Here is a 57,331-nt window from a genome sequence, read left to right as displayed (position 1 = left end):
GGCGACCTTCATCGGCTCCGGGGCCGGCAGGCCCTTGAACTTCTGCCAGTCACCGGTGACCTTGAGGATCGCCTGCACCGGCTCGGTCGGCTGTGCGCCGACACCCAGCCAGTACTGCACGCGCTCCGAGTCGACCTCGATGCGCGAGGGGTTCTGCACCGGGTGGTACAGGCCGATCTCCTCGATCGCACGGCCGTCACGGCGGGTGCGGGAGTCGGCGATGATGATGCGGTAGTGAGGCGAACGGATCTTGCCCAGACGCTTCAGCTTGATCTTGACTGCCACAGCTGTGGTGTCTCCTGGTCTTGACGTGGTGGAGCACGGTGGGTGCCACGTGGGGTTGTGGTACCCGAGGTGTCCGATGGACGCGTCAGCCGGAGGAGAGAGGGGTCCGTGCGGCTGTCGAGTACAGCCGCCCATTGTGCCACACCGCCGAACCCGCCCGGCCACCGGCCGATATCACATCGAACCGGTGACCGGCACGGACGGCGCCGACGACCGCTGGGACCGCCCGCGCAGCCGCTCTCGCACGGCCGCCCGCTCAGGCGACGGCGACCGGCTCACGCTCGGGCGGGATGCGGAACTGCTTGCCGCAGGCGCCGCACATGATCGGCGCCTGCTCCAGCACGGACGGTACGACCCGGACGTTGCGACCGCAGTCGCAGACGGCCTTGACCCGCACACCGCCCCCGGAGGAGCCGTGCCGCGCGGCCGGACCGCGGAAGCTGCGGGGGGTGTCGCCGCGGGTGGCGACCGAGTGCGCCCGCAGCGCCCGACGCAGACGGTCGGCGGTGGACCGGTACCGCTTGCGGCACTCCGGCGTCATGGCGACGAGCGAGAAGCCGCTGCTCGGGTGCGGTTCCTCCACGTGCTGGAGACCCAACTCCTCGGCGACGGACAGGAATCGACGGTTGTGGTAGCGGCCCGCCCGCGAGGTGTCCCGGATTCCGCGCGCGGCGGCGATGCCGTGGACTGCCTCGTGCAGCAGCCGTTCGAAAGAGAGCTCCGCGCCGCAGGCGGACGAGGACTCTCCGATCAGTGATTCGGGCGCGGCCAGGTCGGGCAGCTCGGGGTGATTGCGCTGAATGTCGCCCCAAGCGGCTGCCAGCTCGGCGGCCAGGACAGGTGGTGTCGTGCTCACGTCGTACATAACGAGCCTAGGGCCCCCAGTGTTCCGATTCCCGAGCAGATCGAATATTTTGCACGTACCAGTCAGTTCGCGAGCATCCCGGGAGGACTCGCACAGCTGACCCAGTACGGGACGTAGTGCCGAATCGGTACATCGGCACCTCGGCGCGATCCAGCTCCGTCGGAGCGCGGCGACCTGCCGTGCGTCGCCGTCGTCCGTCGCGAACGCTCTCGCGTCGCCCCCTGCGCACAGATCGGTTCACTCGAGCGGGGGAAGGTCGCACCGGCTGCTTCACCGGCCTGCGACTCGCCACCCGCACCGGGGAGGGCGTACCGCCCCGCCGGGATCTCCGGGCTCAGCCGCGGATCTCCGTTCGGCCTCGTCACCCGCCGGGGGCGGGCGACGCACCGCTCAAACGAACGTGTGCATGGCAAGCATCTTACGGCGGACCCGCCGTCTCCCCCACACCACCCCACCGTTGCGTGCCGACACCACCCACCGCAAGGCCGCCGGAGCCACCGTGTCCCACTGGACGGCGCCCGGATATGGACGTTCCCTGACTGAAGCGGGCAGACCGTCCCGGAGGACGTACGCCGGCACCCGGGGGTACGCACGTTCCGAAGATCCGTCCTCCGCGATTGGGGCGCCCGCCATGATGTCAACGCTCACCCCTCAGCACCTGCGATCCGCCAAGGACTGGGCAGAGATCCAGGAACGCATGCTGGTGCCGCTGTACGAAGCCGTGTACCAGCATCTCGGCGTCGGCTCCCGCACCCGGATGCTCGGCCTCGGCTGCGGTTCCGGACTGGCGCTGCTGCTGGCCGCCGCGCGGGGCGCGCGAGTGGTGGGGACCGAGCTCGACCCCGCCCGTCTCGCGCTGGCGCGTGCCCGGCTCGCGCCCGCACCCCAGTGGGGCGCCCGGTCCTGGTCGGTGCAGCTGCTGCCGGGCGGCCCCGACCGACTGCCCGAGGGACGCAGCTACGACCTGGTGACCGTCTTCGACACCGGTTCCTCAGCCGGTGCGCTGCAGGAGGCGGCGGCCAGGACGCAGCCGGGCAGCCCCGTCGTCCTCGCCGGCTGGGGAACGGCCGAGGAGTGCGCGGCCACCGACGCGCTGCGTCGCGCACACCGGCTGACCGATCCCGAGCCGGACGGCACGCACCAGCCGGCCGGCGGGCGCGACGCGCTGGAGGGCCTGGCCGCAGGCGCGGGGTTGGACGTCGCCGACAGCGGCCAGGTGCAGTGCCCGTTCGGGTACGCCGATGTGGACAGCGCCGTGCGGGGACTGCTGTCGACCGGAGTGCACCGACGGATCGAGCAGGAGGCCGACGAGGAACGCCTGGGCCGCGAACTCGCGGAGGTGCTGCGGGAGCGACGACGCCCCGACGGCACGGTGTGGCTGTCCAATCTCTTCCACTACGTGGTGGCCCGCGCAGCCTGACGCCGCCCCTCCCCGAAGGGGGCGTCCGCGGCCGTACGACCCGCGCGCGGACTTCCCGCCCCTCGAACGCGACCGGCCCCCGCCACGAGGCGAGGGCCGATACGGCGGAGTGCGCGTACTACTTCTGGCCCGGCGGGAGCATGTCCCGGAACTCCTTGGGCAGTTCGAAGGACTCCGGGCCCTCGCCGGCGCCGGGAAGCCCGAAGGCGCCGCCGGAGGCCGCCTTGCGGTCCGCCGCCGCCTGCTCCTCTTCCTTGCGCTTCATCGGGTTGCCGGAACGGCGCTTGCCCTTGGCCTTCTTCTGCGGCTTGCCCTTCTTCTTGCCCGGGCCGCCACCCATCCCCGGCATCCCCGGCATGCCCGGCATTCCGCCGCCCTGGGCCATCTTCGACATCATCTTGCGCGCCTCGAAGAACCGCTCGACCAGGTTCTTCACAGCGCTGACGTCCACGCCGGAACCGGCTGCGATACGGGCGCGGCGGGAGCCGTTGATGATGGTGGGCTCGTGCCGCTCCCCCGGGGTCATCGACTTGATGATCGCGGCGGTGCGGTCGACGTCCTTCTCGTCCAGATTGTTGATCTGGTCCTTCATCTGGCCCATGCCCGGCATCATCCCGAGCAGCTTGGAGATGGAGCCCATCTTGCGGACCTGCTCCATCTGGGCCAGGAAGTCGTCGAGCGTGAACTCCTTGGGCCCCTTCGCCAGCTTGGCGGCCATCTTCTCGGCCTCTTGCTGATCGAAGGTCTGCTCGGCCTTCTCGATCAGACTGAGGACGTCGCCCATGCCCAGGATGCGCGAGGCCATCCGGTCGGGGTGGAAGGCGTCGAAGTCGTCCAGCTTCTCGCCGTTGGAGGCGAACATGATCTGACGGCCGGTGACCTGCGCGATGGAGAGCGCGGCACCACCGCGGGCGTCACCGTCGAGCTTGGAGAGCACGACACCGTCGAAGCCGACGCCGTCCCGGAAGGCCTCGGCGGTGTTGACCGCGTCCTGGCCGATCATGGCGTCGACCACGAACAGGACCTCGTCGGGGCTGACCGCGTCCCTGATGTCGGCGGCCTGCTCCATCAGCTCCTGGTCGATGCCCAGGCGTCCCGCGGTGTCGACGACGACCACGTCGTGCTGCTTGGTGCGGGCGTACTCGATCGAGTCGCGGGCGACCTGGACCGGATCGCCGACGCCGTTCCCCGGCTCGGGCGCGTAGATGCCGACGCCGGCGCGCTCGGCGACGACCGAGAGCTGGTTCACCGCGTTGGGGCGCTGGAGGTCGCAGGCGACCAGCAGCGGGGTGTGGCCCTTGTCCTTCAGCCACCGGCCGAGCTTGCCGGCCAGAGTGGTCTTGCCCGCGCCCTGGAGGCCGGCGAGCATGATCACCGTCGGCGGCTTCTTGGCGAACCGCAGCTGACGGGTCTCGCCGCCGAGGATGCCGACGAGCTCCTCGTTGACGATCTTGATGACCTGCTGGGCGGGGTTGAGCGCCTTGGAGACCTCGGCGCCGGCCGCACGCTCCTTCACCTGCTTGATGAAGGCCCGCACGACGGGAAGCGCGACGTCCGCCTCCAGCAGGGCGATACGGATCTCGCGCGCCGTGGCGTCGATGTCCGCCTCGCTCAGGCGGCCCTTGCCCCTGAGGTTTTTGAACGTCGCTGCCAGGCGATCGGAGAGAGTGTCGAACACGGCGGTCGCGGATCCTTCGCGTTGTCGGTCTGGGTGGTCAAGTCGACGGTGACCCCCAAGGGTATCTGGCCCCCGCGGGTCCGGTGAGCCTGGACCACACCTGCCTCAGACCGCCGCGGCCCGCTCCACCGCCTCCGCCAACGCCCGTGTCTCGCACGGCGCGAGCGGTGCGCCGCCCGGGCCCGTCACCCGGAAGGTGTCGACCGCGTCGGCGCCGAGCGTACTGACGTGCGCGCCGCGGACCACCACGCCGTACGCCTCGAGGGCGGCTGCGATGCGACGGAGCAGTCCGGTGCCGTCCGCGGCTCGCACTTCGACCACCGTGTCGGTGTCCCCGGCCAGGACGCTCACCCGTGGCGCCGGACGCGCCGCGCGCACCCGCCCCGGGCCGCTCGCCGAGGGCTCGCGGTCGGCCGGTGCGGCGGCGACGTCGAGGCTGCCCTCCCAGGCCCGCACCAGATCGGCGCGCAGCCGCGCGGAGTGCGGCAGCGCTCCGTACTCCGCGAGGATCCGCCAGCTCAGCAGCGTCACCCCGGCTCCGCCGACCGCCTCCGACGCGGTCAACTCGGCGGAGCGCACGGTGATGCGGTGTCGTGCGAGCACTCCCGCGGCGGTGGACAGGGCAGAGGGCCGGTCGGGCACGGCCATCAGCAGCTCCATACCCGCGGGACGCGGAGAGGTGGCGGCGGGCGCGGAGCCGTCGGGTTCGGACGAGCCCGCCGCCGCGGACTGCGGCTGCTCGGCGGTGAGCAGTACGAGCGCGGGGCGGCCCGTCCTGCCGACCTCCGCCGCCAGACGGCGGCTGTGCGGGCCCGGCTCGCAGGCGGGTGCCTCGGCCGGTCGGCCGTCGAGCGCGGCGTCGGTGCGGCGCACCAGATCGGCGACGAGGCCCGCCCGCCACGTGGACCAGGCGCCGGGGCCGGTCGCCCGGGCGTCCGCCTCCGTCAGGGCGTGCAGCAGCTCCAGGGTGCCGCGGTCTCCGATCGGTTGGGCGACGGCGGCGACCGTCTCGGGGTCGTCCGGATCGCGCCGGGTCGCCGTCTCCACCAGCAGCAGATGGTGTCGCACGAGCCTCCCGAGCACGTCGGTGTCGGCTGCGGCGAAGCCCATCCGGTTCGCCATGTCACGAGCGATGGTCTCGCCGGTGACGCTGTGGTCGCCGGGCCAGCCCTTGCCGATGTCGTGCAGCAGCGCGCCGACGAGGAGCAGGTCGGGCCGGCTCACACGACGGGTGAGCGCGCACGCCTCCACGACCGTCTCGACCAGATGGCGGTCCACGGTCCAGCGGTGGACGGCGTTCCGCTGCGGCCTGCATCGCACCCGTTCCCAGTCCGGCAGCAGGGCGCAGACCAGCCCCTCGGCCTCCAGGGCGTCCCACACCGGCAGCGCTGCCCGGCCCGCTCCGAGCAGCGCGACGAAGTCCTCGCGCGCCTCCGCCGGCCAGGGCGTCGGCAGTGCGGCGCCCTCCCGGGCCAGCCGTCGAAAGGTGGCGAGCGCGGGCGGAATTCCGGCACGGGCCGCCGCGGCGGCGACCCGCAGTACCAGGCCGGGATCGCGTCCGGGCCGGGCGGTACGGGTGAGCACCGCCTCGCCGTCCTGCTCGACGACGCCCTCGGCGAGCGGCACGGCGGTGGCAGGCCGGCGGCCGCGCACCGCGGCACCGGTCGGACGCCCGTCGCCCTCGGCCGCGTACGGCCACCCGCCCCGCGGCGGTCCGGCCGCGACGCTCGGGGCGGGACCCGAGGAGCTCGGCAGGAGGCCCGACTCGTCCGGGGCGGGAGCCGCCGCGACGACGGAGGGCGCCTCCGTGGAGGGCGCCTCGGCGGAGGGGATCGTGGCGGGTCGGCGGGCGCGGAGTACGCGGCCGACCTCGCGCCAGGTCACCTCGCTCGCGAAGGAGATGGTTCGGGCGGCCTCGTAGACCCGGCGCAGCAGCTCGTCGGCGTCCAGCAGGCCGAGGGCGGCGGCGACCTGGTCCTGTTCGTGCAGCCCGAGCCGGTTGGTGGCACGGCCCGTGGTGAGTTGGAGCGCGTCGCGCACGTCGAGCAGGGTGTGGCCGGCCTGCGGCAGCCCCGCTCGCGGGGCGTCGGCCAGCCAGGAGGCGGCGACTGCGCGCAGCACGGTGGCGTCGCGGAGTCCGCCGTGGGCCTCCTTGAGATCGGGTTCGAGCAGGTACTGGAGCTCTCCGTGACGTTCGGAGCGCTCGAGGGCCAACTCCCGCAGCTGCGGCAGGCGTTGTGCGGCGCGGTTGCGCCACTGACCGAGCACTTCGGTGCGCAGTCTGGCGGTCAGACCCGCGTCGCCCGCGATGTGCCGGGCGTCCAGCAGACCGAGTTGGACCTTCAGATCCACGGCGGCCAGCTCGCGTGCCTGCTCGGGGGTGCGCACCGAGTGGTCGAGCGCGAGGCCCAGATCCCAGACCGGGTACCAGATCCGGTCCGCCACCGCGCCGAGTTCCCCGGTCGGCAGGGTTCCGTCGTGCAGGAGCAGCAGATCGAGGTCGCTGCGCGGCGAGAGTTCGCGGCGTCCGTATCCGCCGACGGCGACCAGCGCCACGGCGCCGACGGGGCCGCGTCCGAGCAGCGAGGTGAGCCATCGGTCGGTCAGTTCGGCGAGTGCGGCGCGGCGGGTGCGTCCCTGCGGGAGGGCGTCGTCGTCCGGGTGTCGCAGCAGCCGCAGCCGCGCGGCCGGGTAATCGGGTTCTGCGTTGCGGCTGTGGGCACCGTGCCGGTCTTCGTCCACCCGGTCGGGGCGGGCTGCGGCAACTGCGGCGGGTTCGGAGGCGGTGCGGGCCAGGTCCTCGGTCCCGGGTTCGACGGCGCTGCTCATGGGCTTCAACTCCCTTGTCCCTGCGAGGCGTTCGCCCTCCCGTACCGGTACGGGAGGGCGGTGGTGACCGGAAGTGCCGCGGCTGCGGCCCGCCCCGTCGGTCGGAGGGGAGGGCCGCAGCCGCCTGGGACGGCGGATGCCGTAGGGAACCGCTTCAGACCGCCGCGGGACCCCGGTCGCCGGTTCTGACCCGGACCACCGTCTCGACCGGGCTGGTCCACACCTTGCCGTCGCCGATCTTCCCGGTGCGGGCGGCCTTGACCACCACGTCCAGCAGTTGCTCGGCGTCCTCGTCCTCGACCAGGACCTCGATGCGGATCTTCGGTACGAGGTCGACGGTGTACTCGGCGCCCCGGTAGATCTCGGTGTGACCGCGCTGGCGTCCGTAGCCGCTGGCTTCAGTGACGGTCAGGCCCTGTACGCCGAACGCCTGGAGCGCGTCCTTCACCTCGTCGAGGCGGTGCGGCTTGATGACTGCGGTGATGAGCCTCATGCGTCAACCTTCTTCTGCTCGCCGGTGGTTGCTGCCTCGGTGTGGTGTCCGCCCGAGGAGCGTCCCGCCTGGCTGTAGTCGTACGCCGTCTCCGCGTGGTACGCCTGATCGACGCCGGCGAGCTCGTCGTCCTCGGTGGCCCGGAAGCCCATGGTCAGATCGATCAGCTTGGCCAGCAGCCAGGTGGCCACGAAGGTGAAGGCCATCACGGAGGCCGCGCCGAGCGCCTGCTTGCCGAACTGGGTCAGCCCGGCGCCCTCGGTGGCCAGGAATCCGACCAGCAGGGTTCCGATGAGGCCGCCCACCAGGTGGACTCCCACCACATCGAGTGAATCGTCGTAGCCCAGCTTGAACTTGAGGCTGACCGCCCAGGAGCAGACCAGCCCGGAGACCAGTCCGATGACGATCGCGCCCAGGGCGTTGATGTGCGCGCCGGAGGGGGTGATGGCGACCAGACCGGCGATGGCTCCGGAAGCGGCGCCCAGCGTGGTGAACGCTCCGTGCCGGATGCGCTCGTAGACCAGCCAGCCCAGTACGGCGGCGCCGGTGCCGACCTGGGTGTTGAGCGCCATGTTCGCGGCGGTGCCGTCGGCGGCGAGGGCGGAGCCCGCGTTGAAGCCGAACCAGCCGAACCACAGCAGCGCGGCGCCCAGTACGACCAGTGGCAGGTTGTGCGGGCGCATCGGGTCCTTCTTGAACCCGATCCGCTTGCCCACCACCAGGACCGCGGCGAGCGCGGCCACACCGGCGTTGATGTGGACGGCGGTGCCGCCGGCGAAGTCGATGACCTCCAGCTCGTACAGCCAGCCGCCCTCGGCCCAGACCCAGTGCGCCACGGGGAAGTACACCAGGGAGATCCACAGCGCGACGAACACCGCCCAGGCGCTGAACTTGACGCGGTCGGCGAGCGCCCCGCTGATCAGCGCGGGGGTGATCACCGCGAAGAGCATCTGGAAGAGCACGAAGGCGAACACCGGAATTCCGTCGTCACCGGTGAGCGTCTCCGCCCCGATTCCCTTCAGCCCGACGAGGTCGAGATTTCCGATCAGTCCTGCGTTGTCGCCCGAGAAGGCGAGGGAGTAGCCGTAGAGAACATAGAGAACGCTGGAGATGCCCAGTGCGATGAAGGACATCATCAACATGTTCAGTGCGCTCTTGACCCGGACCATTCCTCCGTAGAAGAAGGCCAGGCCCGGCGTCATCAACATGACCAGCGCTGCGCTGATCAGTACGAATGCGGTGTCCGCGCCGTTCAATGGACGTCTCCTCGAAGTCACGACCTGTTGCGGGCAGGTGCTGAAGTGCGGGTGGGCACACACTCCCGAAGGCCGGTTTCCTTCGATGGCGGACGCTGTTTCCCGTACGTGACGATGAGGCGGTCCGTGTTACGCGTCTGTGAATCCCGGTGCGAATTGCGAGCACGGGAATCCGCACCGTGCTCTCCTGCGCCGATCAGCGGAGGTCCGCCCGGCAGGCGGTCCCGGCCGGTGGCCCGGCGGGGTGCCCCGGCGGGTGGCCCCCGCACCGCAAGACTCGCGGCCGCCCGTCGTGACAGCAGGGCAGGCCGGCCGGCGGGAGTCAGCCGACCAGCGCGGTCTCCTCGGGCAGTTCGCTGTGGAGCCGGTCGTTCAGCTCGATGACCTCGGCGACGTTCCCGTACTCGCGCGCGACGTTCGCGGCGGTCTTGCGGATCCTGGTGTTCACCCGCTCCGAGCGCAGCCGTCTGGCGATCTGCATCGCGTCCACCGTCCGGGCGGCGCAGCGCTCGGGCTCCTTCTGGAGCAGGTGCACCGTCGCCATCCCGACGAGGTTGAGGGCGTAGCTGCGGTGGTGCACGCCGGGCCCGGAGCCCGCGCACTCCTGGGCGAAGAGATGCACCGCCCGCTCCATCACCGGCTGCGCCAGCGAGGCGTACGTCGGACTGCGGCCCGCGACGTAGGCGAGGTCGCGGTAGGAGTGCGCGTTCTCGGAGTTGAGCTCCGCCTCCGAGAAGAAGCCGATCCAGTCCGGGTCCTCGCCCGGCATCTCGCTGTCCTCGAACGTCGCCTCCGCCAGCCGCGCGGCACGGTGGCACTGTTTGGGCTGGCCGAGGTTGGCGTACGCCCTCGCCTCCACCGCGTGCAGCATCGCCTGGGTGCGCGGGGTGGCGGCGTCCCGGCTGCCGTACTGGGCGAGGTGGACGAGCTCCAGCGCGTCCTCGGGGCGGCGCAGATGGATCATCTGACGGGCCATGTTGGCGAGCACGTACGCCCCGAAGGGCCGGTCCCCCGCCTCCTTGGCCGCGTGCAGCGCCAGCACGAAGTACTTCTGCGCGGTGGGCTGGATGCCGACGTCGTAGCTCATCCACCCGGCGAGCTCCGCGAGTTGGGCCGTGACGGAGAAGAGTCTGCGGCGCACCGGCTCGGCGAAGGCGTCGCTCAACAGGTCGGTGACCTCGTGGAGTTGGCCCACCACCGCCTTGCGGCGCAGCCCGCCGCCGCACTGTGCGTCCCAGGCGCGGAACATCTCCGTCGTCTGCTCCAGCTGGGAGAGCTCCGGGTCCGAGAGCGGCGCCGAGCGCCTGCCGCCCTGGCCGGCGGTGACCGTGGCTGTCGGCGGGTCCAGCGGGCCGAGGGGGGCGGGGACCAACCAGCGCTGCATCGGTTCGACGAGCGCGGGGCCGGCCGCCATCGCCAGCGAGGTGCCCAGATAGCCGCGCCGGCCCAGCATCAGATCGGAACGGGTGAACTCGTTGATCAGCGCCACCGTGTGGGAGCCGGCCCACGGCAGATCGACGCCGGAGGAGGCGGCGCTGTGCCGCACCGCCCGCAGCCCGAGGTCCTCCACGGGGACCACGGCACCGAAGCGCTCGGAGAAGAGCTCGGAGAGGATGTGCGGAATCGGTTCTCTTGGCTGTTCGCCGTCCATCCAGCGCCGCACCCGGGAGGTGTCGGTGCTGATGTGGTTGGCGCCCATCTGCCGCGCTCTGCGGTTGACCTGGCGCGCCAGCTCGCCCTTCGACCAGCCGCTGCGCACGAACCAGGACGTCAGCTGTTCGTTGGGGCGCTTCTCACCGACGCTGCCGCTGTCGTTGCCGCCCACCAGAAGGCCCCCACTCCGTTGCTCGCGGTCGGTCGGCCGGGCGCCCGCTCGCGCCCGGGACCTCCACGCATCTGTCTTCTTCGTACGACCGGGCAGAGCTGTCCGCCCTCGGCCTTCCGCTGTCGGTACGTGCCGGTGGTCCCGGTCGTTCGCCGACGGCCGCTGCTCGCCGACGCGCACGGTCCGCGCGCTCGGCCACCGACCGCCGAGGGGCTCCCCAACTCGGCCCGCTGCGGGGCCTGTTGGCGAATGCCGACCCGAACTCCCGTCATGCACCGAAAGTAATCTTACGATCACGGTGTCCGCGACGAGGATTCGGTAAACGCCACCATTCGCCACCCCCGCCAATGAACCTAACCGCCGGCGCAGGCGCTTCACTTGGGAAGTGGCGAAAGACCGCAGGTGAAGCGGAGCACTCCGGGGGCGCGTTCACACCGGCGCACCACCCCGAGTGTCGGTCGGCGCTCCGAACACCCGCGGGGTCCACGGTGGTCACCGTCGCGTCGAACCGGGCCGCGGGACCTGTCGGCCACCAAGTCGGGCGCTCAATCGCGTCACCCGGGACGCACCGAACCCGTTGGAGGGGGCATGGGTTTCACCATCGGCGGCATCCGGGATCTCGCAGAACTGCGTCTGGGCCAGCGCCGCTCCGGCCGCCCCCGGCGGCAGACCGTCGGCTCGCAGACCACAGCCGTCGCCGAGTACACCGGGCTGTGGGGCTGGGACGTCACGCCCGGCGCCCGCGCCGTCGTCGACGGCGGTCGCACCCGGTGCTCCTGCGGTGACGAACACTGCCCCGAGCCCGGTGCGCACCCGCTCGACGCCGACGCGCGGATCGTCGCCGGGACCCCGCTGGAGGAGGCAGCGGCGATCTGGGGCAGCTACCCGGGCGCCGCGCTGCTGCTGCCGGTCGGCGGCGCCTTCGACGTACTGGAGGTCTCGGAGACCGCGGGCAGACGGGCGCTGGTGCGGCTGGAGCGCATGGGCCTGCCGCTCGGCCCGGTCGCGGTCACGCCGCAGGGCCGGGCGTGGTTCTTCGTGCGCGCCGGCGCCGCAGTCGAACTGCCCGCGCTCCTCTACCGGATGGGCTGGGACGACGCCGCGCTCGACCTGCGCTGCCCGGGCCCCGGCGAGTACGTGACGGCGCCGCCCTCGGACCTCGCCGGGCTCGGGCCCGTGCGGTGGCTGCGCCCGCCCGCACTGGACGCCGCCGGTCGACTGCCGCAGGCCAGGCTGCTGCTGGGGGCGCTCGCGTACGTGAGCCACCGCTCGGTCTGACGGGGCGCGCCACCGCTGTCGGCGCACCCCGTCAACCGCCCTGCGGACTCGCGGCTCAGCCCTCGACGAGCGCGTCCACGAATGCCTCGGCCTCGAACGGGGCCAGATCGTCCGCTCCTTCGCCGAGGCCCACCAGCTTGACCGGTACGCCCAACTCGCGCTGGACCGCGATGACGATGCCGCCCTTGGCGGTCCCGTCGAGCTTGGTCAGCACGATGCCGGTGATGTTCACGACCTCGGCGAAGACCCTGGCCTGCACCAGACCGTTCTGGCCGGTGGTGGCGTCCAGGACCAGCAGCACCTCGTCGACCGGGCCCTGCTTCTCCACGACCCGCTTGACCTTGCCGAGCTCGTCCATCAGACCGGACTTGGTGTGCAGCCGCCCCGCGGTGTCGACCAGCACGACGTCGGCGCCCGCCGTCGTGCCCTCCTTGACCGCGTCGAACGCGACCGAGGCCGGGTCGCCGCCCTCGGGACCGCGCACGGTGCGCGCTCCGACGCGCTCGCCCCAGGTCTGGAGCTGGTCGGCGGCCGCGGCACGGAAGGTGTCCGCGGCGCCGAGCACCACGGACTTGCCGTCGGCGACCAGCACCCGCGCGAGCTTGCCCGTGGTGGTGGTCTTGCCGGTGCCGTTGACGCCGACGACCAGCACCACGCCCGGCCGGTCCTCGCCCCCGGTGGTCTCGGTGTGCACCACCCGGTCGAGCGTCGGGTCGACCAGGGCGAGCAGTTCCTCGCGCAGCAGCGTGCGCAGCTCGTCGGGCGTACGGGTACCGAGCACCCGTACGCGCTCGCGCAGCCGCTCGACCAGCTCCTGGGTCGGCGCGACGCCGACGTCGGCGGTCAGCAGCGTGTCCTCGACCTCCTCCCAGGTGTCCTCGTCCAGGCGGTCGCGGGAGAGCAGCGTGAGCAGTCCCTTGCCCAACGCGCCCTGGGAGCGCGAGAGTCGGGCGCGCAGCCGTACCAGCCGGCCGGCGCTCGGCTCGGGCGTCTCCAGCTCGGGCGCCGGCGCGGCGACGGTGGCTCCGTCCTCCTCGGGCGCCTCGGAGGGGGGAAGTTCGACCTCCTCTACGGGCCGGCCCGGGGCCTCGGGCCTGCCCTCCGCCTCCTCGCCCACCGACGGCTCGGCGGGCGGCGCCTTCGTCCTCGGTGGCGCGGACCGCTGCTCGGGCGGGAGTTCCTTCTTCTTGCGTCCGCTGATCACGAGCCCGCCGATCGCGGCGACCGCGATCACGGCGATGGCTACAGCGAGGATGAGGATTTCCATCGGTTCCCTAGTGCGTTGCCAGATGTGGTGGGCAGGTTCCGCACCCCTGCGGATGCGGGACTCGACCAGTATCGGCCACCGCGTCCGAACGACTGCCGCCCCGGCACCTTCGGTGAGCCGGGGCGGCAGTCGTGCCCGAGGAGTTGGGCGGCGGGGTGGGTCAGCCCATCTCCTCCAACGCCTTGCCCTTCGTCTCCGGCACCCACTTGAGGATGAACGGGATCGAGAGCAGGGCGAAGAACGCGTAGATCACGTACGAACCGGCGAGGTTCCAGTCGGAGAGCGTCGGAAAGCTCACCGTGATCAGCCAGTTGGTGATCCACTGGGCGCCGGCGGCGACGCCGAGCGCGGCGGCCCGGAGCCGGTTGGGGAACATCTCGCCGAGCATCACCCAGACGACGACGCCCCAGGACAGCGCGAAGAAGAGCACGAACGAGTGAGCCGCCACCAGCGCCACCGTGCCCTGGGCGTCGGGCAGGGTGAAGTCGCCGTCCACCTCCTTCTTGAAGGAGAACGCCCAGGCGGCCAGCGCCAGCGACACCGCCATGCCGCCGGAGCCGATCAGGGCGAGCGGCTTGCGGCCGATCCGGTCCACCAGCAGCATCGCCACGACCGTGCCGATGATGTTGATGATCGAGGTGGTGAAGGAGTAGAAGAAGGAGCTCTCGGGGTCGATGCCGACCGACTGCCACAGCGAGGAGCTGTAGTAGAAGATCACGTTGATGCCGACGAGCTGCTGGAAGACCGAGAGGCCGATGCCGATCCACACGATGGGCAGCAGACCGGCCCGGCCGCCGAGCAGATCGGACAGCTTCGGCTTGTGCTCGCTGCGCATGCGCTCGTCGATCCGCCGCACCTCGGCGTCCAGATCGGTACCGGCGGGCTCGATGTCCTTCAGTACGACCTTGGCGTCCTCGTAGCGCCCCTGCGCCACCAGCCAGCGGGGCGACTCCGGAATGCGGAGCGCCAGCAGCAGGTAGACGACGGCGGGCAGAACCTCCACGCCGAGCATGAGCTGCCAGGCCTCAACCCCGAGCAGGGTGCCGCGCTGGTCGCCGTCGGCGGTGTTGAGCAGACCGAAGTTGACCAGCTGTGAGACCGCGATACCGAGCACGATCGCGGCCTGCTGGAAGGATGCGAGCCGTCCGCGGTACGCCGCCGGGGCGACCTCCGCGATGTAGGCGGGCGCGATCACCGACGCCATACCGATGGCGACGCCGCCGAGCACCCGCCAGGCGGCGAGGTCGTACAGCGAGAAGGGGAACATGCAGCCGAGGCTGCTGATCGCGAAGAAGACGGCCGCGATCTGCATCACGCGGGGGCGTCCCAGCCGGTCGGCCAGCCGGCCCGCGAGCATCGCGCCGATCGCGGCGCCGAGCAGCGCGATCGCGATGACCGCACCGAGCGTCGCCGACCCGACGTCGAACCTGCCCTTGATTCCTTCGACCGCGCCGTTGATCACCGCGCTGTCGTAACCGAAGAGGAAGCCGCCCATCGCCGCGGAAGCGGCGATGAAGACGACGAACATGAGGTGTGGGGGCCGACCGCTTGCGGGCTGCGCCCCGGTCGGTGTCGTGCTGGTCAAGGTGCTCTCCTGCGAGACCCGGCGGCAGTGCCGAGCTTGGGGACGTCACTCCTCCAGTGGCACACGCCTGACCGTGCACCACCAGTTGAAGGTGAAAGCGACGTTGCAGAGACTATGCCTTCAAGTTACGAAGTCAATAGCTCCCCGCGGAGTGAACAACCACAGGGAACAGACAGGCCGACCGAGAGGAACGATTCAAAAGCTGAACCCATGGCGAGAATTTCGGACGTCTCCGCACGAAGCAGACCGGCTCAGGAGAGCCGCTGGCTGATGACCTTCGAGACGCCGTCGCCCTGCATGGAGACGCCGTACAGTGCGTCGGCGACCTCCATGGTGCGCTTCTGGTGAGTGATCACGATCAGCTGTGAGCTGTCCTTGAGCTCCTTCATAATCCGAATCAGGCGCTGGAGGTTGGTGTCGTCCAGTGCCGCCTCCACCTCGTCCATCACATAGAACGGACTCGGTCGCGCCTTGAAGATCGACACCAGCAGCGCCACGGCGGTCAGCGACCGCTCGCCGCCCGAGAGCAGCGACAGCCGCTTCACTTTCTTTCCCGGTGGCCGCGCCTCGACGTCCACCCCGGTGGTGAGCATGTCGTCCGGCTGTGTCAGCACCAGACGCCCCTCGCCGCCGGGGAAGAGGCGGGAGAAGACACCCTCGAACTCCCTGGCCGTGTCCTCGTACGCCTGGGTGAAGACCTCCCGCACCCGCTCGTCCACGTCCTTGACCACCTGCAGCAGGTCGGTCCTGGTCTTCTTCAGATCGTCCAGCTGCTCACTGAGGAACTGATGGCGCTCCTCCAGCGCCGCGAACTCCTCCAGCGCCAACGGATTGATCTTGCCCAGCCGGTTGTACGCCCGCTCGGCGGCCCGGAGCCGCTTCTCCTGCTCCGCCCGCAGATACGGCACCGGCTGATTGCGCGGATGCGCAGGGTCCTCGGGCAGTTCCTCGCCCTCGGCCGGCGGCGAGGGCGGGACCGGCTGCTCGGGGCCGTACTCCGCGACCAGCACGGCGGGCTCCACACCCAGCTCCTCCAGCGAGCGGCCCTCCAACTGCTCGACCCGCAGCCGCTTCTCCGCGCCGAGCACCTCCCCGCGGTGAACCGAGTCGGTCAGCTTGTCCAGCTCGGACTTCAGCTCCCGGCCACGGTGCCGCTCGGCGGCGAGTTCACGCTCCCGCTCGGCCTTGTCCGCCTCGGCCTCGGCACGTTCCTCCTGTGCCCGCCCGAACGACAGCTCCACATGCGCGAGCAGTTGTCTGGCCCCGGAGGCGACCGCGGCGGCCACCTCCGCCTCGTACCGCATCCGCGCCCTTCGGCGTTCCGCCCTGGCCCGGGCCTCCCGCTCGGTGCGGGCCGCGCGGTCCAGCGAGTCGGCGCGGCCGGCGAGCGCCCGTACGCGCTCCTCGTGGGTGCGCAGTTGCAGCCGCGCCTCCATCTCGGTCTGCCGGGCGTTGGCACCGTCGGCCGCGAGCCGGTCGCGCACCGCGGTGTCCGGCTCCTCCTGCTCCTCCGCCAACTCCTCGGCCACCGCGAGGCGTTCGGCCAGCTCCGCGGCCTGCTCGGTGGCGGCCTCCAACGCCTCCTGCGCCTTGTCGACGGCGGCGGCGCACCGCTCCGCCTCGTCCTGCGCCCCTCGCGCCTGCCCGCCGAGCCGACCCAGTTGCCCGGCCACCCGGGAACGCTCCCGGTCCGCGGCGCTGCCCGCCGCGGCCAGCTCCTCGACCTCGGCCGCGCACCTCTGCCGGCGGTCGGCGGCGAGCTGCTGGGCCGTACGCAACTCCTCGCACCGCGAAGCGAGCCGGTCCAGCTCGGCGGCGGCCTCGTCCACCGCGGCCTGGGTCTCCAGCATGCTCGGCGCCCCGGCCGAACCACCGTGTGCGAAGTGCGCGGCCAGCAGATCGCCCTCGGCGGTGACGGCGGTCAACTCCGGGTGCTCGGCCACCAGTTCCTCGGCGTCCTCCAGAGTGCGCACGACCACGACATCGCGCAGCAACCGCCGCAGCGCGGGCAGCAGCCCTGCCGGCGCCTCCACCAGCGAGGCGGCCCGGAGCAGCCCGTCCTCCTCGGTCGGCGGCAGCGGCGCGGGAGCACCCTCCAGCAGCAGCGCCGCCCGACCGCCGTCGTGCTTGCGCAACAGTCGCAGCGCCTCGGCGGCCGTCGCCGTGCCACCGACCGCCAGCGCGTCCGCGGCGGCGCCGAGGGCCGCGGCGAGCGGCACCTCGTATCCGGGGGTGACGGTCAGCAGTTCGGTCGCCGGACCGATCAGACCTCCCAGCCGGCCGCGGGAGTCCAGCAGCGTCTCGGTGCCGTCCTTGCGGCGCAGGCCGAGCGCCAACGCGTCGTGACGGGCGGCCGTCGCGGCCCGTTCGCGGTCGGTCGCGGTGAGCTGTTCGCGTGCCTCGCCGAGCGCCGCCTCGGCGGCGGCCAACTCCTCCTTGGCCGCGGCGAGCCGCTCGGCCGACTCCTCGCTGCCGCCCTCGAGCCCCTCGACCTCGGCGCGCAGGGCCTCGAACTCCTCCTGAGCGGCGCTCGCCCGTGCCGAGGCCTCCTCCCGCGCCTGGCCCAGCCGCTCGATCTCGGCCTGCGCGGACGCGGCCCGCGACCTGGCGGCGCCGGCCTTCGCGGCCAGCCTGGCCAACTGCTCGCGCTGCTCGGCCACCGCACGAGCGGCGTCCTTGATACGGCGCTCCTCCTCCGCCAGTGAACTCTCCAGCCGGTTGCGGTGCTCCACCGTGTCGTCCAGAGCGACAGCGGCGGCCTCCAGCGCCGCCTCCAGCTCGGCCTCCTGCTCGCGGACCCGGGCCGCCTCCCGCTCCAGCTCCTCCGGATCGCGTCCACGGCGCTCCTCGGCGGGTGCGGCGGCGGAGCTCTTCACTCTCGCGTCGGCCAACGAGACGGTGCCGCGCACCCGTTCGGCGAGCTGGGAGAGCTCGTACCAGGTCTGCTGTGCACTCTCCAGCCGCGGACTGAGCAGCCGCACCCGCTGCTCCAGCTCGTTCTCGCGGAGTTGGGCCTGCCTCAGCGCGTCCTCCGCCGCTTCCCTGCGTTCCTTGAGGGCGGCCTCGTCGGCGAGTTCGGCCTGCAGCGCACCGCGCAGAGTGACCAGGTCGTCCGCGAGCAGCCGCAGTCGTGCGTCGCGGAGGTCGGCCTGAATGACCGCGGCCCGGCGCGCCACCGCGGCCTGACGGCCGAGCGGCTTCAGCTGGCGCCGCAGTTCGTCCGTGAGATCCTGCACCCGCGCGAAGTTGGCCTGCATCGCGTCCAGCTTCCGCAGCGCCTTCTCCTTGCGCTTGCGGTGCTTGAGCACGCCCGCCGCCTCCTCGATGAAGGCGCGGCGGCCCATCGGGTCGGCGTGCAGCACCGAGTCCAACTGGCCCTGGCCCACGATGACATGCATCTCGCGCCCGATGCCGGAGTCCGACAGCAGCTCCTGGAGGTCGAGCAGACGGCAGGTGTCACCGTTGAGTTGGTACTCGCTGCCGCCGTTGCGGAACATGATCCGGGTGAGCGTCACCTCGGAGTAGTCGATCGGCAGAGCGCCGTCGCTGTTGTCGATGGTCAGCGAGACCTCGGCACGACCGAGCGGCGAACGCCCGGTGGTGCCGGCGAAGATGACGTCCTCCATCTTGCCGCCGCGCAGGGACTTGGCGCCCTGCTCTCCCATGACCCAGGACAGCGCGTCGACGACGTTGGACTTGCCGGAGCCGTTCGGCCCCACCACGCAGGTGATGCCGGGCTCGAAGCGCAGCGTCGTGGCGGAGGCGAAGGACTTGAACCCTCGCAGGGTCAGGCTCTTGAGGTGCACGGCGACTGACTTTACCGGGGTAGTGCGGTTTCACCTCTGAGGGCGTGGGGCACATCAGACGGTAACCGGAGACCGACGGACGGGGGACGACATGACGAAGGGACGCCGAAGCGTCCCTCGCGGTGCTGCACTTGATGGGCCTGTGGTCCACTCTCAGGCGACTGGACGGCCCCGCAGGGCCGGACCGGTCAGGTGAGAGCAGGCTCGCCCTTGGTTACGTCGATGCTGTCAAGCAGCGAGTCGCCATGACGCGCGGCAACAGACAGTGCGTCGTTCTCGGCCTGCATCCGTACGAGCTCGGATTCCAGGTCCTGAACACGCTGCTGCAGCCGTCGCATCTCGGCGAGGACTCGGGGGTCTGAGCCGCCGACGTATCCGAGAAGCGCCTTTGCCATGATGGATGGTCCTCCACAGTGACGTGACCGACCGTGTCGGTGATGGTCGCTAGCGATGAGCACACCAAAATGCCTGTGTCCAGATTTCTGGGTTTTCAGGGTCAAACAACCAAGGTGCGCCGAGAAACCAGCGTCTCACCAAAAGTTTTGACGGTCAACACGATCACACGCCGTGAGCACGGGCGGCTCGGCTCTGAACGGTCGTCCCATGGCACCAGACCATGCACGTCCCGGAGCTGCGGCCCGCAGGGCGGGGTAGATCACTTCCGCCGCAGCCTTGCATGTTACTGCCACGTTTGGCAACCGGTATCGGGGAAGACTTCCAGGTCACCGACCACACTCCGGGGCTGGGTCGGGTCTGCGCCTCACCGAATCTCGAAGGGCGGATAGCCGCCGCGCGGTGCCGACCAGATCTCCGTGACGCCGTCCACCCGCCCCGGCGTGTCTCCCGTGCGCAGCCAATCGAGGAGTGCGTCACAGTCGCGCCGCTCCCCCTCGGCCACCACCTGGACCCGGCCGTCCTCCAGATTGGAGACGAAGCCGTTCAGGCCGCCGACGCCCAGCGCCCTGGCCCGGGTGAACCAGCGGAAGCCGACTCCCTGGACCCGGCCGCGCACCCATGCGGTCATCCGCACCGCACCCTCGGCGCTCCCGGGCGTCCCGGCTCCGCCGACGACACCCCTCGGCGTCGCGCCCTCCCGCGGCGCGCGCCTCTCGTCGTCTTCACTCATTCTTCTCACGCCCTCCTCCCGGAGCCGATCGCGCTGCCGCTTCAGCCCCCTCTGCCGGTTATGTGCGTCGTGCACCTTGTGCAGGTGCCGCGTTTTCGGCGCCATTCGGACAATTCCCATAAACGATCTTCAAGCCGCCCGGACATGCTCTACAGTCACCCGACAACAGCGGACTCACCCATTCGGGTGACACCCCGCGGACCCCTTCGCCTAGATGTGAGGACAGCAGCCGATGGGACGCCACCGACGGGCAGGACTCGCCGCGAGCACATCGAGCACATCGACCACATCGAGCGAGGGGTCGCAGACAAGCCACCGCAGGCGCAAAGGCAGCCCGGTGCGCACCGGGCTGCTGGGCGCGACCGGAGCGCTGGCCCTCGGTGCGGTCGCGGTCGCCTCCGGCATGGTGCCGGGCGTCGGCAGCGATTTCCCGTTCAAGGACGACGAGGCCAGCACCCGGGTACAGGCTGACTCCGCACCCGATCTCGAGCTCCAGGGCCCGCCCCTGGAACGGGACGACGACAGCCCGGCCAGCCGCGACGACAAGCGGTCCGCCTCCCCCGACCCGAAGGCGTCCGAGGACGGCGACGCCTCCGAAAACAAGGACGGCAAGGAGAAGAAGGCGAACGACAGGGCTTCGGACAAGCCCTCCTCCTCGCCGAGCACCTCGCCCAGGAGTACTCCCTCGAGCACCCCGTCGCCCTCCCCGAGCACACCGGACCGCACCACGCCGCCGTCCCCCACGCGTCCGCCGTCCGCCCCGAACAACCACTCCCCCGTCGAGGCCGAGGTGCTCAACCTGGTCAACCAGGAGCGCGCCAAGGCGGGCTGCCAGCCCGTGACGGCCGACACCCGGCTGGCCTCGCTCGCCCGCGACCACAGCAGGGACATGGACGAGCGGGACTACTTCTCCCACACCGACCCCGACGGGAACACCCCGTGGGACCGCGCCGCCGCACGCGGTATAACGAATCTCGGTGCCGAGAACATAGCCCGCGGCCAGGCCGACGCGAGGGCGGTCATGGACTCCTGGATGAACAGCTCCGGGCACCGCGCCAACATCCTGAACTGCGACTACAAGACCCTGGGCGTCGGTGCGCACGAAGCGCCCGGCGGCCCCTGGTGGACCCAGGCCTTCGGCTTCTGAGCCGTCCCCGGCACACACCGCCCGGTGTCCGCGGCGCGGGCCCCGGCTCGGGGCCGCGGCGCCGCACCCGGCGCGGAACGCGCGGTGCCGCTGAAGCGCAGAGCCTCGGCTCCGCCGCGCAACAGACGGACCCGACGGAGCGGACCACGCACACACGGGGGTCACGCGGCTCCGGCGGGACGCGGGGGCCGCTGGCAGCGCGGGCAGAAGTAGCTGGACCGATTCATCCAGGCCCGTCGTCGCACGGGGGTGCCGCAGCGTCGGCACGGCTCGTCCTCGCGGCCGTACGCGTCCAGTGCGCGGTCGAAGTAGCCGCTCTCGCCGTTGACGTTCACATAGAGGCTGTCGAAGCTCGTCCCGCCCTCGGCGAGTGCGGCGAGCATCACCTCCCGTACGTGGCCCAGGAGTTCGGCGGTCTTCGGACGGGTGAGCGTGGCGGTCGGACGGTCGTAGTGCAGCCGGCTGCGCCAGAGCGCCTCGTCGGCGTAGATGTTGCCCACACCGCTGATCAGCGACTGGTCGAGCAGTGCGCGTTTGACCGTGGTGCGCTTGGCCCGCAGAGCGGCGCCGAAGGCGGCCTCGTCGAAGAGCGGGTCGAGCGGATCGCGGGCGATGTGTGCGATCACGTCGGGCAGTCCGTCGGCGGTGAGCGGGTGGAGCGAGAGTCCTCCGAAGGTGCGCTGGTCCACGAACCGCAGTTCGTTGCCGAGCTCGTCGGCGAACCCGACCCTGATGCGCAGATGGCGCTCGTCGTCGGCGGCCGAGGGCTGCACCAGCAGCTGCCCGCTCATCCCCAGATGGGCGAGGACCGCGAAGTCCGGCACGTCCGTCCCGCCGTCCAGTGGCAGCCACAGGTACTTGCCCCGGCGGCGCACGTCGGCGACGCGGCTGCCGCTCAGCCTGGCGGCGAAGTCGGCCCCGCCGGCTGCGTGGCGCCGCACGGCGCGCGGATGGAGCACGGCGACCTCGCGGACCGTACGACCGGCGACCCAGCGCTCCAGTCCGCGCCGGACCACCTCCACCTCGGGCAGCTCGGGCATCGGGCTCTCAACTCCTCGGCGGGGCCCGGCGCTTGAGCGCTTCGGGCTGGTACGGGCTGGTACGGGCAGGGCAGACGCGGTGGGCGGGCACCGCTGAACGCGGGGACGCTCAACGCGGGGCGTGGGGACGCAGAACGCGCCCCACCGCACGGTGCACATGCGGTGGGGCGCGCGGTGGTACTGCTCAGCCGGAGGCGTCGACGGCGCTGTCCGACGGCGGCTGCTTGCGCGCCGCCTCGTCGGCCGCGGCGCGGATACCGCGCCACGCCGCCTCCGCCGCCTGCTGTTCGGCTTCCTTCTTGCTGCGGCCGGTGCCGGTGCCGTACGCGACACCACCGACGCGGGCAGCAGCCGTGAAGGTCTTCTCGTGGTCGGGTCCGCTCTCGGTCACCACGTACTCGGGAACGCCCAGCCCCTCGGCGGCGGTCAGCTCCTGGAGACTGGTCTTCCAGTCGAGGCCGGCACCGAGACTCGACGACTTCTCGATCAGCGGATCGAAGAGCCGGTGGATGAGCGCGTCCGCCGCCTCAAGGCCCTGGTCCAGGTAGACCGCGCCGATGACGGCTTCGAGGGTGTCGGCCAGGATGGACGCCTTGTTCCGCCCGCCGGTCCCCTCCTCGCCGCGCCCGAGGCGGATGAACGCACCCAGATCGAGCCCGCGTGCCACCTCGGCGAGCGCCCTGGAATTCACCACAGCCGCCCGCAACTTGGCGAGCTGCCCCTCCGGCAGGTCCGGATGGTTGCGGTAGAGGGTGTCGGTCACCACCAGGCCGAGCACGGAGTCCCCGAGGAACTCCAGCCGCTCGTTGGTCGGCAGGCCGCCGTTCTCGTACGCGTAGCTGCGGTGGGTGAGCGCACGCACCAGAAGGGCGGACTCAAGGTGGTACCCGAGCCGCCCTTCCAGAACCGAGGGGGAGGAAGCGTCCGTCCCCGCGGACCCCAGGTCCGCCGCTGCCCTGCCACCCCCGGATGCCCGGGATGCGGTGTCCGGCGTACCGGCGTCTGACATGGAGTCTGTCACCCGCCGATCAGACCTCGAGGACCTGACGCTTGTTGTACGTGCCGCAGCTGGGGCACGCGATGTGCTGAAGCCTCGGCTCCTGGCAACGCTCGCACTTCACCAGGGTGGGGGCCGCAGCCTTCCACTGCGACCGGCGGTGGCGCGTGTTGCTGCGCGACATCTTCCGCTTCGGAACAGCCACGGCTACTTCTCCTGCTTCTCGTCGACGTCGCGTACGACGCCGTCATGGTCGTCCTTCTCGCCGTCCCGGATGGTGCCGGCGAGTCCCTGCAAAGCCGCCCAACGAATGTCGACGGCGTCTTCGTGATGGTGGTCCGGGTCGTCCGCGAGGCGAGCACCGCACTCGGCGCACAGCCCCGGACAGCCTTCCTGGCACACCGGCTGCATCGGCAGTGACAGAACCACCGCGTCGCGCAGCACAGGCTCGAGATCGAACAGGTCGTTCTCGAGGAAGAACATCTCCTCGGCGTCCTCGTCCTCGGCGTCGTCGCCGGTATCCGCGGGGCGGCTCCGGTCGTCGGCGTCGGGGTAGGAGAACAACTCCTGGAACTCCGCCTCGCACTGCTGCTCAAGCGGCTCCAGACACCTTACGCACTCCCCCTTCAGCGGTGCACGGCCGGTGCCTGTGACGAGCACACCCTCCATGACCGCCTCCAGCCGGAGGTCGATCTCCACCTCGGCGCCGCGCGGCACCCCGATGACCTCGATACCGAGGTTTCCCGGAGCCTCCACGGTGCGGGAGAGCCGCTTGAGCGCACCGGGCCTCCGCCCCAGCTCACGTGTGTCGAACACGAGAGGGGCACGGTGGTCGAGGGCGGCGTTCAGGGCTTCCTGCTTTCTGTGAAGTGCGAGGTGGTACTGCGGTCCGCCCGCGGTACGCACGTCGCCGGTGGAAGCCGGGGCTTCGGGCCGACGGACGGCTGACGCACCAGGGCAGCCGAGAGCCGCGGACATACACGCGGCCGAAGAGCCAGGGTACTGGAAGGGATCCGATCGGCCCAATCCGGTTCCCCGCTCCCCCGCCGGCTACTCCCGGCCCTGCTCGTAGCGGCGCAGCTGCTCCAGATCGATCATGCTGGTGTCGAAGAAGCTGGTCTCGTCCAGGGCGGCGGGAGAGCCCGGCTGCTGGCCCTGTCCGAGCTGCTGACCGGGCCCGTGCGGACCGGGCTGCGGGTAGTACTCGCCGGGCTGCTGCGGAGCGTACGGGTCGGGCGCGGGAGCGTACCCGCCCTGGTCCTGGTAGCCCTGCGGGGCGCCCGGGCCGCCGTAGGGGGACGGACCGCCGAGCTGGTCGCCGGAGCCGTACTGCCCCTGGCCCTGCCCCTCGTAGCCGGGGTGGGCGTCGTACGGGCTCGGCCAGCCCTCCGGCCGGTAGCCCTGCGGGTCCTGGTACGGGTCGTGCTGCGGCGCGTACCCGGGGTCCTGGTAGCCCTGAGTCGCGTACTGGTCCTGGTGGCCGGTGGGCGCGTAGTAGTCCGGCGCGGGCATGCCCCGCCCGTCGGTCCCGTCCTGGACCAGCTGCTCCCCGGGGTGGCCGTACGGGCTCTGCGCACCCGGCGGGAGAGCCGCGGGCTGCTCGGTGTAGTCCGCGCAGGGCTGCGGCGGGTACGCGGCGGGCTGCGGCGGCGGGTAGGCGGCACTGTCGTCGGACCGGGCCGGAGCTGGGGCCCGGACCGAAGTGGGCGCCGATGTCTCGGAGTTGTCGACCAGCCCGGCCAGGTACTCCTCGTCGGTGCCCCGCAGCCGGTTGTCCGGCGCCGCGTCGGGCTGGGCGGCCATGTGTGCGGCGAGATCGTCGATGGGCTGGTGGCCGGTGAGCTTCTGCCGCCCGCGCCCGACCGCCTGGAGCGTCTTGGCGAGCACCGCCTCGAAAGCGCGGAACTGCGCCTCGATGTACTCCTCGGCCTGCTGTTTGCGCGTCTCCGGGTCCTGGGCGCGGACGTCCGGCGACTCCTCGAACTCCTCGCCGCCGTCGTGCGGGGCCGGGGCCCGGCCGAGCAGCTTGTCGCGACCGCGGTCGACCGCGCCGATGGTCTTGCTGAGGACGACCTCGAAGTTGGCGAGCTTGCTGTCGACGTAGTCGTCGGCCTCGACCCGGATCTCCTCGGACTCCCTGCGCGCCTCGGTGAGGATCCGGTCGCTCTCCTGCTCCGCGAGCCGGGCGACCTCGGTCTGCGAGATCAGCGAGGCGCGTTCGCGGTGCGCCTCGTCGATGATCCGCCTGGCCTCCTGCTGCGCCTCGGCGACCACCTGCTCCCGCCCGCCCAGGACTTCCTGGGCCTGGGCGAGCGAGCCGGGCAACGCCTCTCGCACCTCGCCGAGCATGTCGAGCAGGTCCGCGCGATTGACCACGCACGAGGCCGACATGGGCATGGAACGGGCGCCTTCGACGGCCGCGACGATGTCGTCGAGTCTCTGCTGTACGTCCACGAGGGTGACTGTACGGGCAGCCGCGCCCGGCGCGACAGCCGCTGCGCACAACGGACGCCCGGGGAGGAACCTCGCACAAGTCCCCCGGGCCCGCTGCTACTTGCCGCCCAGCCGCTCCGAGAGCGCCCGGTGGACGGACTCCGGCAGCAGGTGGGAGACGTCACCGCCCCACGCGGCGACCTCCTTGACCAGGCTGGAGGAGAGGAAGCTGTACGTCGGGTTCGTCGGCACGAAGAGGGTCTCGATGCCGGAGAGGCCGATGTTCATCTGGGCCATCTGCAGCTCGTAGTCGAAGTCGCTGACGGCGCGCAGTCCCTTGACGATCGCCGGGATGTCGCGCTGCTTGCAGAAGTCGACCAGCAGACCGTGGAAGGACTCCACCTCGACGTTGCCGTACTCGGCGGTGACCTCGCGGATCATCTCGATCCGCTCGTCGACGGTGAACAGGCCCTTCTTGCTCTTGTTGATCATGACGGCGACGTGGACGACGTCATACAGCTTCGAAGCCCGGGCGATGATGTCCAGATGGCCATTGGTGACGGGGTCGAAGGACCCCGGACAGACGGCACGGCGCACTGTGTTTTCCTCGCTCTCCGAACTGCTCACTGCACATCGGCTTCGTCGTCGACCGCCGCGGTGAATTCCTCGACCGCGTCGATCACTTCGTCGGCCGCGCGACCGTACCAAAAGGTTCCCTCGCCGTAGCGGCGGGAGCGCAACGGCCGATAGCCGCTCGGCCAGCCGAAATCCCCGCCCCTGGTGCTGCGCTCCACGGTGACGAGCGCCCCCGGCGACAGCCAGCCCCCGCGATGCAGTGTGAGCAGGATCTCGCCGAGTTCGGTGTCTCCGACGGCGTACGGCGGATCGAGGAACGCCACGTCGTACGGCTCCCGGGGCGCAGGACCGGCCACGATCTGCTCCGCGCGCCCGCTGCGCACCTCGGCGCCGCGCAGCCCCAGGGTGCGGATGTTGTCCTTGATGGTCCTCGCCGCACGTGCGTCGGCCTCCACCAGCAGGGCCGCGGCCGCGCCCCGCGAGAGCGCCTCCAGGGCGACCGCACCGGAGCCGCCGTACAGGTCGAGCACCCGTACACCGGCCCAGGAGCCCAGCCGCGCCTCCCAGCTGGAGAACAGCCCCTCCCGCGCACGGTCCGAGGTGGGCCTGGTGCCGTTGCCCGGAGGTACGGACAGGCGGCGGCCACCGGCGGTGCCGGCGATCACACGGGGCATGGAGGTGCGCCTTCGGTCGGTGGACGGACGGGACGGGGCACCCGCGGGCGCCCACCGACGATTATGGCCCGGCGGTCACTCCGCGGCGCCGCACAGGGCTCGGTCGATCATCGGCACGAAGGCGTCGCGATGCATCCGCTCGTAGAGATGGTCGCCGTTGCCGGTCGCGGCGACGGTGACCGCACGCTCCCCGTCCTCGGTGACGCCGCCCCGGGTCGAGGTGCCCAGAACGTCGCCGAAGTGCGTCCAGTAGTGGCCGCCGCAGGAGAGGTCGAAGCGCATCAGCCCGAGCCCGTACCGCATCCCCAGCTCCTCCAGCATCGGCTGGCCCGTCACCTTCACCGTGCGCTGCATCTCGCGCAGCTCGGCGGGGCGCAGGAGTTCGCCGTCCAGGAGCGCGCGGAGGAACCGGTTGACGTCCGAGGGGGTGCTGACCAGCGAGCCCTCGCCGTCCATGTGGCGCACGACGAGGTCGGTGGTGTCGGTCCATCGGCCGCCCTCGGTGAACTGGCGGTGGGCCCGCATGTGCGCGCCCGGGAGGTAGGGGTTGTTGCCGGGCGCGTAGGTGTCGCCGAGGCCGAGCGGGATGGTGATGCGACGACTCAGCTCCTGGTCCCAGCGGTTCCCGGTGACCTTCTCGACGAGCAGCACGGCCAGTGCGTAGTTGGTGTTGGAGTACTCCCACCCGGTGCCCGGCCTGCTGCTGGGCGGATGCTTCATCGCCAGGTCCACCGCGTGCCGCGGGGAGTGGAAGTCGAACCGGTGCTCGGTGTACTCGGCCTCGCTCTCGCCGCCCGGCAGGTCGAAGGTCTGGGGCAGTCCGCTGGTGTGCTGGAGCAGTTGGCGGACCGTGATGCGGCGTCCGTCGTTGCCGTTGCCCCGTACGACGCCCGGCAAGTGGCTCTCCACGGTGTCCTCGAGCCCGATCCTGCCCTCGCCCACCAACTGCAGGACGAGAGTGGCGGTGAAGGTCTTGGAGGCGCTGCCGATCCGCACCGGCGAACGCTGCGGCGGCGGTGCGTCGCTGCCCAGGGCCGCGCGACCGCTGCGCACCCGGACGGTGCCGCCGTCGTGCCGCAGCTCGGCGAGGACCCCCACGGCACCGGCGTCGCGCACCGCGTCCGCGTCCCGCTGCAGCGCGCCGCCCGGTGAGACGCCCGCGCCGGCGTCGCTCACCAGGAGCGCCGCGGCCGTCGAGGCGACCACCAGCGCAGTGCCCAGGATCCCCGCACGAGTGTGTGTGAGCCGCATGTTCTTCCCCTTTCTCGGCTGTGCGACTCAGCCTCCCCGCGCCGGGCACCGCCCGCCACGGTGCACGCACCCGCATCCGCACTGGGGTCAACCCCCTTGCGGACCGGCGGCGTTCGCCCCTCCTGCCGACGAGGGGCTCACCCCTTGTCGAGGTACTCCTCGCGCTCCTCGTCGAGCAGAGCGGCCAGCGCGGTGCGCAACTCGGGGTACTCCTCCAGAGCCGGATCGGCGGCGACGACCGCGGTCGCCTCCCTCCGCGCCTCGGCGATGACGTCCTCGTCCTCGATGACGGCGAGCATCCTCAGACTCGACCGAACGCCCGACTGCGCCTGGCCGAGCACATCGCCCTCCCGGCGCTGCTCCAGATCGATCCGGGAGAGCTCGAAGCCGTCCAGTGTCCGGGCGACGGCTGCCAGCCTGGCGCGTGCCGGACTCGCCTCGGGCATCTCGCTCACCAGCAGGCAGAGCCCCGCTGCGGCGCCTCGTCCCACCCGGCCGCGCAGCTGGTGGAGCTGGGAGACGCCGAAGCGGTCTGCGTCCATGATCACCATGACGGTGGCGTTCGGGACGTTCACTCCGACCTCGATGACCGTGGTGGCCACCAGCACGTCGACCTCACCCGCGGCGAAGCGACGCATCACGTCGTCCTTCGCCTCCGGGTGCATACGGCCGTGCAGGACCTCCACCCGCAGCCCCGCCAACGGGCCGCTCAACTGCTCGGCCAACTCCAGCACGGCGACCGGCGGGCGCCGCTCCTCGTCCGGCTCCTGCGCGCCGTCCGCGACCTCCTCGCCGCCACGGCCCTGCCCACCGCTTCGCTGCCCGGACCTCGCCGGCTTCTCGCCGTCCTTCTCGTCCCCGATCCGGGGGCACACGACGTACGCCTGGTGGCCCGCCCCGACCTCCTCACGGACCCGTTCCCAGGCGCGCGCGAGGAAGTGCGGCTTGTCGGCGGCCGGGACGACATGGGTGACGATCGGCGACCGGCCCGCGGGCAGCTGGTCGAGCACCGAGGTCTCCAGATCGCCGAAGACCGTCATGGCCACGGTGCGCGGAATCGGGGTCGCCGTCATCACCAGCAGATGGGGCGGCTGTCTGCCCTTGGACCGCAGGGCGTCGCGCTGCTCCACCCCGAAGCGGTGCTGCTCGTCCACGACGACCAGCCCGAGGTCGAAGAAGCCCACCCGGTCCTCGATCAGGGCGTGGGTGCCGATCACGATGCCCGCCTCGCCGGTGGCGAGGTCCAGCAGTGCCTGGCGTCTCGCCGCGGCGCCCATGGACCCGGTCAGCAGAACCACCTTGGTGCCGTGCTCGGATCCGCCGAGCATGCCCGCCTCGGCGAGGTCGCCCATCATCTCGACGATCGAGCGGTGGTGCTGCTGGGCGAGGACCTCGGTCGGGGCCAGCATCGCCGCCTGCCCGCCCGCGTCCACCACGGTGAGCATCGCCCGGAGCGCCACCATCGTCTTGCCCGAGCCCACCTCTCCCTGGAGCAGCCGGTGCATGGGGTGGCTGCCCGCCAGCTCCTGGAAGATCTCGCCGCTGACCCGCTGCTGCCCCTCGGTCAGCGTGAACGGCAGTCTGGCGTCGAAGGCGCTGAGCAGACCGTCGGCTCGGGCGACCCGTGGCAGCGCGGGCAGCTGCTGCTCCGCGAATCTGCGGCGGGCCAGGGCGATTTGGAGGACGAACGCCTCGTCCCACTTCAGCCGGGAGCGGGCGTCGGCGACCTCCGCCCTGGTACGCGGACGGTGCACCGCACGCAGTGCCTGCGCCAACGGGATCAGCCCCTGCGACTCGCGCAGCGAGGCGGGCAGCGCGTCCGCCAGGCCCTCCCAACCCATCGCCTCCCACGAGTCGAGGACCGTGCCCACCGCCTGCTCGATCTGCCAGGAACTCAGCTGGCGGCAGGCGGGGTAGAGCGGCAGCAGCTCTCCGGCGAACCGCTCGACGGTGTCCCGGCCGCTCTCGGCGTCGAGCAGCTTGTAGTCGGGGTGCGCGAGCTGAAGCTTGCGGTTGAACACCGAGACCTTGCCGGCGAACATGCCGCGGCTGCCCGGCAGAAGCTTCTTCTCGTGCGCGAAGGCGCCGCGCCCGAAGAAGACCAGCTGGAGCCGGCCGCTGCCGTCGGTCAGCGTGACCTCCAGACGCTGGCCCCTGCCGTTGTTGAACCGCAGCATCCGGGCGTCGGCGACCTGCGCGACGACCGTGACGTGCTCGTCCAGCGGCAGCTCGGCGAGCCTGGTCAGCTCACCGCGCTCGGCATAGCGGCGGGGGTAGTGGTGGAGCAGGTCGCCGACGGTGTGCAGACCGAGGTGCTCGCCGAGGACCTTGGCGGTGCTGCCGCCCACGACCTTGTGCAGGGGATCAGCCAGTACGGACACGGGGTCCATCTTGGCGTACGCCACTGACAGTCGGGGCGAGCCGCCGCGGGCCGGGCGTGCACGGGCTCCCGCCGGTTCGCCGGACCCGCTACTCGACGCCGATGAGCAGAGGCGCGAACTGCCGGCCGTGGTAGACGACCGTGTCGACGCCCAGATGTCCTGTGCGGGCCCGCTTCGCCAGCTCCGCGGCGAGCGATTCCGGGGTGTCCCGGCCGAGGACGAGGGTCACCAACTCGCCTCCGGAGGCGAGCATCCGCTCCAGTGTCTCGCCCGCGGTGGCGGCGAGTTCGGCGCCGATCACGGCCACGTCCCCGTCGATCAGCCCGAGCACGTCACCGGCCTGGCAGACACCGGCGGTGGTCCACGACTCCCGTTCGGCGACGGCGAGTTCACCGAATCGGGTGGCGCCGGCCGCCGCCGTCATGGCGACCACGTCCTCCTCGAACCGCCGCCCCGGCTCGTGCACCGCCAGCGCGGCGAGTCCCTGAACCGCCGAACGCGTCGGCACGATCGCCACACGCACACCCTCGGCACGCACCTGCTCCGCCGCGGCGGCAGCGGTGTGCCGCAGCTCCGAACTGCCCGGCAGCAGCACCACCTCCCGCGCGTGCGCCCGTCCGATGGCCGCTGCCAACTCCCCGCTGGACGGCGGCTCCTCGGGGCCCATCGTCACGACCGTGGCTCCCGCCTCGGAACACAGCGCGGCCAGGCCCTCGCCCGGTACGACCGCCACCACCGCGCGTTCGACCGGCTCGACCGCGGCGCCGACCCCCTCGAAGTGGGTGACCCTGATGCGGTGCGGACGCCCCGCCTCCACCCCGGCCTCGATCGCCGCGCCCGCGTCGTCCACGTGCACATGGACGTTCCACAGCCCGTCGCCGCCGATGATGACGAGCGAGTCGCCGAGCGCGTCCAGCCGACCTCGCAGCCGCTCCAGCGCCTCGTCCGAGGCGTCCAGCAGATAGATGACCTCGTAGGCGGGACCGCTCACCGCCGCACCGCCGCCCCCGGAGCGCGGGCCGGTCGGCTCCGCCGCCGTGTCCTGCCGGTGGCCCGGACAGGAGACGTGATGAGTGACGGGTCCGTCGGGCCGGTTGCCCGTGACGGCCTTGACCAGCGCGCCGAGAACGACGACCAGCCCGTACCCACCGGCGTCCACCACACCCGCGCGGGCCAGTACGTCCAACTGCCCCGGGGTGGCGTCCAGGGCCGTGCGCGCTCCCTCGAAGGCGGCGCGCACAACACGGTCCCCGGCCCGGCCGCCACGGTCCGCGGGCCGGCCGACGACGGCCTGCGCTTCGGCTTCGGCGTGCGCTGCTGCCTGCGCTTCGGCGGCGGCCTCCGCAGCGGCTTCGGCGACGCTGAGGATCGTGCCGCCCACCGGATGCGCCACCGCAGCCGCAGCCGCGCGCGCCGCGCCTGCGAGGGCGTCGGCGAGGGTGCCTCCGTCGGCGTCGGCCCGGGCGACGCCCCGCAGCAACTGGGCAAGGATCGTGCCGGAGTTGCCGTGCGCACCGATCAGCGCGCCGTGCGCCATCGCGCCCAGCGCCTCAAACGCGGTCGGCTCTCCCGCCCATGCGGCCTCGACGGCCTGCGCGGCGGACTCCATCGTCAGATAGAGATTGGTGCCGGTGTCGGCGTCCGCCACCGGATAGACGTTCAACGCGTCGATGGTCTCGCGCGCCTGGCCCAGGTCCTCCAGTGCCTCGGCACACCAGGTGCGCACGGTGTGGGCGTCGAGCGGGTGCGGCACGGGTCTCGGACCTCCTGGCGGGTGAACGGCTGGACACGGGGGGGCACTTCTCGTCCCGTTAGTGTGCCCGCAAGGTCGCCGTCGCACGGTAGTGCGTCGGAATCCGGCAGCCGGTGCGCCGGAGCGCTGCGATCGGAGACGGCAGGGCGCACCGGCGGCCTCTGCCACGGGTCCCCGGGCCTGATTTCGGTGTTGGGAGCTCGCCGTTGTATGCTGCTCCGGTTGCCTGACACCGTTCAGGCTTTCCACCCCGGGGCTGTTGGTCTCTCCCACATTGCGGGAAGAGTTCTCGGCCGCGCTCGGGATTCACCGTACGTGCATCTGAAGTCTTTGGAGTGACCCGTGGCTGCCAACTGCGACGTCTGCGGCAAGGGGCCGGGCTTCGGCAACAGCATCTCCCACTCGCACCGCCGCACCCCGCGTCGCTGGAACCCCAACATCCAGCGCGTGCGTGCCGTGGTCGGTCGGACGCCGAAGCGCCTCAACGTCTGCACCTCGTGCATCAAGGCCGGCAAGGTCTCGCGCTGAAGCGGTTTCCGCAGCGCAGCCTCTCCGGTCGCCGAAGAGCCGGTCCACCTCGAGTGGACCGGCTCTTCGTCATTTCCGCCGTGTCCGCCGCAGACGAAGCGCTCCCCGCCCACCGGACCGGCGGGAACCCTCTCAGTCCCGGCGGCTGCGCCAGCCGTGGTCGACCGGGCCGATGCCCGCTCCCAGCGGGAACCCGGCGGCGATCGCACCGGTGACGTACTCCTTGCCCGCCGCCACCGCCTCGGGCACCTCGAGCCCCTTCGCCAGCTCCGCCGCCACTGCGGAGGCGAGCGTGCAGCCCGTGCCGTGCGTGTGCCGGACGCGGTGACGCGGCGCGCGCAGCCAGTGCTCGTCGGTGCCGTCCGACAGCAGGTCCGTCGCGTTCCCGTCGGCGAGATGGCCGCCCTTGACGAGCGCCCAGCGAGGGCCGAAGGCGAGTACGGCCTCGGCCGCACGCCGCATGTCCTGCTCCGATTCCACGCGGATCCCGGTCAGCTGGCGCACCTCGTCGAGGTTGGGGGTCGCCACCGTCGCGGCGGGAAGGAGCCTGCCGCGCACCGCTTCGAGCGCGTCGGCCGCCAACAGCGGGTCCCCGTGCTTGGAGACGCCGACCGGGTCGACGACCACCGGCACGGTCAGCTCCGAGAGCAGCTCCGCCACCGCCTCCACCACCGGTGACGAGGAGAGCATGCCGGTCTTCACCGCATGCACCCCGATGTCGTCGACCACGCTGCGGAACTGGGCGCGCACCGCCGCCACGGGAAGTTCCCAGGCCCCCTGCACGCCCAGGGAGTTCTGCGCGGTCACCGCGGTCAGCACGCTCATTCCGTGGGTGCCGAGCGCCAGCATCGTCTTGAGGTCGGCCTGGATGCCGGCTCCGCCGCCGGAGTCGGAGCCGGCGACGGTCAGCACGCGAGGGGGCGAGTCCGTGGTGTTCATGTCCTGTCTCCGAAGTGGTCCCAGCCTCCGGCCCGGTCCCAGGCCACACCGTTGACGGTGACCCTCGCCTGGGCGGAGGGATGCAGTACCTCGCCGATCCGGCGCCAGCGCGCCGGCAGCTTGCGGTCCGGCGGGAAGGTGGCCACGATCGCGTGGTCCTCTCCCCCGGTGAGCACCCACTGCAACGGGTCGACGCCGACCGCCTGGCCGATGTCGTGCATCTGCGCGGGGATGTCGAAATCCGCCGAGCGCACGTCGATCAGCACTCTGCTCGCATCGGCGATGTGGCCGAGGTCGGCGATGAGCCCGTCGCTGACGTCCGTCATCGCGGTCGCGCCCAGCCCGGCCGCCGCAGGCCCCGCGTGGTACGGGGGCTCCGGGCGGCGGTGCGCCTCCACGAACGCCCTCGGGGAGCGAAAACCCCTGGCCAGTACGGCGTGCCCGGCCGCGGACCAGCCGAGCCAGCCGGTCACCGCGACCACGTCGCCGGGCTGCGCGCCCGAGCGGGTCACCGGCTCACGCCCCTGGAGATCGCCGAGCGCGGTGATGGCGACCGTGATCAGGTCACCCCGGGTGATGTCCCCGCCCGCGACGGAGGCGCCGGCCACCCTGCACTCGTCGCTGATGCCGTCCATCAGCTCCGCGGGCCAGGTCACCGGGAGTTCGGCCGGCAGGACCAGCCCGAGCAGCAGCGCGGTGGGCACCGCACCCATCGCGGCGATGTCGGCGAGGTTCTGCGCCGCCGCCTTGCGGCCCACGTCGTACGCCGTGGACCAGTCGCGGCGGAAGTGCCGTCCCTCCAGGAGGATGTCGGTGCTCGCGACCACCCTGCGGTCGGGGGCGGCGACCACGGCGGCGTCGTCACCGGGGCCGAGCCGGACGGCCGGAGTGGCGGTGACCCGGGAGGTCAGCTCCCGGATGAGCCCGAACTCCCCCAGTTCACCGACCGTCGCGGGAGTCCGGGGGTGCCCCCCGGTGGAACTCAGCATCCGTCTGCCCTTTCGGCTGTGTGGCGCGCGACTTGGTGCGCGAGATGTGCGGTGGTCACGATGGGTGCGGCGGTCGCCGCGGTTGCGGCGCCGGACGGTGGGGCGCCCGCCCTCGGGGCCCGGTCGCACCGGCCCCGTACCGCCCGGAGCACAGACGCCGTCGGCGCACTCGTGCGCGTCGACCGCCGGTGCGCGCGCCGGTCGTACGCGAACCCGCCCCGCTTGACCGCGGGGAGACACTCGCCGCTGGTGGCGGCGACGCGATAACGTGGCGTCCCCTCTCCACCCATGCTCCGTGAAGCCGCCCTGGAGGTCCCGTGGTACAGGCGTACATCCTGATCCAGACCGAGGTCGGCAAAGCCTCGACCGTCGCCGAGACGATCGCCGAGGTGCCGGGTGTGGTGAAGGCGGAGGACGTCACCGGGCCCTACGACGTCATCGTGCGCGCCCAGGCGGAGTCGGTGGACGAGCTCGGCCGTCTGGTGGTCGCCAGGATCCAGCAGGTGAACGGCATCACCCGCACACTGACCTGCCCGGTCGTCCATCTCTAGCTCCCCGCGTGTTCGCCCGGTGAGCTCCCTCTCGCCGGATGGCCTGCCTGCCGCGTTCACCGGTCCGTGCGAGGCGGGCGGTCGGACCGCTTCGCACGACCCTCGGACGGGGCGGTACGCGGTCCGCGTCGCCCCCGGAGCGGGCGGACGCGAGCCCGCCCCGCCGGTTCGTACGGGTGGCGGGCGCCGCGGTCGCGGCACCGACGCACACCGGCTCGGCAGTTGGGCCTCGGTGTCGCTGCACGGCTGCCCTTCGGCGGCCACGACTCGCGCCCGGCAGTGAGACTACAACCCCCGACCGACGCTCGCCCCCAAGTCCCCGCGCGAACGCGGTTCCCCGGGGGCTCGGGCCCGTGGGACCCCTCCCGCACCCGGTCACGAGCCGCGCGCGGCCGGGGCCGGAACGCGGCGACGTGCCGTGCGTTCGCCTCAGCGCAGTCCGGTGGAGCGGTGCAGCGCGGCCTGCAGCAGACGGTCGACCAGCTCCGAGTAGCCCACTCCGGTCGCCCCCCACATCTGCGGGTACATCGAGGTGGGGGTGAAGCCGGGCATCGTGTTGACCTCGTTGATCACGTACTCGCCGCTGTCCAGCAGGAAGAAGTCCGCGCGCACCAGGCCCTCGCAGGAGACCGCCTCGAAGGCGTCCACCGCGAGCCGGCGCACCTCGGCCGTCTGCTCCTCGCTCAGCGGCGCCGGAATGACACCCGGCGCGGCATCGATGTACTTCGCCTCGAAGTCGTAGAAGTCGTGCTCACCGGGCGGCGGAATCTCGGCGGGGACGCTGGCACGAGGGCCGTCGTCGAACTCCAGGACACCGCACTCGATTTCGCGGCCGTGCAGCATCGACTCCACCAGGACCTTGGGGTCGTGGCGCCGCGCCTCCTCCACCGCCTCGTCCAGGCCGGTGACGTCCTCCACCTTGGTGATGCCCATCGACGAACCGGCGCGGGCGGGCTTCACGAAGACCGGCCAGCCGTGGTCGCCGGCGAAGTCGACGACCTTCTTGCGCGCCGCCGCACGGTCCTGCTCCCACTCGCGGGGCCTGAGCACCGTGTACGGCCCGACCGGCAGTCCGTAGGAGGTGAAGACGCGCTTCATGTACTCCTTGTCCATGCTGACGGCGCTGGAGAGCACACCGGCGCCGACATAGGGCACCCCGGAGAGCTCCAACATCCCCTGGAGCGTGCCGTCTTCGCCGTAGGGACCGTGCAGCACGGGGAAGACGACGTCGACGTCGCCGAGCTCCTCGGGCACCGACCCGGGCTCGCAGGCGAGCACCTCGCGGCCGGTCGGCTCCAGCGGCAGCAGCACCTTGCCGCTGCCCTGGGTCGGCAGGCGGTCGACGTCCGGCAGCTTGCCACCGCCGATCGCCATTCCGGCGGGGTCGTCGACGGCCCGCACCCAGCGGCCGTCCCTCGTGATACCGATCGGCAGCACGTCGTACTTGTCCCGATCGATGGCGTTGAGTACCGCGCCCGCGGTGACGACGGAGATCCCGTGCTCTGAGCTGCGCCCGCCGAAGACAACGGCGACGCGCGGCTTGGACGGCTGACTGGAGGCGTTAGACGTGCTCATCGCCTCGAGATTACCGCCCCGCAGGGGCTCTTCGGCAGTCACGGCACGGGAACCGGAACCGAGCGCACCGCGAAGTCCGCGTACCCGCAGCTCGCGCCCCGCCCGCGAGCCACCCACACCGGACGCCGTCGCCGCCGTCGCACAGCGGCACAGCGGCACAGCGGCACAGCGGCACAGCGGCACAGCGAACTGCCGCTCGTACGGCTGGGACTCAGCGCACCTCGGCCTTGGCCGAACGCGACATCAGATCCTTCAGCGCGGCCTTCGGCGACTTGCCCTCGTGCACGATGCTCACCACCGTCTCGGTGATCGGCATGTCCACCCCGTGCCGCTGCGCCAGATCCAGCACGGACTCACAGGACTTGACGCCCTCCGCCGTCTGCCGGGTGACCGCGATGGTCTCCTCCAGGGTCATCCCGCGGCCGAGGTTGGTGCCGAAGGTGTTGTTCCTCGACAGCGGCGAGGAACACGTCGCCACCAGGTCACCCATGCCCGCCAGCCCGGCGAACGTCGCGGGGTCCGCCCCGAGCACCAGTCCCAGCCGGGTGGTCTCGGCCAGTCCCCGCGTGATCAGTGACCCCTTGGCGTTGTCGCCCAGGCCCATACCGGTGGCGATCCCCACCGCGAGACCGATCACGTTCTTCACCGCGCCGCCGAGCTCGCACCCCACCACATCGGTGTTGGTGTACGGCCTGAAGTACGGGGTGTGGCACGCCGACTGGATCCGCCTGGCCACGCTCTCGTCCTGACAGGCGACGACCGAGGCAGCGGGCTGGCGAGCGGCGATCTCCTTGGCGAGATTGGGGCCGGACAGCACCGCGATGCGCCCCGGGTCGGCCCCCGCGCTCTCCGCGATGACCTCGCTCATCCGCTTCGCCGTGCCCAGCTCGATGCCCTTCATCAGGGAGACGAGCACGGTGTCCGCGGGCAGTTCGCCCGCCCACAGAGCGAGGTTGCCGCGCAGCGTCTGGGAGGGCACGGCGAGGACGGTGAACTCGGCCTCATGGGCGGCCTCCGCCGGGTCGGTGGTGGCCCGCAGGTTCTCCGGGAGCTGTACGCCGGGAAGGTAGTCGGGGTTCGTGCGCTCCGAGTTGACCGCCTCGGCGATCTCACCGCGGCGCCCCCACATCGTCACCTCGCACCCCGCGTCCGCGAGCACCATCGCGAACGCCGTCCCCCAGGAACCGCTGCCGAATACGGCCGCCTTCGTCACGCCTTCTCCTCCTCGGAGGTACTGCTCCGGTCACTGCTGTTCTTGTCGCCGTACGTGTCGCCGTACGAGCCGCTGTTCGCACCGCCGCCGCGGCTGCGGTCGCCGCGCGGCTCACGGCGCCGTCCGGCACCCCGCGCGTCCCCGTTCCCGGACGCCTCTCCGCCGTGCTGCTCGGCCGCCTCGACCCGGTGGACCGACAGACGCTTCGCGGGCGCGGGTTCGCCGCGGACGTCCGCCAGTTGCAGGGTGATCGCCTCCATGATCAGGTCGGTCACCTCGCGCAGAACCTCGGCCGTGGGCTCCACACCGTAGAACGCGGAGAGGTCGACCGGCGGACCGGCCTTGACCTGCAACGTCCTACGGGGAAAGAGATAAATGCGTTTGCTCTTCGCATAGGGCGGCACAACCTCGTGCGCGCCCCACTGCGCGACCGGAATCACCGGAGCCCTGGTCCGGAGCGCGACACGCGCCGCCCCGGTCTTGCCGTCCATCGGCCACAGTTCGGGGTCCCGGGTGAGCGTCCCCTCCGGATAGAACACCACTCCCTGGCCGCGGTCGATGGCCTCCACCGCGGCACGAAAGGCACCTATGGCACTGGAAGTCTCGCGGTACACGGGGATCTGGCCCGTTCTGCGCATCATGCCGCCGACGAAGCCCTTGCCGAAAAGGCTGACCTTGGCCAGGAAGCGAGGCATCCGTCCCGCGTTGTACTGATAGTGGGCGTAGGAGAGCGGGTCGAGATACGAGTTGTGATTCACAGCCGCGATAAAGCCGCCCTCGGCCGGAATATGCTCCATTCCCCGCCAGACACGCTTGAAGAGAAGGTTCATCGGCGGCTTCACCAAAGCCGCGGCAAAGCGGAACCAGAAGCCGATTCTCCGGCGGGACACCCGAACACCATCTCCTCTTGACGTTGCGCTTCAGCTGTCACCGAACGGGCCGAGGACAACCGCACAAGTGTGGCGCTCCGGCCGCACGCTGTCGACCTCACGGTAACGCCGGGCGCCGGACACGGGTAAGAATGGGCGCGATGCTTCGTGACGCACGGGTGGGGGTCGCGACCGGCTGGACTCTGATCGTCCCCCTCAAGCCACTGACCAGGGCGAAGTCCAGACTCTCGACCGCCGCTGACGAGGTGCTGCGCCCCGCGCTCGCCCTCGCGTTCGCGCTCGACACCGTTTCAGCGGCCCTGAAGTGCCCGCAGGTCGGGGCTGTGACAGTGGTCACCGACGACCGGTTGGCGGGTCGTGAACTCGCCGCACTGGGGGCCCAGGTGGTGCCGGACGCACCGGGTCTCGGCCTCAACGCCGCGCTCTCCCACGGCGCGCACGCCGTGCGCTCCCGGACACCGAGGGCGCCGATCGCCACACTCAACGCGGACCTTCCCGCCCTGCGCCCCGCAGAACTCGGTCGGGTTCTGAACGCCGCCGCACTGGCGCCGCGCTCCTTCCTCACCGACGCGGCGGGCACCGGCACCACGCTGCTGTCGGCCGCGACCGGCGAACCTCTCGTACCCGCGTTCGGCGCCAACTCGCGACTCTCGCATCTCGCCACGGGCGCACGGGAACTGGACCTGGCGGATGTGCCGAGCGTGCGTCACGACGTGGACACCGGAGAGGACCTCACCGCCGCCCTGGCACTGGGCGTCGGGCCGTACACACTCAGAACGTCTGGAGCGTCACCACGGTGACGCGCCCCCGCTCGGCTTCGCCGACGGGGCCCTCGCCGCCCTCGAGCTCGATACGCACCCGCTGCCCGGGCCGCAGCAGGAGCAGGCCCCCGGCGTCAAAAGCGGCTGCGTCGAAGGAAACCGGGGTGCCGTCGTCGAGCAGCACACTCCCGGTACGGGTGTGCGCGTCGAAGGTGTACGCGGTGGCCTGCATACGAAGAGCCTAGCCGCAGGCGCGGGCCCGGCAGATACCCCGTCCCACCGGGCGGGCGACAGCCAGGCGAGCGGGCGACGGAGGGCTGACACGGGAGCGGGCCGGCCGACGGTCAGCTCCCGTCCACCCGCTCACGCCCCGTCGGTCGCTGTACCGCGCGGGGTTCAGCGGCGCACCGCAAGTACGAGACAAGCGCGACGCGGACCGGGGCCGGCGCGAACACACCGCGGGCCGGGCCCCCCGGCGGGGAGTCCGGCCCGGCGATGACGAGTTGGCGGTCACCGCTTGCGCGCGGTGACCTTCTTCGCAGTGGTCTTGCGCGCACTGGCCTTGCGGGCCGGTGCTTTCTTGGCCGTGCTCTTCTTGGCCGGAGCCTTCTTCGCGGTGGCCTTCTTGGCAGTCGTCTTCTTGGCCGTCGTCTTCTTGGCCGGAGACTTCTTCGCGGTCGCCTTCTTGGCGGTGGTCTTCTTGGCCGTCGTCTTCTTCGCCGCGGCCTTGCGGGCAGTGGTGGTGGTCTTCTTCGCCGCCGCCTTCTTCGCCGCCTTCTTGGCAGCGGCCTTCTTGGTGGAAGTACCGCCGGACAGGGTGCCCTTGGGTGCCTTCTTCACCGCGACGTCGTTCTTCGGGAGCTTCTTGGTACCGCTGACCAGGTCCTTGAATCCCTGTCCCGCACGGAAGCGCGGCACGGAGGTCTTCTTGACCCGCACCCGCTCTCCGGTCTGCGGGTTCCGGGCGTAGCGGGCAGGGCGGTCGACCTTCTCGAACGAGCCGAAGCCCGTGACCGAGACGCGGTCACCTGAGCACACCGCACGCACGATCGCGTCCAGTACGACATCGACCGCCTCAGCTGCCTGCTGACGGCCGCCCAGCTGGTCTTGGATTGCTTCAACGAGCTGCGCCTTGTTCACGTCTTCCCCTTCGGAGACATTGCCGGAACGAATGTGTTCAAGCTTTTTCGCACGGTAGGCAGATATACACAGCAAATCAAACACGAAACGGGCAGATCACCCTAGTGCCGCAACGAACTGCCAGTTACGCAGAGGGGAAGCGGCCTCTCGCAATCTCCTCGAACTCCTTCATCAGCCGATCAAGTCGCCGAGATGCCGCGGCCAGATCGTGCTTCGACGCGGCAGTGATGACCAGCAGCCTCCGGACAAGCACCTCCCGTTCACTGTCCGGGAGATGCAGCCTGCGCACCTGGCGGTGCGCCTCCTTCAAGCCGGCGGCGACGGCGTCGTACAACTCGAGTTGACTGTCGCCTTCCATGCACCGATTGTGTCATCTAGGGCGAGTTGTCGCCTCAGGAGGGGACCAACCCTGCCTCCGACCGCATAGTCGGAGCGGGAGGACGCCAGCCGATTACGCGCCAACTCACTCTGTTTTCAGACTAGTTCAAGCCAGGGCGCGATTCGTGGAGCGACACGCGACAGCGCCCCCGACCGCGACGGTCGGGGGCGCTGTGGTTCGTGCGGGACGAGACTTCAGTGCAGTTGCACCGACCTCACACGGTCTGTGTTCTCGGCTTGTGCACAGGGCGGTTGGCCTCGTACTCGGCGATGGAATCGGCCTCCCGCAGCGTGAGGCTGATGTCGTCCAAGCCCTCCAGGAGGCGCCAGCGCGCGTTCTCGTCCAGCTCGAAGGCCGCATCGACGCCTGGCGCAAGCACCTTGCGCTCCACCAGATCGACGGTGACCTCCACCGTCGGGTCGGCCTCGGTCAGCTCCCAGAGCCTCTCCACCGTCTCCGGCGGCAGAACCACCGTGAGCAGGCCGTTCTTGAGGGAATTGCCGCGGAAGATGTCGGCGAAGCGCGAGGAGATGACGGCCTTGAAGCCGTAGTTCTGAAGGGCCCACACGGCGTGCTCCCGCGAGGAGCCGGTACCGAAGTCCGAACCGGCCACCAGAACGGTCGCGCCGCTGTGGGCGGGCTGGTTCAGCACGAACTCCGGGTCCTTGCGCCAGGCTTCGAAGAGGCCGTCCTCGAAGCCGTCCCGGGTGACCTTCTTCAGCCAGTGGGCGGGGATGATCTGGTCGGTGTCGACGTTGCTGCGGCGCAGCGGAACGACCCGGCCGGTGTGCGTAGTGAAGGCTTCCATGGCGGTTCAGACTCCCGCGGGCGTGGCGTCGGACAGTGCGGACAGGTCGGACGGAGCGGCGAGGTGCCCGAGCACCGCGGTCGCCGCGGCCACCTGCGGTGAGACCAGATGGGTACGGCCGCCCTTGCCCTGCCTGCCTTCGAAGTTGCGGTTGGAGGTGGAGGCCGAACGCTCACCGGGGGCCAACTGATCGGGGTTCATGCCCAGACACATGGAGCAACCCGCGTGACGCCACTCGGCGCCCGCCGCCGTGAACACCTTGTCCAGCCCCTCGGCCACCGCTTCGAGCGACACCCGCACGGAACCCGGCACCACCAGCATGCGGATGCTGTCCGCGACCCTTCGACCCTGCAACACCTCGGCGGCAGCCCGGAGATCCTCGATACGGCCGTTCGTGCAGGAACCGACGAAGACAGTGTCCACCGCGACCTCCCGCAGAGGCTGCCCGGCGGAGAGGCCCATGTACTCCAGCGCCTTCTCCGCCGCCAGACGCTCACCGGCGTCCTCGAAGGAGGCCGGATCCGGCACGGAGGCGCTGAGCGGCGCGCCCTGGCCGGGGTTGGTGCCCCAGGTGACGAACGGCGCGAGCTCTCCGGCCTCGATGACCACCTCGTGGTCGAAGACCGCGTCGGCGTCGGTGCGCAGCGTCCTCCAGTAATCCACCGCGGCGTCCCAGTCCTCGCCCTGCGGGGCGTGCTCACGACCGCGCAGATAGGCGAAGGTGGTCTCGTCGGGCGCGATCATGCCGGCTCTGGCACCTGCCTCGATCGACATGTTGCAGATCGTCATACGCGCCTCCATCGACAACTTCTCGATGGCCTCGCCGCGGTACTCCAGCACATAGCCCTGGCCGCCGCCGGTGCCGATCCTGGCGATGACCGCCAGGATCAGGTCCTTGGCCGTCACGCCCTCGGGCAGCTCGCCGTTGACGGTGATCGCCATGGTCCGGAACGGCGACATCGGCAGCGTCTGGGTGGCGAGAACATGCTCCACCTGACTGGTGCCGATCCCGAACGCGAGCGCGCCGAAGGCACCGTGCGTAGAGGTGTGACTGTCTCCGCAGACCACCGTGGTGCCCGGCTGGGTCAGTCCCAACTGCGGGCCCACCACGTGGACGACGCCCTGCTCGACATCGCCGAGCGGATGCAGGCGGACACCGAAGTCCGCGCAGTTCTTCCGCAGGGTCTCCAGCTGAACACGGGAGACCGGGTCGGCGATCGGCTTGTCGATGTCCAGCGTCGGAGTGTTGTGGTCCTCGGTGGCCAGCGTGAGATCGGTGCGACGAACCGTCCTGTCGCTCTTCCGCAATCCGTCGAAAGCCTGTGGACTGGTGACCTCGTGCAGGAGGTGGAGGTCGATGTAGAGGAGGTCAGGCTCGCCCTCGGCTCGCCGGACGACGTGGTCGTCCCAGACTTTCTCTGCGAGTGTCCGTCCCATCGTTTTCCCTCCGGCCGGCAGCTCCGCCGACCACATGTAGAGACCTTCGCCCCACCCAACCCCCCTCGTACTCACGCCGGGTGGCGGCCGTCACTCAAGCCTGGCGCTTTCTTCCGGAAATTGAACTTGCGTTTCGTAATGTGAGACGTGAGTATCGACGCATGGACAACTCTAGTGGCGCCTCAAGCGGTGTGGGCGTTCTCGACAAAGCAGCTCTCGTACTGAGCGCTCTGGAGTCCGGTCCGGCAACACTCGCCGGGCTGGTCGGAGCGACTGGACTGGCACGCCCGACCGCACACCGCCTGGCGGTCGCGCTCGAGCACCACCGGCTCGTCGCCCGGGACATGCAGGGGCGGTTCATTCTCGGGCCGCGACTCTCCGAGCTCGCCGCGGCAGCGGGAGAGGACCGCCTGCTCGCCTCCGCCGGCCCCGTGCTCACTCACCTCCGGGACGTCACCGGGGAGAGCGCACAGCTCTACCGGCGCCAGGGCGACATGCGTATCTGCGTCGCCGCGGCGGAGCGGCTGTCCGGCCTTCGGGACACCGTGCCCGTCGGCTCGACACTTCCGATGAAGGCCGGCTCGGCAGCTCAGGTACTGATGGCCTGGGAGGAGCCGGAGCGGCTGCACCGCGGCCTCCAGGGCGCCCGATTCACCGCGACCGCACTCTCGGGCGTACGACGCCGCGGCTGGGCCCAGTCCGTCGGCGAGCGGGAGCCGGGCGTCGCCTCGGTCTCCGCCCCCGTGCGTGGGCCGTCCAATCGCGTCGTCGCCTCGGTGTCCGTCTCCGGACCGGTCGAGCGGCTGACCCGCCACCCGGGCCGCATGCACGCCCAGGCCATCCTTGAGGCCGCCAACCGACTCTCCGAATCCCTCCGCCGAGGCTGACGCACCCGGCTCGACCTCCCAACCCAGCCGCGCCGACGAACGCTGACAGCGTCGTCAGCTCGTCAGCCGGCCGCCCGCTTCCGCGCCGCCTGCATACGCCCGGCCGCCGTCTCGCCACGCCGGCCGACGGGTATCACGCCGAGCGCCTCACCCAGCCCGAAGCGCGGCATGTTCACATACACCGCCTCATGGGCGCCGGCAGGCACCGCATACGTCTCGTGCCAGAAGCCGACCTTTCCTCTCCCCTCCCGCACTCTGCGGTTGAAGGCCGCCCAGGCGGGCCGATGCTCCTTGCCCTGCGCGGAGGCGTAGGCGAACAACTTCTCCTGCGACTCCCAGTACTGCACGAGGTAGAAATCGCGAGGGCCGCCGAGCAGCGCCCGCGAACCGAGCAGACCCGCCTCCGCATCCCCCGCGAGCTCTCTCATCAGCCGAGGCATGGCCCAGAAGACCGGCCACCAACTCCGCACCGCCCAGAAGCTGTTGATCCGCATGCCGATCAGGAACAGCGTGACCTCACCGGCCTCGGACGTCGTCCGGCCCTCCTCGATCGCAACGCTCACAGCAATCTCCCCACCGGGCCCAGGCCCATGACGAATGCATCCACCACGACACTCCTTGGAGAGTGCCGCTATCCATGATTGGATACTTGCACTCACCAAGGCGAAGCGCAAGAGGGCACACGAGGAATCTCGACCCGACCCGGACGTCAGCGCGCGGCGAATGCCGGGTCACTCGGGAGCGCGAGAATCGCGCAAAGACAGGCAAGGAGCGCGGAAGGGCCGAGTGCCCCCGCGCAGGACGAAGGGATCGACAGTGCGGCTGGCAGAGTTGAGCGAGCGCAGCGGCGTTCCCCTCGCGACGATCAAGTACTACCTGCGCGAGGGCCTGCTGCCGCCCGGCGAGCGGGTCAGCGCCACCCAGGCCCGGTACGGCGAGGAGCACCTGCGCAGGCTCGGCCTGGCGCGCGCGCTGATACAGGTGGGCAGAGTCCCCGTCGCCACCGCACGCGAAGTCCTGCGGGCCGTGGACGACGAGTCGCTGGATCTCAGCCGGCGGCTGGGCACCGCGGTGAACTCACTGCCGCCGGTGGTTCGGGAGGAGAAGGCCGAGCCCGTCTCGGCGTCGGCGCAGGACCGCGCGCGCGAGCTGCTGGCCGCACTCGACTGGGAGGACCCGCCGCCGGACGATCCGTCCCGCCTCTCGCTCGTCTCGGCGATCGCCGCCCTGGAGAGCCTCGGCTACCCGTGCGAGGTGGCCCACCTGCTTCCGTACGGCCGCCTGGCGGGCGAGTTGGCGACCAGCGACATGGACCTCATGGCCGAGTTCGAGGGCACGACCAGGCTGGAGGCCGCCGTGGCCCTCACCGTGCTGTACGAGCCGGTACTGCTCAGTCTGCGCCGGCTCGCGCACGCGAGAGAGGCCCACAGTCGCTACCGCGAGCCCGAGGGCGAGTGACACCGCGCGTTACAGAGCAAGGGGCGCCAACGCGCAGGGGGCGAGGCCGCGAGAGAACGGGCGTGCGCCGGTGGGCCGTCGAGCGTCGGCCGGCGCCGACACCGGCAGGATCCGGAGGTCGAGAAACGCCCCAGGCCTCGGAAACGCCGGGAAACAGAGACGGGCCCGGCATCCCTGAGGATGTCGGGCCCGCTCGGTGATCGAGTACCCCCGACCGGATTCGAACCGGCGCTACCGCCTTGAGAGGGCGGCGTGCTAGGCCGCTACACAACGGGGGCTCCATCAAGACTCAATGAAGAGTCCGTACCCCCGACCGGATTCGAACCGGCGCTACCGCCTTGAGAGGGCGGCGTGCTAGGCCGCTACACAACGGGGGCCTTCGATCTTCTGAGCGAAGATCGTGCTGGGCTACCAGGACTCGAACCTAGACTAACTGAACCAGAATCAGTCGTGCTGCCAATTACACCATAGCCCACTGGGAAGCAAGCCCATGTGGGCTTTCTGTCCGAGTGTGCGCCTCCCGGTTCTGGCTTTCGGCCTGTCCCGTTCGGCGACAGGAAGAACATTACCCGATGGTGGACGGTGCTCCAAAACGGGTATCCGCACGCCCCTTCACCGCACCTCGCACACCCTCCCCGCGCCCTTCCACCGCACCCTCAACGCAGCTGCCCACGCGCAGGGTTGACGCCCCCGAAGCCCTGCCGGGACGCATCGGAACGGCCGGCTCCGGCGGGGGCCGTACGGGCTGCGGCAGGTGCGCTCGCAGGCCGCCCCGGAACGACCCGGTCCCGGAGCGCTGCGCAGCAGTTCCGGGCTCCCGAACCCGCCCCCGAAGCCGCCCGGAGAAGCCCGGGGAAGCCCGGCGGGACCGGTGGCCCCGCTGAGCGGCCCGGGCACGGCGCAGGGGCGGCACGACAGAGGGAGGGCGCCGGCACAGCCCCAGGCCGTGCGCGCCCTCCCCCGGTGTGACGTCAGTCCTGCTGCTCCAGCCGTGCCAGGGCGGCATCGATCCGCGCCAGCGAGGACTCCCGGCCGAGCACTTCGAGAGATTCGAAGAGCGGCAGGCCCACCGTGCGACCGGTGACGGCGACCCGAACCGGCGCCTGGGCCTTGCCCAGCTTCATGCCGTGCTGCTCTCCGGCCGCCAGCACCGCGTTCTTCAACGACTCGGCGTCCCAGGCGGCTTCGGCGAGACCGCTGCGGGCGGTGCGCAGCAGGTCCGCGGCTCCCGGCTTCATCGCCTTCTTCCAGGACGCCTCGTCCGACACCGGCTCGTCGAGGAAGAGGAAGTCGACGTTCTGGGTGATGTCCGAAAGCACCGTGAGGCGAGTCTGCGCGAGCGGGGCGAGCTCGACGAACGCCGCCTCGTCGAAGGACTCCGGCTTCCACGGGGCGTGCGGAGCGCGCAGCCAGGGTCGGCACGCCTCGACGAAGTCCTCAACGGACAGCTCGCGCAGGTGCGTTGCGTTGATCGCCTCGCACTTCTTGAGGTCGAACCGGGCCGGGTTCGCGTTCACCGCGGTGATCTCGAAGGCCGAGACCATCTCGTCCATGGTGAAGATGTCCCGGTCCTCGGCGAGCGACCAGCCCAGCAGCGAGAGGTAGTTGAGCAGACCGGCCGGCAGGAAGCCCCGCTCCCGGTAGAGGTTGAGCGAGGCCTGCGGGTCGCGCTTCGAGAGCTTCTTGTTGCCCTCCCCCATCACATAGGGAAGGTGCCCGAAGAGCGGGGTGCTGCCGTTGCCGACGCCCAGCTCGGCGAGCGCGCGGTAGAGCGCGATCTGCCGGGGGGTGGAGGAGAGCAGATCCTCGCCGCGCAGGACGTGGGTGATCTCCATCAGCGCGTCGTCGACCGGGTTGACCAGCGTGTACAGCGGAGCGCCGTTGGCTCGCACGATCCCGAAGTCCGGGACGTTCTCCGGGCTGAAGGTCAGCTCGCCGCGCACCAGGTCGTCGAAGGTGATCGGCTCGTCCGGCATCCGGAAGCGGACGATCGCAGCGCGTCCCTCGGCCTCGTAGGCGGCTCGCTGCTCGGCGCCGAGGTCGCGGCACTTGCCGTCGTACCCGGAGGGCTTGCCGGCGGCACGGGCGGCCTCCCGCCGGGCCTCCAGCTCCTCCGCGGTGCAGTAGCAGCGGTAGGCGTGGCCGGCTTCCTGGAGGCGCTCGGCCACGTCCCGGTAGAGGTCCATGCGCTCGGACTGCCGGTAGGGGGCGTGCGGGCCTCCGACCTCGGGGCCCTCGTCCCAGTCGAGGCCGAGCCAGCGCAGCGAGTCCAGCAGCTGCTCGTAGGACTCCTCGGAGTCGCGCGAGGCGTCCGTGTCCTCGATGCGGAAGACCAGGGTGCCGCCGTGGTGCCGGGCGAACGCCCAGTTGAACAGGGCGGTGCGGATCAGCCCGACGTGCGGGTTGCCGGTCGGGGAGGGACAGAATCGCACGCGTACCGCGGATGCCGAATTCCGGTCCGTGGACGGTGAGTTGGGTGCGCTAGCCACGCTTGACAACCTTGTTGGTGAGAGTGCCGATTCCTTCAATGGTGACGGCGACCTCGTCACCCACATTCACCGGTCCGACGCCCGCCGGGGTGCCGGTGAGGACGACGTCGCCGGGCAGCAGCGTCATCGCCTCGGTGATGTGCACGATCAGGTCCTCCACGGACCGGATCATCTCGCTGGTGCGCCCGAGCTGCCGCTGCTCGCCGTTGACGGTGCACATCACGGCCAGATCGCTCGGGTCCACCTCCGTCTCGATCCAGGGGCCGAGAGGGCAGGACCCGTCGAAGCCCTTGGCGCGTGCCCACTGCGCCTCGCTGCGCTGGATGTCGCGTGCGGTGAGGTCGTTGGCGCAGGTGTAGCCGAGGACCACCTCGTGGACGCGCTCCCTCGGCACCTGGCTGCACATCCGGCCGATCACCACGGCCAGCTCGGCCTCGTGGTGCACCTCCGAGGAGAAGGCGGGGTAACCGACCGGGTCGCCCGGGCCCGCGACCGAGGTGGAGGGCTTGAAGAACGCCACCGGAGTGTCGGGCACCTCTTGGCCCAACTCCCGTGCGTGCTCGGCGTAGTTGCGCCCGATGGCCACCACCTTGCTCGGCAGCGTCGGGGAGAGCAGCCGCACCTTGTCCAGTGGGATCTTCTGGCCCGAGCGTTCGAACTCGGCGAAGGGATGGCCCTTGATGATGTCGAGGACGGGGCCGCCCTCGGTGTTGGCATCTCCCTCCAGGACGCCGAAACCGACGGTTCCGTCCAGGGAGAATCTGGCGATGCGCACGGCTTGCCTGCCCCTAACTGAGGTGCTGCACACAGCACTGACCGCTGAAAACTGACACTCCAGCGTATCGGGCCCGCAGGGCACCGGGACTCAAGTGTTCCGGCACCCTGCGGGCCCAAGGGTTCTGCGGCCGGCCTGCGAGGCCGGGGGCGTCAGCGCAGCCGCGCCATCAGCGCGTGCTCGACGAGCGTGATCAGACCGCTCTTGGCGTCCGCGCGGTGGCGGGCGTCAGTGGTGATGATCGGGGTGTCGGGGCCGATCTGCAGGGCCTCGCGGACCTCGTCCGGGCTGTAGGGCTGGTGGCCGTCGAACCCGTTGAGAGCGATCACGAACGGCAGGCCGCTGTTCTCGAAGTAGTCCACCGCCGGGAAACAGTCCGCCAACCGACGCGTGTCCACCAGCACCACCGCACCGATCGCACCACGAACCAGGTCGTCCCACATGAACCAGAAACGATCCTGACCCGGCGTACCGAACAGATACAGAATCAGGTCCTGGTCGAGGGTGATGCGACCGAAGTCCATCGCCACCGTCGTCGTGGTCTTGTCCCCGGTGTGGGTCAGATCGTCGATGCCCGCCGACGCCGACGTCATCACCGCCTCGGTACGCAACGGATTGATCTCCGACACGGCGCCCACGAAGGTCGTCTTGCCCACGCCGAACCCACCCGCCACCACGATCTTCGCGGAGGTGGTGGAGCGGGCCGCACCGCTAGAGCTTCCGAAGTCCACTGAGCACCCTTTCGAGCAGTGTCACGTCTGGCTGTCCACCGGCGGACTCGTCGCCGCCGGGCTGATGGATGGCGACTAGCCCGGCCTCGGCGAGGTCGGCGACGAGGATCCGGGCTACGCCGAGGGGAATGGAGAGGAGTGCAGAGATCTCGGCGACCGATTTGATCTCGTAGCACAGTCGGCAGATGCGCTGGTGCTCAGGGAGCTGGCCCTGGAGCTGCATCGCGTCCGCCGTGGTGTGCACCAGCGCCTCGATGGCGAGCTGGTAGCGCGGCCGGGTGCGGCCACCGGTCATCGCGTACGGGCGCACCAGCGGCGACTGCCCGCCACTGCTGCTGCCGCCGCTCTGCGCCGGTCGACCGCCCTGGCCGTTCTGGTTGTTCTGGCCGAACCGGCCGTCCTGGCCCGTGGGCCCGGCGGAACCGCCCTGGTACGACTGCCGGCCCCGCGGCGGCTCCTGTCGCTGCCTGGGCGGCGGTGTGGCCTGCTGCTGGTGGCTCGGCGTCGAGGGGAAGTTGAAGCGCTGGTACTGCGGGTCACTCTGCGGCTGCTGTGCGCTGCCGAACGGACCGCCTGGGGGCGTTGTCACGTCTCCTCCTCCGACTGCCGATGTACGGGAGCGTCCCCCGTGAGGCACTCCCAAGTGCCGTTCGCGTGACCGCACTTTAAGGTGCGAGGACGCAAGAAGCACTGGGTTGGTTGCTAGTTGAGAAGGCTTCCTTGCAGTTCCGAGCGGAGTTCCGGGGTCAGGACAGTGCCCGCCCGATCCACCAACAGCGCCATCTCGTAACCGACAAGACCGATATCAGCCTCCGGATGAGCGAGAACAGCCAACGACGAACCATCCGAAACCGCCATGATGAAGAGGAAACCACGCTCCATCTCCACCACGGTCTGATTCACCGCCCCACCCTCGAAAATCCGCGAAGCCCCCTGCGTCAACGACGTCAGACCCGAAGCAACCGCCGCCAACTGATCGGCACGATCCCTCGGAAAACCCTCCGACATCGCCAGAAGAAGACCGTCGGCGGAAACCACCACCGTGTGCGACACCCCAGGGGTGTTCTCCACAAAGTTGGTGATCAACCAGTTCAGGTTCTGCGCCGCCTGGCTCATCGGGCTCACACTAACGCTCCTGATCGTAGGTGCTGCCGGCGCTGGATCCCGGCTGGTCGGTCTGGCTTGCTCCCTGGCTGCCGGCCCGTCCCTGACGGACACCGCGGTGCAGGTTGCTGAGCCTGCCCCGGACGTCCTCGGGGGAACGGGACACCTGGGGGCCTCCCTGTAGGGTCTGCTCCGCGGTGCCCTCGACCAGATTGGCTCTGGGCACCCGGCGCGGCAGACCCGAGATGGTGACGCCCCCGGCCTTGGGGTGACGGACGCTCTCCGCCCGCTCCCAACGCTCGTCGTTCGTCGAGCGCCATTCGCCTTCGTCGGAACCGGACTCCCGCGGTGGCTCCGGGGCCGACTCCGGCTGGACCTGCGGTGCCTCGGACTCCTCGAGGGACTCTTCGCTCCTCTCCCGACGCGGAAGACCCGCGCTCGTCAAAGAGGGTGAAGTGTCCGACGAAGATCCCGGACGATCAAAGCCTACGCGCTCCTGACCGCCAGCGGGAGCGCCGGGGCCAGGTTCGCCCGCGGACCCGTCGGCGGCACCTGCTCCGCCAGACTGTACCCCGCCTTCGGGGACTCCTTGCGCAGCCCAACTTCCCGCACTCCAGGGGGCGTTGGGATCTTCGCCCTGCCTCGTCGAACCGCCGAGGAGCCCGGATCCGGCACGGAAGGCGGGGCTGCCCTGACCGAAGGCGTCGAAGGACTCTCCGGCGACCGGCCCGCCCGGGCCCTGACCCAGAGTCCGGCCGGGAACCCGGGTGTGGAGCCCGCGGGAGGTCAGCGGATCGGCGCCGTACTGCCGCTCCTCCGGCGCCTGGCCGCCGCCCTGGCCCTGATCGGTCCCCGGACCCTGCCGAGGGCCCTGCGAGCCGCCCAGTTCGCCGCTTGCGGCGCCGTGCTGCTGCTCGTCACCGAAAGGCTGCGGAGGGAGCCCGCCGCCGTGCTGCTGGCGCTCGTCGTACCCCTGGCCCTGCGGGTACCCCTGGTCGGGCGCGTACGCCTGCTCCTGGCCGTACGAGCCGCCCGGTGCGTGGCCGTCGCCCTGCTCGCCCTGCGCGTACCCGCCGGGGTACGGCTGCTCCGGCGCGTACGGGTCGCCCTGCGGTCCGGCGTCGTACGTCTCGCCGCCGCCGAAGGCGCCCTGCTGCCCGAAGCCCGCGAACGTCTCGCCGGGGCCGTGGCCGTCGCTCCCGGCCGGGGGCGAGCCCCGGCGCTGGGGCGGCGCGAACGCGTCGTAGTGGTCCGGGTCGTCCTCGAGGCCGTCGACGTAGCCGCCGGAGTCCGGGCTCTCGCCGCCGTGACCGTCCGCCCCGAAGAGGTCTCCCGAGCCGGGGCCCAGGGCGGCCCTGCCGCCGGACCCGAAGGGCCCTCCCGCCTCCAGCGAGGAGGCGCCGCCCGGCACCCGGCCCCCGGGATCGTGCGGACCGGCGATCTGCTCGGGCGAACCTGCCGGTGCCGCCTGCTCGGGAACGATGCGGGAGACGCTGAAGTTCTCCTCCACATAACCCTGGCCACCACCACCGTGGGTGATCGCCTCGGGCAGCATGACCAGCGAGGTGGTGCCCGCCTGCTCGCCGGAGGGACGCAGCTGGACGCGGATGCTGTGGCGGTCGGCGAGCCGGCCGACCACGTAGAGGCCCATGCGCTGCGAGATCGCCGCGTCCACCTTGGGCGGATCGGCCAGCTTGTGGTTGATGTCGGCGAAGTCCTTGGCGGTGAGACCGATGCCCTTGTCGTGGATCTCGATCATCACGCGGCCGTCGGGAAGCCTCGTCGCCGTGACCTTGACCTTCGTCTGCGGCGAGGAGAAGGAGGTGGCGTTCTCCAGCAGCTCGGCGAGCAGGTGCACGAGGTCGGTGACGACCTGACCGTGGATGTCGCTCTCCGGGACACCGGTGATCTCGATGCGCTCGTACGCCTCCACCTCCGAGGAGGCGGCGCGCATGACGTCCACCAGTGGCACCGGCTGGTTCCAGCGGCGCACCGAGTCCTCGCCGGCGAGGACCAGCAGGTTCTCGCCGTTGCGGCGCATACGGGTCGCCAGATGGTCCAGCTTGAAGAGGTTCTCCAACTGGTCCGGATCGGCCTCGTTGTTCTCCAGGTCGGTGATCAGGCCGAGCTGGCGCTCGATCAGGCCCTGGTTGCGGCTGGAGAGGTTGGTGAAGATGGCGTTGACGTTCCCGCGCAGCAGAGCCTGCTCGGCGGCCAGCCGGACGGCCTCCCGGTGGACCTGGTCGAAGGCGCGGGCGACCTCGCCGATCTCGTCCCGGCTGTCGATCGGGATCCGCCGCACCTCGGTGTCGACCTTGCCCGGGTCGGTGCGCGAGAGCTGCTGGACCAGCGAGGGCAGCCGCTGCTCGGCGACGTCGAAGGCGGCGTTGCGCAGCCGGTTCATGTTGCGGCTCATCGCACGGGCCATGAAACCGGCGAGCAGGAAGGCGATCAGCAGTGCGGCGAGCACGATGGCCGCGTTGATGATCGCCTCGCGCTTGGCGTCGGCGGCGATGTCGCCGGCCTCGCTGACCGCCCGGTCGGCGAGATCGCGCTCGACGGTGCGGTACACGTCGAACTTGGCGGTGGCCGCCTTGTACCAGACCTCGGAGGTGACGCCGTCCTTGGCGAGGGCGGAGGGCGAGGCGCCGGTGGCGATGAGGTCGGTCATGGCCTGCATGTCGGGCGGCGCCACGAAGTCCTCGTCCGCCTCCTCGGCCTTCGCCGCCTCCTCCTCGGCCTTCTTCTGCAGCCCTTCGAGGTCGGCGCGCAGGCGGGCGTTGTCCTCCTCGGTGCCGGCGGCGAACGCCTCGGTGAGCGCGATGTTCTCCAGGTACGCGTACGAGCCGAAGGCGGTGACCTGCTCCTTCTTCGCCTCCTCACCCGGCCCCGGCTTCACCAGCAGATGGGTGCCGATGGAGCGGGTGAGCGACTCCGCGGCCTTGGCGAGGGAGACGGCGTAGACGGTGCGTCCGTAGGAGGTGATGTTGCCGGAGTCGAGGCTGAGCTCGTTGGCGAGGTTCATCAGCGGGTGCTGCACCTCGACGTAGCCCAGCTGCGTCTTCACACCGGCCAGCGCCTTGGTGTAGGCGCCCTGGCGGAGCTTGTCGAGCTTGGGCTCCGCCTCGGCCACGCCGTCGAGCCGGTGCTGCAGACTCGCGGTCTTCGGCGCCCGGTCGGCGGCGGCGTGGAAGGTGTCGGCGGCCTCGTCGGTGGCCTTGCGCGACTCCACGACCTCGGCGGCGTCCTCCTCGCCCTTGAGCAGCGGGGCGACGGTGCGGTCGCGCTCGTCGAGGAGAGCGTGGCCGTACGCGGTGGCGGCGTGCACGAGCTCGGCCGTCTTCTCCGCGTCCTCGGCCGCGTTCAGAGTCTGGACGGAGTTTCGGACAGTCAGCCCGCCGAAGATCAGCGCCACCAGGACGGGGATCAGCAGAATCGCGTTGAGCCTGGTCGCCACCCGCCAGTTGCGCAGCGCGAAGCGGCTGCCGCTGCCCTCCTCCTGCGCACCCGGAGACTCGGCCTCCGCTGCCGAACCGCGCGGCGGCGTGAAGTTCCCCCGCGACTCCGGCGACGGGGATGCCGTCTTGCTTCGCCTCACTCGACCAAACCCTCTCGGCGTCGGCACCGACTGCTTGTGGTGCCTTAACTACTGCTGAGTTCAGCGAATTCCAGCACGACCGACGGGCGCATTCCAAGCACTTGAAAGTGAGATGACCAGCACGTATCGGAGCGACTTAAATGGACATATCCCTTAATCCCCACTAAAACCATCGGAGTTGAGTGCAGATCGCAATGATCCGTGGACTCTTCGTGTTCGAGGGAGGTCCTATCTCTGTCGAACCGTTATCAACTCGCAGGGCAGGGTGCATCAATCTGATGAACCCTGTCCCGCGCTCCCCGCTCTGTCGGTCCCCCGGCGCGTTCGCCGGGCCCGTTTGCTCCTGCTCGCCGTCTCCCCGCTCCGTTGCCCGACGCCCGCGACCCGGCCGCCGCTGTCCCCCACCGGGCGTTCGCGGCCGGCCGCCGGGCGGGTGCTTCGGGCAGGGATGTGCGGACGGACGGCTGCGGTCGGGCAGCCGCCGGGCACCGGTCGACGGCCCGCCCGCCCCTCGGACGGGCCGGACCGCGAGGCCGCGGGGTCAGCGCAGCCGGGCCAGCAGCGCGTGCTCCACCAGCTGGATCAGCGCGGTCTTGGCGTCCGCACGGTGGCGGGCGTCGGTGACGATGATCGGAGCGTCCGGGCCGATCTGCAGGGCCTCGCGGACCTCGTCCGGGGTATAGGGCTGGTGGCCGTCGAACCCGTTGAGAGCGATCACGAACGGCAGGCCGCTGTTCTCGAAGTAGTCCACCGCCGGGAAACAGTCCGCCAACCGACGCGTGTCCACCAGCACCACCGCACCGATCGCACCACGAACCAGGTCGTCCCACATGAACCAGAAACGATCCTGACCCGGCGTACCGAACAGATACAGAATCAGGTCCTGGTCGAGGGTGATGCGACCGAAGTCCATCGCCACCGTCGTCGTGGTCTTGTCCCCGGTGTGGGTCAGATCGTCGATGCCCGCCGACGCCGACGTCATCACCGCCTCGGTACGCAACGGATTGATCTCCGACACGGCGCCCACGAAGGTCGTCTTGCCCACGCCGAACCCACCCGCCACCACGATCTTCGCGGAGGTGGTGGAGCGGGCCGCACCGCTAGAGCTTCCGAAGTCCACTGAGCACCCTTTCAAGCAGAGTCACGTCCGGTGCGCCGCCCGGCTCGCTGCCGCCGCCCGGCTGGTGGATGGCCACCATCCCGGCCTCGGCGAGGTCGGCGACAAGGATCCGGGCTACGCCCAGAGGTATGGCCAGCAGCGCGGACACCTCGGCGACCGACTTCACCTCGTTGCACAGATGGCAGATGCGCTGGTGCTCGGGCAGAAGGCCGGGCAGCTGGGTCGGGTCGGCGCTGGTACTGACGAGCGCCTCGATCGCGAGCTGATAGCGCGGCCGGGTGCGGCCGCCCGTCATCGCGTACGGGCGCACCAGCGGCTGGTCGCCCTCGCCTTCGTACGGCGCGCTGTGATCAGCGGCTCCGTACGATCCGGGCGAGGGGGGCGGGGTGGTCATGGCTCCTCCGGCGAAGCAGAAGGTCGACGAGACGGACGGGACGTGCTCGAGCTCAAGTACGGGGAGCTTGCGGTCAGTTGAGAAGGCTTCCTTGCAGTTCCGAGCGGAGTTCCGGGGTCAGAACAGTGCCCGCCCGATCCACCAACAGCGCCATCTCGTAACCGACAAGACCGATATCAGCCTCCGGATGAGCGAGAACAGCCAACGACGAACCATCCGAAACCGCCATGATGAAGAGGAAACCACGCTCCATCTCCACCACGGTCTGATTCACCGCCCCACCCTCGAAAATCCGCGAAGCCCCCTGCGTCAACGACGTCAGACCCGAAGCAACCGCCGCCAACTGATCGGCACGATCCCTCGGAAAACCCTCCGACATCGCCAGAAGAAGACCGTCGGCGGAAACCACCACCGTGTGCGACACCCCAGGGGTGTTCTCCACAAAGTTGGTGATCAACCAGTTCAGATTCTGCGCCGCCTGGCTCATCGGACTCAACTAACGCTCCTGCTGGTAGGTGGGGCGGTTGCCCCGGTCGTTGCTGCCGGGGGCCCCGCCGGCCTGACGGCCCTGCGCGATCCCCCGACGGAGGTTGGTGAGGCGACCGCGCACCGCGTCGGGCGCCCGGGAGACCTGCGGCCCCGACACCTGTGCGGGCTGCTGCTGCGCGGTCCCCTCGACCAGGTTTGCCCTGGGCACCCGGCGAGGCAGACCCGAGGTCGTGACACCGCCGGCGGCGGGCGTGCGCAGCCGTTCGGCTCTGCGCCACAGCTCGTCGTTGGCCGAGCCGTTGCCGACGGAGACCTGGGGCTGCTGCCCGGTCTCCCCCGGCCCCGCCTGCCGCTGTGGTGCGATCGGTGAGGCCGCTCCGGACGGGCGCACCTGCTGCGGGGCCGGCTCCGCCTGCGCGGGCTCGACCGACTGCGGGTCGCGGCTGAACCAGTTCGTCTCCATCTGCTCGAAGATGGGCGTACGGGTCTGCGCGGTGGCGTTCGCCGGGATCGGGATGTCCAGCTCGGTGGTGTCGTCGTGCACCGGCTGGGGCGCGTACCCCTGGGGGGCAAGCGGGTCCTGGCGCGCGTAGGGGTCGGGCTGCGCCTGCTCGGGCGGAGCACCGCCGTTGGCGCCGGGCCGGTCGAAGCCACCGGCGAACACCGACTCCTCGTGGCCGCGCGGCCGGTCCTGCTCGGCTCGTACCCGGTGCTGCTCGGCGGTGTCCTCACCGCTGGCCCAGCTCGGGCGCTGGGCGCCACCGGCGGCTTCGTCGGACTGCTGCGGCTGCGCAGCACGGGCGTTCTGGGTGCGCTGGGGCAGCTGCGGGCGGCCCTGCGAGGGCGCGGGCAGTCCGGGCCGCTCACCGGCTCCGGACTGCGGAGCGGACTCCGCGTTCCGCGCGGTCTCCTGCCGCTGCGCCTCGTTCGCCCCGCCGCGCTGCGGCAGCCTGGCCGGCAGCTCGCCGGCCGGTCCGCCACGGGCGGGCAGCCGCGGCCGGTCCTCGCCCTGGTCGGCCCTGGGCATCGCGGGCGCGGGGCCCGGAGCGGCGGGGGACGGCGTGGCGGGTGCCGGAGTGTTGCCGGTCGGACGACCGCCGAACAGCGGTGC

50 protein-coding genes, 3 tRNA genes and 1 pseudogene (1 of these 54 cut by a window edge) are annotated in these 57,331 nt (G+C 71.0%); 8 read left to right on the top strand and 46 right to left on the bottom strand.

Annotated features, from left to right (window positions below; genetic code table 11):
* Nucleotides 1-285, bottom strand: the 5' portion of a protein-coding gene (gene rpsP, locus MTQ01_RS22965; RefSeq protein WP_247492748.1) for a 30S ribosomal protein S16. Its footprint begins 150 nt before the window's first position; the window shows 285 of its 435 coding nt (coding positions 1-285); its start codon is at nt 283-285; its stop codon lies off the left edge, out of view.
* A 256-nt stretch (nt 286-541) separates the two neighbouring features.
* Entirely contained in the window at nt 542-1,150 is a 609-nt protein-coding gene (locus MTQ01_RS22960) for a hypothetical protein (RefSeq protein ID WP_211042045.1), read from the bottom strand.
* Between the two features lie 631 nt (nt 1,151-1,781).
* On the opposite strand from MTQ01_RS22960, the gene MTQ01_RS22955 reads away from it, so the two are divergent.
* Nucleotides 1,782-2,570 (top strand): methyltransferase domain-containing protein, encoded by a 789-nt coding sequence (locus MTQ01_RS22955; protein ID WP_247492747.1) that lies wholly within the window; start codon nt 1,782-1,784, stop codon nt 2,568-2,570.
* A gap of 118 nt (nt 2,571-2,688) precedes the next feature.
* Here MTQ01_RS22955 and ffh read toward each other — a convergent pair whose 3' ends face one another.
* From ffh to MTQ01_RS22930, 5 genes are all read right to left on the bottom strand, one after another.
* Nucleotides 2,689-4,248: a signal recognition particle protein gene (gene ffh, locus MTQ01_RS22950; RefSeq protein WP_247492746.1), complete on the bottom strand. Its 1,560-nt coding sequence runs from the start codon at nt 4,246-4,248 to the stop codon at nt 2,689-2,691.
* A gap of 105 nt (nt 4,249-4,353) precedes the next feature.
* A complete protein-coding gene (locus MTQ01_RS22945; RefSeq protein WP_247492745.1) occupies nt 4,354-7,077 on the bottom strand; it encodes an HD domain-containing protein in 2,724 nt (907 codons plus the stop codon).
* A gap of 154 nt (nt 7,078-7,231) precedes the next feature.
* Complete coding sequence (locus tag MTQ01_RS22940) at nt 7,232-7,570, bottom strand: P-II family nitrogen regulator (RefSeq protein ID WP_247492744.1); 339 nt, start codon at nt 7,568-7,570, stop codon at nt 7,232-7,234.
* A complete protein-coding gene (locus MTQ01_RS22935; RefSeq protein WP_247492743.1) occupies nt 7,567-8,826 on the bottom strand; it encodes an ammonium transporter in 1,260 nt (419 codons plus the stop codon). The genes MTQ01_RS22940 and MTQ01_RS22935 overlap by 4 nt, the downstream gene beginning before the upstream one ends.
* A 322-nt stretch (nt 8,827-9,148) precedes the next feature.
* Nucleotides 9,149-10,654 carry a hypothetical protein gene (locus MTQ01_RS22930; RefSeq protein ID WP_247492845.1) on the bottom strand — a complete coding sequence of 502 codons (1,506 nt, stop codon included), beginning with the start codon at nt 10,652-10,654 and terminating at the stop codon, nt 9,149-9,151.
* A gap of 585 nt (nt 10,655-11,239) precedes the next feature.
* On the opposite strand from MTQ01_RS22930, the gene MTQ01_RS22925 reads away from it, so the two are divergent.
* The gene (locus MTQ01_RS22925; protein WP_247492742.1) at nt 11,240-11,929 is read left to right on the top strand and encodes a bifunctional DNA primase/polymerase; all 690 of its coding nucleotides are present in this window, start codon (nt 11,240-11,242) and stop codon (nt 11,927-11,929) included.
* A 55-nt stretch (nt 11,930-11,984) separates the two neighbouring features.
* Here MTQ01_RS22925 and ftsY read toward each other — a convergent pair whose 3' ends face one another.
* The 5 genes from ftsY to MTQ01_RS22900 form a co-directional block, all read right to left on the bottom strand.
* A complete protein-coding gene (gene ftsY, locus MTQ01_RS22920) occupies nt 11,985-13,196 on the bottom strand; it encodes a signal recognition particle-docking protein FtsY (RefSeq protein ID WP_247492741.1) in 1,212 nt (403 codons plus the stop codon).
* A 160-nt stretch (nt 13,197-13,356) separates the two neighbouring features.
* The gene (locus MTQ01_RS22915) at nt 13,357-14,724 is read right to left on the bottom strand and encodes a sugar porter family MFS transporter (protein ID WP_247492844.1); all 1,368 of its coding nucleotides are present in this window, start codon (nt 14,722-14,724) and stop codon (nt 13,357-13,359) included.
* A gap of 308 nt (nt 14,725-15,032) precedes the next feature.
* Complete coding sequence (gene smc / locus MTQ01_RS22910; RefSeq protein WP_247492740.1) at nt 15,033-18,587, bottom strand: chromosome segregation protein SMC; 3,555 nt, start codon at nt 18,585-18,587, stop codon at nt 15,033-15,035.
* Between the two features lie 188 nt (nt 18,588-18,775).
* Nucleotides 18,776-18,982, bottom strand: coding sequence for a hypothetical protein (locus MTQ01_RS22905; protein ID WP_211040114.1), 207 nt, complete (start codon nt 18,980-18,982; stop codon nt 18,776-18,778).
* Nucleotides 18,983-19,347: 365 nt separating this feature from the next.
* On the bottom strand, nt 19,348-19,617 hold the full coding sequence (locus tag MTQ01_RS22900; protein ID WP_308294436.1) for an acylphosphatase: 270 nt from the start codon (nt 19,615-19,617) through the stop codon (nt 19,348-19,350).
* Between the two features lie 433 nt (nt 19,618-20,050).
* On the opposite strand from MTQ01_RS22900, the gene MTQ01_RS22895 reads away from it, so the two are divergent.
* Complete coding sequence (locus MTQ01_RS22895) at nt 20,051-20,860, top strand: CAP domain-containing protein (RefSeq protein ID WP_247492738.1); 810 nt, start codon at nt 20,051-20,053, stop codon at nt 20,858-20,860.
* Between the two features lie 161 nt (nt 20,861-21,021).
* Here MTQ01_RS22895 and mutM read toward each other — a convergent pair whose 3' ends face one another.
* The 10 genes from mutM to MTQ01_RS22845 all read right to left on the bottom strand — a co-directional run bounded on the left by mutM (nt 21,022) and on the right by MTQ01_RS22845 (nt 31,965).
* Nucleotides 21,022-21,900, bottom strand: a complete 879-nt coding sequence (gene mutM, locus MTQ01_RS22890; protein WP_247492737.1) for a bifunctional DNA-formamidopyrimidine glycosylase/DNA-(apurinic or apyrimidinic site) lyase — start codon at nt 21,898-21,900, stop codon at nt 21,022-21,024.
* 184 nt (nt 21,901-22,084) lie between these two features.
* Entirely contained in the window at nt 22,085-22,909 is an 825-nt protein-coding gene (gene rnc, locus MTQ01_RS22885) for a ribonuclease III (protein ID WP_247492842.1), read from the bottom strand.
* Between the two features lie 19 nt (nt 22,910-22,928).
* Complete coding sequence (gene rpmF, locus MTQ01_RS22880; RefSeq protein WP_211040118.1) at nt 22,929-23,102, bottom strand: 50S ribosomal protein L32; 174 nt, start codon at nt 23,100-23,102, stop codon at nt 22,929-22,931.
* Nucleotides 23,103-23,104: 2 nt separating this feature from the next.
* Entirely contained in the window at nt 23,105-23,713 is a 609-nt protein-coding gene (locus MTQ01_RS22875) for a DUF177 domain-containing protein (protein WP_374207843.1), read from the bottom strand.
* A gap of 234 nt (nt 23,714-23,947) precedes the next feature.
* On the bottom strand, nt 23,948-25,351 hold the full coding sequence (locus MTQ01_RS22870; protein WP_247492855.1) for a cell division initiation protein: 1,404 nt from the start codon (nt 25,349-25,351) through the stop codon (nt 23,948-23,950).
* A gap of 96 nt (nt 25,352-25,447) precedes the next feature.
* Nucleotides 25,448-25,927 carry a pantetheine-phosphate adenylyltransferase gene (gene coaD / locus MTQ01_RS22865; RefSeq protein ID WP_247492735.1) on the bottom strand — a complete coding sequence of 160 codons (480 nt, stop codon included), beginning with the start codon at nt 25,925-25,927 and terminating at the stop codon, nt 25,448-25,450.
* A 26-nt stretch (nt 25,928-25,953) separates the two neighbouring features.
* The gene (gene rsmD / locus MTQ01_RS22860) at nt 25,954-26,580 is read right to left on the bottom strand and encodes a 16S rRNA (guanine(966)-N(2))-methyltransferase RsmD (RefSeq protein WP_247492734.1); all 627 of its coding nucleotides are present in this window, start codon (nt 26,578-26,580) and stop codon (nt 25,954-25,956) included.
* 75 nt (nt 26,581-26,655) lie between these two features.
* Complete coding sequence (locus MTQ01_RS22855; protein WP_247492733.1) at nt 26,656-27,831, bottom strand: serine hydrolase; 1,176 nt, start codon at nt 27,829-27,831, stop codon at nt 26,656-26,658.
* A gap of 137 nt (nt 27,832-27,968) precedes the next feature.
* On the bottom strand, nt 27,969-30,221 hold the full coding sequence (recG, locus tag MTQ01_RS22850) for an ATP-dependent DNA helicase RecG (protein WP_247492732.1): 2,253 nt from the start codon (nt 30,219-30,221) through the stop codon (nt 27,969-27,971).
* Between the two features lie 79 nt (nt 30,222-30,300).
* Nucleotides 30,301-31,965, bottom strand: coding sequence for a DAK2 domain-containing protein (locus tag MTQ01_RS22845; protein WP_247492731.1), 1,665 nt, complete (start codon nt 31,963-31,965; stop codon nt 30,301-30,303).
* A 342-nt stretch (nt 31,966-32,307) separates the two neighbouring features.
* Here MTQ01_RS22845 and rpmB point away from each other — a divergent pair, with 342 nt between their 5' ends.
* Nucleotides 32,308-32,493, top strand: a complete 186-nt coding sequence (rpmB, locus tag MTQ01_RS22840; protein ID WP_028426177.1) for a 50S ribosomal protein L28 — start codon at nt 32,308-32,310, stop codon at nt 32,491-32,493.
* 132 nt (nt 32,494-32,625) lie between these two features.
* Here the strand turns inward: rpmB and thiD are convergent, their stop codons facing one another.
* Complete coding sequence (gene thiD, locus MTQ01_RS22835; RefSeq protein ID WP_247492730.1) at nt 32,626-33,432, bottom strand: bifunctional hydroxymethylpyrimidine kinase/phosphomethylpyrimidine kinase; 807 nt, start codon at nt 33,430-33,432, stop codon at nt 32,626-32,628.
* Nucleotides 33,429-34,421, bottom strand: coding sequence for a thiamine-phosphate kinase (locus MTQ01_RS22830; RefSeq protein ID WP_247492729.1), 993 nt, complete (start codon nt 34,419-34,421; stop codon nt 33,429-33,431). Before MTQ01_RS22830 ends, thiD begins: the two co-directional genes overlap by 4 nt.
* Nucleotides 34,422-34,738: 317 nt before the next feature.
* On the opposite strand from MTQ01_RS22830, the gene MTQ01_RS22825 reads away from it, so the two are divergent.
* Nucleotides 34,739-34,972, top strand: coding sequence for an Lrp/AsnC ligand binding domain-containing protein (locus MTQ01_RS22825; protein ID WP_247492728.1), 234 nt, complete (start codon nt 34,739-34,741; stop codon nt 34,970-34,972).
* Between the two features lie 429 nt (nt 34,973-35,401).
* Here MTQ01_RS22825 and MTQ01_RS22820 read toward each other — a convergent pair whose 3' ends face one another.
* From MTQ01_RS22820 to MTQ01_RS22810, 3 genes are all read right to left on the bottom strand, one after another.
* Complete coding sequence (locus tag MTQ01_RS22820; RefSeq protein ID WP_247492727.1) at nt 35,402-36,547, bottom strand: D-alanine--D-alanine ligase family protein; 1,146 nt, start codon at nt 36,545-36,547, stop codon at nt 35,402-35,404.
* A gap of 211 nt (nt 36,548-36,758) precedes the next feature.
* A complete protein-coding gene (locus MTQ01_RS22815; protein WP_308294433.1) occupies nt 36,759-37,760 on the bottom strand; it encodes an NAD(P)H-dependent glycerol-3-phosphate dehydrogenase in 1,002 nt (333 codons plus the stop codon).
* The gene (locus tag MTQ01_RS22810; protein WP_247492726.1) at nt 37,757-38,650 is read right to left on the bottom strand and encodes a lysophospholipid acyltransferase family protein; all 894 of its coding nucleotides are present in this window, start codon (nt 38,648-38,650) and stop codon (nt 37,757-37,759) included. The genes MTQ01_RS22815 and MTQ01_RS22810 overlap by 4 nt, the downstream gene beginning before the upstream one ends.
* Before the next feature lie 140 nt (nt 38,651-38,790).
* Between MTQ01_RS22810 and cofC the strand changes: the two genes are divergently transcribed.
* Nucleotides 38,791-39,450 carry a 2-phospho-L-lactate guanylyltransferase gene (gene cofC, locus MTQ01_RS22805; RefSeq protein ID WP_247492725.1) on the top strand — a complete coding sequence of 220 codons (660 nt, stop codon included), beginning with the start codon at nt 38,791-38,793 and terminating at the stop codon, nt 39,448-39,450.
* On the opposite strand, the gene MTQ01_RS22800 is transcribed toward cofC, so the two are convergent.
* From MTQ01_RS22800 to leuC, 5 genes are all read right to left on the bottom strand, one after another.
* The gene (locus MTQ01_RS22800) at nt 39,422-39,643 is read right to left on the bottom strand and encodes a hypothetical protein (RefSeq protein ID WP_247492724.1); all 222 of its coding nucleotides are present in this window, start codon (nt 39,641-39,643) and stop codon (nt 39,422-39,424) included. The genes cofC and MTQ01_RS22800 overlap by 29 nt on opposite strands.
* 278 nt (nt 39,644-39,921) lie before the next feature.
* The gene (locus MTQ01_RS22795) at nt 39,922-40,551 is read right to left on the bottom strand and encodes an HU family DNA-binding protein (protein WP_247492723.1); all 630 of its coding nucleotides are present in this window, start codon (nt 40,549-40,551) and stop codon (nt 39,922-39,924) included.
* A 124-nt stretch (nt 40,552-40,675) separates the two neighbouring features.
* Complete coding sequence (locus tag MTQ01_RS22790; RefSeq protein ID WP_247492722.1) at nt 40,676-40,909, bottom strand: hypothetical protein; 234 nt, start codon at nt 40,907-40,909, stop codon at nt 40,676-40,678.
* Nucleotides 40,910-41,144: 235 nt separating this feature from the next.
* Complete coding sequence (gene leuD, locus MTQ01_RS22785; protein WP_211040133.1) at nt 41,145-41,738, bottom strand: 3-isopropylmalate dehydratase small subunit; 594 nt, start codon at nt 41,736-41,738, stop codon at nt 41,145-41,147.
* 6 nt (nt 41,739-41,744) lie between these two features.
* A complete protein-coding gene (gene leuC / locus MTQ01_RS22780) occupies nt 41,745-43,175 on the bottom strand; it encodes a 3-isopropylmalate dehydratase large subunit (protein ID WP_247492721.1) in 1,431 nt (476 codons plus the stop codon).
* Nucleotides 43,176-43,336: 161 nt separating this feature from the next.
* Here leuC and MTQ01_RS22775 point away from each other — a divergent pair, with 161 nt between their 5' ends.
* Complete coding sequence (locus tag MTQ01_RS22775; RefSeq protein WP_211040135.1) at nt 43,337-44,062, top strand: IclR family transcriptional regulator; 726 nt, start codon at nt 43,337-43,339, stop codon at nt 44,060-44,062.
* Between the two features lie 62 nt (nt 44,063-44,124).
* Here the strand turns inward: MTQ01_RS22775 and MTQ01_RS22770 are convergent, their stop codons facing one another.
* Nucleotides 44,125-44,625 carry a DUF4188 domain-containing protein gene (locus MTQ01_RS22770; protein WP_308294432.1) on the bottom strand — a complete coding sequence of 167 codons (501 nt, stop codon included), beginning with the start codon at nt 44,623-44,625 and terminating at the stop codon, nt 44,125-44,127.
* 253 nt (nt 44,626-44,878) lie between these two features.
* Here MTQ01_RS22770 and MTQ01_RS22765 point away from each other — a divergent pair, with 253 nt between their 5' ends.
* Nucleotides 44,879-45,520, top strand: a complete 642-nt coding sequence (locus MTQ01_RS22765; RefSeq protein WP_247492720.1) for a MerR family transcriptional regulator — start codon at nt 44,879-44,881, stop codon at nt 45,518-45,520.
* 205 nt (nt 45,521-45,725) lie between these two features.
* On the opposite strand, the gene MTQ01_RS22760 is transcribed toward MTQ01_RS22765, so the two are convergent.
* The 13 genes and pseudogenes from MTQ01_RS22760 to MTQ01_RS22700 all read right to left on the bottom strand — a co-directional run.
* Nucleotides 45,726-45,798: transfer RNA gene (locus tag MTQ01_RS22760), tRNA-Glu, on the bottom strand.
* A gap of 26 nt (nt 45,799-45,824) precedes the next feature.
* Nucleotides 45,825-45,897 (bottom strand) — tRNA-Glu (locus MTQ01_RS22755).
* A gap of 26 nt (nt 45,898-45,923) precedes the next feature.
* Nucleotides 45,924-45,995: transfer RNA gene (locus tag MTQ01_RS22750), tRNA-Gln, on the bottom strand.
* Nucleotides 45,996-46,491: 496 nt separating this feature from the next.
* A complete protein-coding gene (gene gltX / locus MTQ01_RS22745) occupies nt 46,492-48,075 on the bottom strand; it encodes a glutamate--tRNA ligase (RefSeq protein ID WP_374207842.1) in 1,584 nt (527 codons plus the stop codon).
* Complete coding sequence (locus tag MTQ01_RS22740; protein ID WP_247492717.1) at nt 48,002-48,784, bottom strand: fumarylacetoacetate hydrolase family protein; 783 nt, start codon at nt 48,782-48,784, stop codon at nt 48,002-48,004. Before MTQ01_RS22740 ends, gltX begins: the two co-directional genes overlap by 74 nt.
* 152 nt (nt 48,785-48,936) lie before the next feature.
* On the bottom strand, nt 48,937-49,515 hold the full coding sequence (locus MTQ01_RS22735; protein WP_211039616.1) for an ATP/GTP-binding protein: 579 nt from the start codon (nt 49,513-49,515) through the stop codon (nt 48,937-48,939).
* Nucleotides 49,496-50,104 (bottom strand): DUF742 domain-containing protein, encoded by a 609-nt coding sequence (locus MTQ01_RS22730; protein WP_247492716.1) that lies wholly within the window; start codon nt 50,102-50,104, stop codon nt 49,496-49,498. The genes MTQ01_RS22735 and MTQ01_RS22730 overlap by 20 nt, the downstream gene beginning before the upstream one ends.
* 113 nt (nt 50,105-50,217) lie before the next feature.
* A complete protein-coding gene (locus MTQ01_RS22725) occupies nt 50,218-50,631 on the bottom strand; it encodes a roadblock/LC7 domain-containing protein (RefSeq protein ID WP_211039614.1) in 414 nt (137 codons plus the stop codon).
* Nucleotides 50,632-50,641: 10 nt separating this feature from the next.
* Nucleotides 50,642-54,217, bottom strand: a complete 3,576-nt coding sequence (locus MTQ01_RS22720; RefSeq protein WP_247492715.1) for a nitrate- and nitrite sensing domain-containing protein — start codon at nt 54,215-54,217, stop codon at nt 50,642-50,644.
* Between the two features lie 541 nt (nt 54,218-54,758).
* On the bottom strand, nt 54,759-55,337 hold the full coding sequence (locus MTQ01_RS22715) for an ATP/GTP-binding protein (RefSeq protein ID WP_247492714.1): 579 nt from the start codon (nt 55,335-55,337) through the stop codon (nt 54,759-54,761).
* A complete protein-coding gene (locus tag MTQ01_RS22710) occupies nt 55,318-55,731 on the bottom strand; it encodes a DUF742 domain-containing protein (protein WP_211039612.1) in 414 nt (137 codons plus the stop codon). The genes MTQ01_RS22715 and MTQ01_RS22710 overlap by 20 nt, the downstream gene beginning before the upstream one ends.
* Nucleotides 55,732-55,804: 73 nt before the next feature.
* Nucleotides 55,805-56,218 carry a roadblock/LC7 domain-containing protein gene (locus tag MTQ01_RS22705; protein ID WP_211039614.1) on the bottom strand — a complete coding sequence of 138 codons (414 nt, stop codon included), beginning with the start codon at nt 56,216-56,218 and terminating at the stop codon, nt 55,805-55,807.
* A 9-nt stretch (nt 56,219-56,227) separates the two neighbouring features.
* Nucleotides 56,228-57,331, bottom strand: a pseudogene (locus MTQ01_RS22700) (histidine kinase); the annotation flags it as partial.

This window comes from Streptomyces sp. XM4193 (assembly GCF_023072595.1).
GTDB lineage: Bacteria > Actinomycetota > Actinomycetes > Streptomycetales > Streptomycetaceae > Streptomyces.
The sequence above is the reverse complement of the archived record's forward strand: the minus strand, read 5'-3'. Positions and strand labels throughout refer to the sequence as shown.

Bases quoted from the DNA above. Each gene is read 5' to 3' on its own strand.
- MTQ01_RS22790 (WP_247492722.1), bottom strand. From the start codon at position 40,909: ATGGAAGGCGACAGTCAACTCGAGTTGTACGACGCCGTCGCCGCCGGC.
- MTQ01_RS22955 (WP_247492747.1), top strand. From the start codon at position 1,782: ATGATGTCAACGCTCACCCCTCAGCACCTGCGATCCGCCAAGGACTGG.
- MTQ01_RS22710 (WP_211039612.1), bottom strand. From the start codon at position 55,731: ATGACCACCCCGCCCCCCTCGCCCGGATCGTACGGAGCCGCTGATCAC.
- ftsY (WP_247492741.1), bottom strand. From the start codon at position 13,196: ATGGAAATCCTCATCCTCGCTGTAGCCATCGCCGTGATCGCGGTCGCC.
- MTQ01_RS22945 (WP_247492745.1), bottom strand. From the start codon at position 7,077: ATGAGCAGCGCCGTCGAACCCGGGACCGAGGACCTGGCCCGCACCGCC.
- MTQ01_RS22705 (WP_211039614.1), bottom strand. From the start codon at position 56,218: ATGAGCCAGGCGGCGCAGAATCTGAACTGGTTGATCACCAACTTTGTG.
- cofC (WP_247492725.1), top strand. From the start codon at position 38,791: ATGCTTCGTGACGCACGGGTGGGGGTCGCGACCGGCTGGACTCTGATC.
- leuD (WP_211040133.1), bottom strand. From the start codon at position 41,738: ATGGAAGCCTTCACTACGCACACCGGCCGGGTCGTTCCGCTGCGCCGC.
- thiD (WP_247492730.1), bottom strand. From the start codon at position 33,432: ATGAACACCACGGACTCGCCCCCTCGCGTGCTGACCGTCGCCGGCTCC.
- MTQ01_RS22915 (WP_247492844.1), bottom strand. From the start codon at position 14,724: ATGTTCGTCGTCTTCATCGCCGCTTCCGCGGCGATGGGCGGCTTCCTC.
- MTQ01_RS22830 (WP_247492729.1), bottom strand. From the start codon at position 34,421: ATGCTGAGTTCCACCGGGGGGCACCCCCGGACTCCCGCGACGGTCGGT.
- MTQ01_RS22905 (WP_211040114.1), bottom strand. From the start codon at position 18,982: ATGGCAAAGGCGCTTCTCGGATACGTCGGCGGCTCAGACCCCCGAGTC.
- mutM (WP_247492737.1), bottom strand. From the start codon at position 21,900: ATGCCCGAGCTGCCCGAGGTGGAGGTGGTCCGGCGCGGACTGGAGCGC.
- MTQ01_RS22800 (WP_247492724.1), bottom strand. From the start codon at position 39,643: ATGCAGGCCACCGCGTACACCTTCGACGCGCACACCCGTACCGGGAGT.
- rsmD (WP_247492734.1), bottom strand. From the start codon at position 26,580: ATGCCCCGTGTGATCGCCGGCACCGCCGGTGGCCGCCGCCTGTCCGTA.
- MTQ01_RS22725 (WP_211039614.1), bottom strand. From the start codon at position 50,631: ATGAGCCAGGCGGCGCAGAACCTGAACTGGTTGATCACCAACTTTGTG.
- leuC (WP_247492721.1), bottom strand. From the start codon at position 43,175: ATGGGACGGACACTCGCAGAGAAAGTCTGGGACGACCACGTCGTCCGG.
- MTQ01_RS22925 (WP_247492742.1), top strand. From the start codon at position 11,240: ATGGGTTTCACCATCGGCGGCATCCGGGATCTCGCAGAACTGCGTCTG.
- MTQ01_RS22855 (WP_247492733.1), bottom strand. From the start codon at position 27,831: ATGCGGCTCACACACACTCGTGCGGGGATCCTGGGCACTGCGCTGGTG.
- MTQ01_RS22960 (WP_211042045.1), bottom strand. From the start codon at position 1,150: ATGTACGACGTGAGCACGACACCACCTGTCCTGGCCGCCGAGCTGGCA.
- MTQ01_RS22940 (WP_247492744.1), bottom strand. From the start codon at position 7,570: ATGAGGCTCATCACCGCAGTCATCAAGCCGCACCGCCTCGACGAGGTG.
- MTQ01_RS22775 (WP_211040135.1), top strand. From the start codon at position 43,337: ATGGACAACTCTAGTGGCGCCTCAAGCGGTGTGGGCGTTCTCGACAAA.
- recG (WP_247492732.1), bottom strand. From the start codon at position 30,221: ATGGACCCCGTGTCCGTACTGGCTGATCCCCTGCACAAGGTCGTGGGC.
- MTQ01_RS22820 (WP_247492727.1), bottom strand. From the start codon at position 36,547: ATGAGCACGTCTAACGCCTCCAGTCAGCCGTCCAAGCCGCGCGTCGCC.
- rnc (WP_247492842.1), bottom strand. From the start codon at position 22,909: ATGTCAGACGCCGGTACGCCGGACACCGCATCCCGGGCATCCGGGGGT.
- gltX (WP_374207842.1), bottom strand. From the start codon at position 48,075: ATGTGGGTGACGAGGTCGCCGTCACCATTGAAGGAATCGGCACTCTCA.